Origin of the sequence: Phyllobacterium sp. CCNWLW183 (genome assembly GCF_037203775.1) — a bacterium.
Classification (GTDB): Bacteria; Pseudomonadota; Alphaproteobacteria; order Rhizobiales; family Rhizobiaceae; genus Phyllobacterium; species Phyllobacterium ifriqiyense.
The window spans coordinates 226,163-282,195 of record NZ_JBBCBN010000006.1; the positions used below are offsets into that span (position 1 = coordinate 226,163).

General features: G+C 56.5%; 59 protein-coding genes and 2 pseudogenes (2 of these 61 running past the window's edge). 54 read left to right on the top strand and 7 right to left on the bottom strand.

Annotated features, from left to right (window positions below):
- The 7 genes and pseudogenes from V9K95_RS15355 to V9K95_RS15385 all read left to right on the top strand — a co-directional run.
- A protein-coding gene (locus V9K95_RS15355; RefSeq protein ID WP_336441133.1) for a TetR/AcrR family transcriptional regulator crosses the window boundary here: on the top strand, positions 1-516 show its 3' portion. The gene continues 75 nt to the left of window position 1, outside the view; the window shows 516 of its 591 coding nt (coding positions 76-591); its start codon lies off the left edge, out of view; the stop codon is at positions 514-516.
- Positions 517-583: 67 nt separating this feature from the next.
- Complete coding sequence (locus V9K95_RS15360; RefSeq protein ID WP_336441132.1) at positions 584-1,210, top strand: hypothetical protein; 627 nt, start codon at positions 584-586, stop codon at positions 1,208-1,210.
- Between the two features lie 105 nt (positions 1,211-1,315).
- A complete protein-coding gene (locus V9K95_RS15365) occupies positions 1,316-2,170 on the top strand; it encodes a cytochrome b/b6 domain-containing protein (protein ID WP_336441131.1) in 855 nt (284 codons plus the stop codon).
- Positions 2,167-2,943, top strand: a complete 777-nt coding sequence (locus V9K95_RS15370) for a molybdopterin-binding protein (protein ID WP_336441130.1) — start codon at positions 2,167-2,169, stop codon at positions 2,941-2,943. The genes V9K95_RS15365 and V9K95_RS15370 overlap by 4 nt, the downstream gene beginning before the upstream one ends.
- Before the next feature lie 31 nt (positions 2,944-2,974).
- Entirely contained in the window at positions 2,975-3,283 is a 309-nt protein-coding gene (locus tag V9K95_RS15375; RefSeq protein ID WP_267227761.1) for a hypothetical protein, read from the top strand.
- A gap of 51 nt (positions 3,284-3,334) precedes the next feature.
- A pseudogene (locus V9K95_RS15380) lies at positions 3,335-3,918 on the top strand (DUF308 domain-containing protein).
- 41 nt (positions 3,919-3,959) lie between these two features.
- Positions 3,960-4,256: a chorismate mutase gene (locus V9K95_RS15385; RefSeq protein WP_267227759.1), complete on the top strand. Its 297-nt coding sequence runs from the start codon at positions 3,960-3,962 to the stop codon at positions 4,254-4,256.
- 67 nt (positions 4,257-4,323) lie between these two features.
- Here the strand turns inward: V9K95_RS15385 and V9K95_RS15390 are convergent, their stop codons facing one another.
- Positions 4,324-5,187: a LysR family transcriptional regulator gene (locus V9K95_RS15390; protein ID WP_267227758.1), complete on the bottom strand. Its 864-nt coding sequence runs from the start codon at positions 5,185-5,187 to the stop codon at positions 4,324-4,326.
- Between the two features lie 108 nt (positions 5,188-5,295).
- Here V9K95_RS15390 and V9K95_RS15395 point away from each other — a divergent pair, with 108 nt between their 5' ends.
- The 7 genes from V9K95_RS15395 (at position 5,296) to V9K95_RS15425 (ending at position 10,741) form a co-directional block, all read left to right on the top strand.
- Entirely contained in the window at positions 5,296-6,120 is an 825-nt protein-coding gene (locus tag V9K95_RS15395) for an oxidoreductase (protein ID WP_267227757.1), read from the top strand.
- Between the two features lie 46 nt (positions 6,121-6,166).
- Complete coding sequence (locus V9K95_RS15400; RefSeq protein WP_267227756.1) at positions 6,167-7,015, top strand: alpha/beta fold hydrolase; 849 nt, start codon at positions 6,167-6,169, stop codon at positions 7,013-7,015.
- Positions 7,016-7,069: 54 nt separating this feature from the next.
- Complete coding sequence (locus V9K95_RS15405) at positions 7,070-7,600, top strand: VOC family protein (RefSeq protein WP_267227755.1); 531 nt, start codon at positions 7,070-7,072, stop codon at positions 7,598-7,600.
- Positions 7,597-8,331 carry a L,D-transpeptidase gene (locus V9K95_RS15410; RefSeq protein WP_336441129.1) on the top strand — a complete coding sequence of 245 codons (735 nt, stop codon included), beginning with the start codon at positions 7,597-7,599 and terminating at the stop codon, positions 8,329-8,331. The genes V9K95_RS15405 and V9K95_RS15410 overlap by 4 nt, the downstream gene beginning before the upstream one ends.
- A gap of 105 nt (positions 8,332-8,436) precedes the next feature.
- Positions 8,437-9,195, top strand: a complete 759-nt coding sequence (locus V9K95_RS15415; RefSeq protein ID WP_336441128.1) for an alpha/beta fold hydrolase — start codon at positions 8,437-8,439, stop codon at positions 9,193-9,195.
- Between the two features lie 384 nt (positions 9,196-9,579).
- Entirely contained in the window at positions 9,580-10,224 is a 645-nt protein-coding gene (locus V9K95_RS15420) for a LysE family translocator (protein WP_336441127.1), read from the top strand.
- A gap of 112 nt (positions 10,225-10,336) precedes the next feature.
- Positions 10,337-10,741 carry a RidA family protein gene (locus tag V9K95_RS15425; protein WP_336441126.1) on the top strand — a complete coding sequence of 135 codons (405 nt, stop codon included), beginning with the start codon at positions 10,337-10,339 and terminating at the stop codon, positions 10,739-10,741.
- Positions 10,742-11,277: 536 nt separating this feature from the next.
- Here V9K95_RS15425 and V9K95_RS15430 read toward each other — a convergent pair.
- Entirely contained in the window at positions 11,278-12,159 is an 882-nt protein-coding gene (locus V9K95_RS15430) for an AraC family transcriptional regulator (RefSeq protein WP_336441125.1), read from the bottom strand.
- Positions 12,160-12,294: 135 nt separating this feature from the next.
- Here V9K95_RS15430 and V9K95_RS15435 point away from each other — a divergent pair, with 135 nt between their 5' ends.
- The 6 genes from V9K95_RS15435 (at position 12,295) to V9K95_RS15460 (ending at position 16,304) form a co-directional block, all read left to right on the top strand.
- Positions 12,295-13,038, top strand: a complete 744-nt coding sequence (locus V9K95_RS15435; RefSeq protein WP_336441124.1) for an SDR family NAD(P)-dependent oxidoreductase — start codon at positions 12,295-12,297, stop codon at positions 13,036-13,038.
- A gap of 15 nt (positions 13,039-13,053) precedes the next feature.
- The gene (locus V9K95_RS15440) at positions 13,054-13,449 is read left to right on the top strand and encodes a VOC family protein (RefSeq protein WP_336441123.1); all 396 of its coding nucleotides are present in this window, start codon (positions 13,054-13,056) and stop codon (positions 13,447-13,449) included.
- Between the two features lies 1 nt (position 13,450).
- Positions 13,451-14,434 (top strand): saccharopine dehydrogenase family protein, encoded by a 984-nt coding sequence (locus tag V9K95_RS15445; protein ID WP_336441122.1) that lies wholly within the window; start codon positions 13,451-13,453, stop codon positions 14,432-14,434.
- An 8-nt stretch (positions 14,435-14,442) separates the two neighbouring features.
- Positions 14,443-14,769: a nuclear transport factor 2 family protein gene (locus V9K95_RS15450; protein ID WP_336441121.1), complete on the top strand. Its 327-nt coding sequence runs from the start codon at positions 14,443-14,445 to the stop codon at positions 14,767-14,769.
- Positions 14,770-14,875: 106 nt separating this feature from the next.
- On the top strand, positions 14,876-15,346 hold the full coding sequence (locus tag V9K95_RS15455; protein ID WP_336441120.1) for a nuclear transport factor 2 family protein: 471 nt from the start codon (positions 14,876-14,878) through the stop codon (positions 15,344-15,346).
- Between the two features lie 331 nt (positions 15,347-15,677).
- Positions 15,678-16,304: a class I SAM-dependent DNA methyltransferase gene (locus tag V9K95_RS15460; RefSeq protein WP_336441119.1), complete on the top strand. Its 627-nt coding sequence runs from the start codon at positions 15,678-15,680 to the stop codon at positions 16,302-16,304.
- 416 nt (positions 16,305-16,720) lie between these two features.
- Here the strand turns inward: V9K95_RS15460 and V9K95_RS15465 are convergent, their stop codons facing one another.
- The gene (locus tag V9K95_RS15465) at positions 16,721-17,608 is read right to left on the bottom strand and encodes a LysR family transcriptional regulator (RefSeq protein WP_336441118.1); all 888 of its coding nucleotides are present in this window, start codon (positions 17,606-17,608) and stop codon (positions 16,721-16,723) included.
- Positions 17,609-17,767: 159 nt separating this feature from the next.
- Between V9K95_RS15465 and V9K95_RS15470 the strand changes: the two genes are divergently transcribed.
- Entirely contained in the window at positions 17,768-18,664 is an 897-nt protein-coding gene (locus V9K95_RS15470) for a DMT family transporter (protein WP_336441117.1), read from the top strand.
- A 33-nt stretch (positions 18,665-18,697) separates the two neighbouring features.
- Here V9K95_RS15470 and V9K95_RS15475 read toward each other — a convergent pair whose 3' ends face one another.
- Positions 18,698-19,591 (bottom strand): AraC family transcriptional regulator, encoded by an 894-nt coding sequence (locus V9K95_RS15475; RefSeq protein WP_336441116.1) that lies wholly within the window; start codon positions 19,589-19,591, stop codon positions 18,698-18,700.
- Between the two features lie 204 nt (positions 19,592-19,795).
- Here V9K95_RS15475 and V9K95_RS15480 point away from each other — a divergent pair.
- From V9K95_RS15480 to argE, 17 genes and pseudogenes are all read left to right on the top strand, one after another.
- Positions 19,796-20,563 (top strand): annotated as a pseudogene (locus V9K95_RS15480) (lyase family protein); the annotation flags it as partial.
- Between the two features lie 91 nt (positions 20,564-20,654).
- Complete coding sequence (locus V9K95_RS15485; RefSeq protein WP_336441115.1) at positions 20,655-21,410, top strand: SDR family NAD(P)-dependent oxidoreductase; 756 nt, start codon at positions 20,655-20,657, stop codon at positions 21,408-21,410.
- 508 nt (positions 21,411-21,918) lie between these two features.
- On the top strand, positions 21,919-22,893 hold the full coding sequence (locus V9K95_RS15490; RefSeq protein WP_336441114.1) for an ABC transporter substrate-binding protein: 975 nt from the start codon (positions 21,919-21,921) through the stop codon (positions 22,891-22,893).
- A 15-nt stretch (positions 22,894-22,908) separates the two neighbouring features.
- Complete coding sequence (locus V9K95_RS15495) at positions 22,909-23,781, top strand: ABC transporter permease (RefSeq protein ID WP_336441113.1); 873 nt, start codon at positions 22,909-22,911, stop codon at positions 23,779-23,781.
- A 9-nt stretch (positions 23,782-23,790) separates the two neighbouring features.
- Positions 23,791-24,546 (top strand): ABC transporter ATP-binding protein, encoded by a 756-nt coding sequence (locus tag V9K95_RS15500; RefSeq protein WP_336441112.1) that lies wholly within the window; start codon positions 23,791-23,793, stop codon positions 24,544-24,546.
- Positions 24,547-24,609: 63 nt separating this feature from the next.
- A complete protein-coding gene (locus tag V9K95_RS15505) occupies positions 24,610-25,569 on the top strand; it encodes an agmatinase (RefSeq protein ID WP_336441111.1) in 960 nt (319 codons plus the stop codon).
- Between the two features lie 43 nt (positions 25,570-25,612).
- Entirely contained in the window at positions 25,613-25,990 is a 378-nt protein-coding gene (locus V9K95_RS15510) for a nuclear transport factor 2 family protein (RefSeq protein ID WP_336441110.1), read from the top strand.
- A gap of 15 nt (positions 25,991-26,005) precedes the next feature.
- Complete coding sequence (locus V9K95_RS15515; RefSeq protein WP_336441109.1) at positions 26,006-27,304, top strand: class-III pyridoxal-phosphate-dependent aminotransferase; 1,299 nt, start codon at positions 26,006-26,008, stop codon at positions 27,302-27,304.
- 151 nt (positions 27,305-27,455) lie between these two features.
- A complete protein-coding gene (locus tag V9K95_RS15520) occupies positions 27,456-28,127 on the top strand; it encodes a GntR family transcriptional regulator (protein WP_336441108.1) in 672 nt (223 codons plus the stop codon).
- Between the two features lie 147 nt (positions 28,128-28,274).
- Entirely contained in the window at positions 28,275-29,474 is a 1,200-nt protein-coding gene (locus V9K95_RS15525; RefSeq protein WP_336441107.1) for a M20 family metallopeptidase, read from the top strand.
- Positions 29,474-31,120, top strand: coding sequence for a 5-guanidino-2-oxopentanoate decarboxylase (locus V9K95_RS15530; RefSeq protein ID WP_336441106.1), 1,647 nt, complete (start codon positions 29,474-29,476; stop codon positions 31,118-31,120). Before V9K95_RS15525 ends, V9K95_RS15530 begins: the two co-directional genes overlap by 1 nt.
- Positions 31,117-32,469 carry an FAD-binding oxidoreductase gene (locus V9K95_RS15535; RefSeq protein WP_336441105.1) on the top strand — a complete coding sequence of 451 codons (1,353 nt, stop codon included), beginning with the start codon at positions 31,117-31,119 and terminating at the stop codon, positions 32,467-32,469. The genes V9K95_RS15530 and V9K95_RS15535 overlap by 4 nt, the downstream gene beginning before the upstream one ends.
- 150 nt (positions 32,470-32,619) lie before the next feature.
- Entirely contained in the window at positions 32,620-33,411 is a 792-nt protein-coding gene (locus tag V9K95_RS15540) for an ABC transporter ATP-binding protein (RefSeq protein ID WP_336441104.1), read from the top strand.
- Positions 33,412-33,413: 2 nt separating this feature from the next.
- On the top strand, positions 33,414-34,106 hold the full coding sequence (locus V9K95_RS15545; protein WP_336441103.1) for an ABC transporter permease: 693 nt from the start codon (positions 33,414-33,416) through the stop codon (positions 34,104-34,106).
- 4 nt (positions 34,107-34,110) lie between these two features.
- Positions 34,111-34,851 (top strand): ABC transporter permease, encoded by a 741-nt coding sequence (locus V9K95_RS15550; RefSeq protein ID WP_336441102.1) that lies wholly within the window; start codon positions 34,111-34,113, stop codon positions 34,849-34,851.
- Positions 34,852-34,976: 125 nt separating this feature from the next.
- Positions 34,977-35,750 carry an ABC transporter substrate-binding protein gene (locus V9K95_RS15555; protein ID WP_336441101.1) on the top strand — a complete coding sequence of 258 codons (774 nt, stop codon included), beginning with the start codon at positions 34,977-34,979 and terminating at the stop codon, positions 35,748-35,750.
- Between the two features lie 79 nt (positions 35,751-35,829).
- Positions 35,830-36,987 (top strand): acetylornithine deacetylase, encoded by a 1,158-nt coding sequence (gene argE / locus V9K95_RS15560; protein ID WP_336441100.1) that lies wholly within the window; start codon positions 35,830-35,832, stop codon positions 36,985-36,987.
- Here the strand turns inward: argE and V9K95_RS15565 are convergent.
- Positions 36,984-37,910, bottom strand: coding sequence for a LysR family transcriptional regulator (locus tag V9K95_RS15565; RefSeq protein WP_336441099.1), 927 nt, complete (start codon positions 37,908-37,910; stop codon positions 36,984-36,986). The two genes, argE and V9K95_RS15565, sit on opposite strands and share 4 nt — an antisense overlap.
- 701 nt (positions 37,911-38,611) lie before the next feature.
- On the opposite strand from V9K95_RS15565, the gene V9K95_RS15570 reads away from it, so the two are divergent.
- The 3 genes from V9K95_RS15570 (at position 38,612) to V9K95_RS15580 (ending at position 43,001) form a co-directional block, all read left to right on the top strand.
- The gene (locus V9K95_RS15570) at positions 38,612-40,141 is read left to right on the top strand and encodes an aldehyde dehydrogenase family protein (protein ID WP_336441098.1); all 1,530 of its coding nucleotides are present in this window, start codon (positions 38,612-38,614) and stop codon (positions 40,139-40,141) included.
- Between the two features lie 21 nt (positions 40,142-40,162).
- Positions 40,163-41,371 carry a pyridoxal phosphate-dependent aminotransferase gene (locus V9K95_RS15575; RefSeq protein WP_336441097.1) on the top strand — a complete coding sequence of 403 codons (1,209 nt, stop codon included), beginning with the start codon at positions 40,163-40,165 and terminating at the stop codon, positions 41,369-41,371.
- 154 nt (positions 41,372-41,525) lie between these two features.
- The gene (locus V9K95_RS15580) at positions 41,526-43,001 is read left to right on the top strand and encodes an NAD-dependent succinate-semialdehyde dehydrogenase (RefSeq protein ID WP_336441096.1); all 1,476 of its coding nucleotides are present in this window, start codon (positions 41,526-41,528) and stop codon (positions 42,999-43,001) included.
- 425 nt (positions 43,002-43,426) lie between these two features.
- Here the strand turns inward: V9K95_RS15580 and V9K95_RS15585 are convergent, their stop codons facing one another.
- Positions 43,427-44,350, bottom strand: a complete 924-nt coding sequence (locus tag V9K95_RS15585; protein ID WP_336441095.1) for a LysR substrate-binding domain-containing protein — start codon at positions 44,348-44,350, stop codon at positions 43,427-43,429.
- 159 nt (positions 44,351-44,509) lie between these two features.
- On the opposite strand from V9K95_RS15585, the gene V9K95_RS15590 reads away from it, so the two are divergent.
- Genes V9K95_RS15590 through speB form a run of 5 tightly spaced genes read left to right on the top strand, consistent with a single transcriptional unit; the run spans position 44,510 to position 48,655 of the window.
- Complete coding sequence (locus V9K95_RS15590; RefSeq protein WP_336441094.1) at positions 44,510-45,337, top strand: transporter substrate-binding domain-containing protein; 828 nt, start codon at positions 44,510-44,512, stop codon at positions 45,335-45,337.
- 15 nt (positions 45,338-45,352) lie between these two features.
- Positions 45,353-46,030, top strand: coding sequence for an amino acid ABC transporter permease (locus V9K95_RS15595; protein WP_336441093.1), 678 nt, complete (start codon positions 45,353-45,355; stop codon positions 46,028-46,030).
- Between the two features lie 41 nt (positions 46,031-46,071).
- Positions 46,072-46,839 carry an amino acid ABC transporter ATP-binding protein gene (locus V9K95_RS15600; RefSeq protein ID WP_336441092.1) on the top strand — a complete coding sequence of 256 codons (768 nt, stop codon included), beginning with the start codon at positions 46,072-46,074 and terminating at the stop codon, positions 46,837-46,839.
- 10 nt (positions 46,840-46,849) lie between these two features.
- The gene (locus V9K95_RS15605) at positions 46,850-47,572 is read left to right on the top strand and encodes an MBL fold metallo-hydrolase (protein ID WP_336441091.1); all 723 of its coding nucleotides are present in this window, start codon (positions 46,850-46,852) and stop codon (positions 47,570-47,572) included.
- Between the two features lie 42 nt (positions 47,573-47,614).
- Positions 47,615-48,655 carry an agmatinase gene (gene speB, locus V9K95_RS15610; RefSeq protein WP_336441090.1) on the top strand — a complete coding sequence of 347 codons (1,041 nt, stop codon included), beginning with the start codon at positions 47,615-47,617 and terminating at the stop codon, positions 48,653-48,655.
- Between the two features lie 308 nt (positions 48,656-48,963).
- On the opposite strand, the gene V9K95_RS15615 is transcribed toward speB, so the two are convergent.
- Positions 48,964-49,605, bottom strand: a complete 642-nt coding sequence (locus tag V9K95_RS15615) for a dihydrofolate reductase family protein (protein ID WP_336441089.1) — start codon at positions 49,603-49,605, stop codon at positions 48,964-48,966.
- Between the two features lie 148 nt (positions 49,606-49,753).
- Between V9K95_RS15615 and V9K95_RS15620 the strand changes: the two genes are divergently transcribed.
- The 8 genes from V9K95_RS15620 to V9K95_RS15655 form a co-directional block, all read left to right on the top strand.
- Positions 49,754-50,110 (top strand): ArsR/SmtB family transcription factor, encoded by a 357-nt coding sequence (locus V9K95_RS15620; protein ID WP_336441088.1) that lies wholly within the window; start codon positions 49,754-49,756, stop codon positions 50,108-50,110.
- A complete protein-coding gene (locus V9K95_RS15625) occupies positions 50,085-50,573 on the top strand; it encodes an SRPBCC family protein (protein WP_336441087.1) in 489 nt (162 codons plus the stop codon). Before V9K95_RS15620 ends, V9K95_RS15625 begins: the two co-directional genes overlap by 26 nt.
- Before the next feature lie 517 nt (positions 50,574-51,090).
- Positions 51,091-52,086, top strand: coding sequence for an AAA family ATPase (locus V9K95_RS15630; protein ID WP_336441086.1), 996 nt, complete (start codon positions 51,091-51,093; stop codon positions 52,084-52,086).
- A 13-nt stretch (positions 52,087-52,099) separates the two neighbouring features.
- A complete protein-coding gene (locus V9K95_RS15635; RefSeq protein WP_336441085.1) occupies positions 52,100-53,002 on the top strand; it encodes a DUF58 domain-containing protein in 903 nt (300 codons plus the stop codon).
- The gene (locus V9K95_RS15640; protein ID WP_336441084.1) at positions 52,986-53,450 is read left to right on the top strand and encodes a DUF4381 family protein; all 465 of its coding nucleotides are present in this window, start codon (positions 52,986-52,988) and stop codon (positions 53,448-53,450) included. Before V9K95_RS15635 ends, V9K95_RS15640 begins: the two co-directional genes overlap by 17 nt.
- Positions 53,447-54,424 (top strand): VWA domain-containing protein, encoded by a 978-nt coding sequence (locus V9K95_RS15645; RefSeq protein WP_336441083.1) that lies wholly within the window; start codon positions 53,447-53,449, stop codon positions 54,422-54,424. The genes V9K95_RS15640 and V9K95_RS15645 overlap by 4 nt, the downstream gene beginning before the upstream one ends.
- Positions 54,421-55,350, top strand: coding sequence for a VWA domain-containing protein (locus V9K95_RS15650; RefSeq protein ID WP_336441082.1), 930 nt, complete (start codon positions 54,421-54,423; stop codon positions 55,348-55,350). The genes V9K95_RS15645 and V9K95_RS15650 overlap by 4 nt, the downstream gene beginning before the upstream one ends.
- On the top strand, positions 55,347-56,033 hold the 5' portion of the coding sequence (locus V9K95_RS15655) for a tetratricopeptide repeat protein (RefSeq protein WP_336441081.1). The gene runs 156 nt beyond the window's last position; 687 of the gene's 843 nt are visible here — the first part of the coding sequence; the start codon lies at positions 55,347-55,349; the stop codon falls past the right edge of the window. The genes V9K95_RS15650 and V9K95_RS15655 overlap by 4 nt, the downstream gene beginning before the upstream one ends.

A 56,033-nucleotide genomic window follows, 5' to 3' on the forward strand; every position in this document is an offset into this window, starting at 1 on the left:
AGCTTCAGCTACGCCGATATCTCGGAGATTGTCGGTATCCGCAAGGCAAGCATCCATCATCATTTTCCGAGCAAGGTCGATCTGGTGCGTGAGCTGGTCAAGCGTTATCGAGAGGATGGCCAGGCAAGCGTGGCAGTCCTTGAGCAGAAGGTTCCGAATGCTCTGGACATCCTCAAGGCTTATGCAAACCACTGGGCTGCATGCATTGAGGATGCGAGCAGGCCATACTGTGTCTGTGCCATGCTTGCCAGTGAACTGCCTTCCCTCCCCACGGAAGTCGCAACCGAGGTGACGAACTTTTTCCGCTTCATCTCCTCGTGGCTGGCTTCGGTCATGGAGCGCGGTTCCAAGCAGGGCGAGCTGGGTCTAACCAGTGCGCCGCATGTTGAAGCCGAGACATTTCTAGCAACCGTATACGGGGCAATGCTTTCGGCGAGAGCCTATGGGAAGCCGGGAGTGTTCTCAATGATACTCGAACCTGCTCTCAACCGCCTCACACCGACTGTCTCTCACTAATCCTGCGTAGCTAGCCTGCTCAGGTCAATCGCGCCTAACGAAACTACCAACTAGTAGGAAGATCTAAGTGAAAAATGTATTCCCCGCTCTGGCCCTCGGGCTGACCAGCATCCTTTCTGTAACAGTCCTTTCGACACCCGCATCTGCCGAAGATAAGAAAGCCGCGCCGATCCATGTCCGCGGCAGCATCGTCGCCTATGGGGGATCGACACTCAAGGTGAAAACCCGCGAGGGGGAGACTGTCGATGTTGCGCTTGCCGACGACTGGAAGGTCGCGGGCGTTGCGGAAGCCAAGGTGACGGACATTAAGCCCGGCGATTTTGTCGGTATTGCATCCCTGCCAAAGGCTGGCGGCGGTGATGGCGCACTCGAAATCCTGATCTTCCCGCCGGCGATGAAGGGCCTTGGAGAAGGCAGCTACGGCTGGGATCTGAAGCCGGACAGCAGCATGACCAACGCAACGGTGGCAGATGCCGTCAAGGGCGTCGAGGGACGGACTGTCACCGTGACCTATCACGGCAAGGAAAAGAAGATCGCCATCCCGGATGGTACGCCTGTCGTGACCATTGCTGCGGCAGCCAAGGACGATCTCGTGCCGGGGGCGGTCGTCTTCATCACCGGCGAAAAGTCTGTAAACGGCCCGGTCGCCCATCAGGTGGTCGTCGGCAAGAATGGCGTAGTTCCCCCCATGTGAAGACCACGCCGTCACTGGCCGGAGCGGCCGCGCCGCTTCGGCCAGGCGATACGATCGATGCTGCTCCACCGGCAGCCGTGAACGTCACAGACGAGAGACGCTGAGATGACCGAAAGTGCCGATAATGTTCCTGCTCAATATCCTCGAATGGTCTTCATCCGCCGCCACTCGGTTGTGACCCGGCTTACGCACTGGCTGAACGTGCTTTGCCTGAGTTTCCTTCTCTTGAGCGGACTGCAGATCTTCAACGCCCACCCCGAACTATACTGGGGACATTATGGCGCCGACGGTGATCCTGCCGTCTTGACGATTGGCGCTGATGACGAAGGCGGCGAACCGCGCGGTTTTGCTCGCATTGCAGGCCTGGAACTACCCACCACAGGCGTCCTCGGCGTGTCGAATGTTGAAGGCGAACAAGTCTTACGCGCTTTTCCCTCTTGGGCAACCATCCCTTCATTCCAGGATCTTGCGGCCGGACGTCGATGGCATTTCTTCTTCGCCTGGCTGTTTGTCATCAATGGCATTGTCTATCTCGGTTTCAGCCTGCTCAGCGGACATTTCAGACGGGACCTTGCACCCAAGGCCCATGAGCTTTCGCCAAGCCACCTTGGCCGTGAAGTTCTCGATCATGCTCGGCTGCGCTTTCCGCAAGGGGAGGAGGCAAAGCATTACAATGCCCTTCAAAAGCTTACCTACCTGGCCGTCATTGTCATTCTGCTGCCCCTAATGGTCGTGACGGGCTTGACCATGTCACCCGGGATTGACGCCGCTTTCCCCGCACTTGTTGAGATCTTCGGTGGGCGTCAATCCGCACGAACCATCCATTTCATCACAGCATCGGCACTCGTCATCTTCGTTATTGTCCATGTGGCGATGGTCGTCCTGTCCGGGACCTGGAACAACATCCGCTCGATGATCACTGGACGTTACATCATTCATGAGGAAGGACCGAAGGCATGAGCAAGCTTTTCACCCGACGCCGCTTTCTCATCGGCGGCACGCTCGGCGCCAGTGCCCTTACTCTCTCGGGCTGCGACCTGTTGGACCAAAATGCAGACGTCGCCAATGTCCTTCGCTCAGCCGAACACTTGACCATGAAGGCACAGAGACTGCTTCAGGGGCGCAATGCGCTGGCGCGTGAGTTTGACGAGAAGGACATTTCCCCCTCCTTCCGCGTGAATGGAACGAGTGCCCCCGACAGCGACGAATATGCGGAACTGCTGGAAAGCAAGTTTGCGAATTGGCGACTGAAGATCGACGGTCTCGTCGATCGGCCTCGAGAGTATTCGCTCGCCGATCTGAAGGCGCTTCCCTCCCGCACGCAGATCACCCGCCATGACTGCGTCGAAGGCTGGAGCGCCATCGGCAAATGGAAAGGCGTTCCGCTCGCCCATCTGTTGCGCCTGACCGGGCTCAAGCCCACGGCGCGCTTTGTCGTTCTGCACTGTGCCGACGAGCTCGAAAAGACGCTGGATGGAAGCGGCCGATACTACGAGAGCATCGATCTCATCGACGCGGTTCATCCGCAAACCATCCTCGCCTACGAGATGAATGGCCAGGACCTCAGCGTCGGCCACGGTGCCCCCTTGCGCCTGAGGGTCGAGCGGCAGCTCGGCTACAAACAGGCAAAGTACATCATGCGCATAGAACTGGTCGACAGCTTCGCCGGCTTGTGGGGCGGGAACGGCGGTTATTGGGAAGACCGCGGCTACGAATGGTACGCCGGGATCTAAGGCCCTGAGAAAAGCCGCAGGAGGACAGTTCATGAGCAGACGCAAGGTTCAGGAAGTCATGCCGATTTCTGCGACAGCTTCGTCTCGCCAGGTCGACATCGGCCAAACCAATTCGATCCTCTCCGATCCCGACGGTCGATGGGTCGCAAAGCGGCAGGAGGCGATCAGCGAGGCATTCGAGAAACGCATGCGCTTGGAGAGCGACCAGCGTCACGGGGCAAAGGTTCCTTCTCACGACAGCTTACAGAACACCGTAAAACTCTCCGGAGAAAGCGATCGTATCGGCCGAAATGATTGGGACGAGAACACCCCATTTGGCAAGCATGTTGGCTTCGTCTGACAAGGCTCGCGCGGACCATCCATAAACCAATTCAGAAAGTGGAAGAAAACAATGTCGAACACTCAGACCTCCCGCGCCACACGCGACAACGACCAGTGGCTCAAGCAGTATTATTTCGCCAGAGCGGCCTTCTCAGTGCTGTGGGTTGCGGCTGCGCTAACTGTCGGGCGGCAGTCGTTTGCAGTGGCCGCCGCGTTGCTGATCATCTATCCGGCGTGGATGCCGCGGCCAACGTCGTTGACGCGGCCAGGAGTGGTGGATTTGCCGCCAACCGGAGTCAGGTAATCAACGTCACAGCGAGCTCGATTATGACGATAGCCGTGATCCTGGCGTTGACAATGAACATGAACTGGGTTCTGGGCGCTTTCGGTCTATGGGCGATCTTTTCGGGGCTGTTGCAGCTTGGAACTGCCGTGCGGCGTTGGAGAACGAGTGGAGGTCAGTGGGCGATGGTTTTGAGCGGTGGCCAATCCGCTGTGGCCGGTGCTCTCTTCATCTTTCAAGCGCAAATGCCGCAGGAGCCTTCGATCTCCACGGTTGCGGGCTACGCTGGCGTTGGGGCATTCTACTTCCTGGTTTCGGCAATTTGGCTGACGATCGCCCTGTCGCGTCGCAGTATGCATCCCATCTCATAAGCTCTACCTCGCGCCTATGAAACCACTTGGAAGATATTCAAATGATGACAGATGATGTGGCAGAGCAACTCGCTTCCTACCGGAGGACCATCGACAATCTGGATTCGGCTATCCTCTATATTCTGGCCGAGCGCTTTCGCTGTACCGAGCAAGTCGGCCACTTGAAAGCCAAGCAGGCGTTGCCGGCGATCGATAATGAGCGAGAGCGACGCCAATTGGATCGACTGATGAGTATCGCCAATGATGTTGGCCTCAGTCGGCACTTTGTCGAAGGGCTGATGACAATGATCGTGGGCGCTGTGGTGGAGCGGCACAGGGAGATTGCAGCCAGGAAGTAAGTTGTCTGTCGCGGCTGTCCTACCGCAGCCGTGGATCGGCGGGGAAAATCGATTCCCTTCGCCCGGCTTACCATGCAGGGGCATTTGTGATGTGGTCCGAGACGGTCGAGATAAACGCCCGAAGACGCTGGAGACGTCGCAGGTCCCGGTGATATCCCATCCAGATGTCTCGCGCCGGCGGGGGCTTGGGCAGTTCAAGTCTGCGGATACCCGGGATTTGATTGCCCACTGCGCGGGGCAGGACGGCGATTCCAACACCCTGCCTGCACATTCGCCCCTGGACGTTTCGGTTGTTTGATCGCAGCACGGGTCTCGCGTTCGGAAAACTCTCGGCGAGCCAGGCTATGTCGGGGAACTGCCCGGTAGAAGTGTCGTGGGTGATCAGACGGAAACCAGTCCCGTCGCCATATTTAGGGTCAGGCGACTCCTCGGCGATGTAGACGCCGTATTCGAGCCTAAAGAGCCGCCGTTGAATGACATCGGCAGTGTCGAACGGAACGATGCGAAAGGCAACGTCGGCCTCCCTTTGGGCGAGGTTGAACAAGCGAGTACCGGTCAGGACCTCGACGTCTACATTGGGGTAGGCTTTCGAGAAATCTGCCAGGATTGGAGGCAGGACATAGGCCCCGAACCAGTCTGCCGATGAGATACGCAGATTGCCTTTGAGATTTTGCTCCTGCCCGGCGAGCCGGCGCTCCATGGCAAGCGCGCCTTCTTCCATCTGCTCTGCCAGTGCGATGATCCCATGGCCCTCCTCGGTCAGCACGAGACCGTCCGCGGTCCGCTGGAAGAGCGTATGGCCGATGGCATCCTCGAGGGCACGCAGCCGTCTGCCGACGGTCGGATGGCTTGTATGAAGAGCACGCGCAGCGCCGCCGAGCGTGCCGGATCGCGCAATCGCAAGGAAGATTTTTACGTCACTCCACTCCACGGCCATGCCCTTACAAAAGTGAACAGTCAAAATACAAAACTGTCACTTCAAGTACAAATATAAACATATAGATTCAAGTCATCTTCTGAAATGAAGCGGAGAAACGTCATGAAAACATGGTTTATCACAGGCTGCTCGAGCGGCTTCGGACAACGGCTCGCGCTCGCTGCGGCACAGCGGGGCGATCAGGTTGTCGCGACTGCCCGCAACGTCAACTCGATTGAAGAAATGGCTCGGCCATTCGACGGCCGTATGATCACCCTGCCGCTCGACGTGACGGATGCGGCGGCAGCGCAAGCCGCAGTCGCAAAGGCGGTCGAGACATTCGGCGGCTTTGACGTACTTGTGAACAATGCCGGCTACGGGCTGTTTGGGGCGCTTGAGGAGGGCACGCCCGAAGAATATCGACCGATGTTCGAGGTGAACGTTTTCGGTCTTATCGAAACCACCAGGGCAGCCTTGCCTGCACTGCGACGTTCGGGCGGAGTGATCGTCAACATGTCTTCTGGCGCAGGGATCGCGGGCAGCGGCGGCGCAGCATATTACAATGCAGCCAAGTTTGCGGTTGAAGGGGTTTCCGAAGCGCTCGCCGGTGAGCTGAAGCCGTTCGGCATCCGCGTGCTGATCGTCGAGCCTGGGCCATTTCGGACCGACTTCCTTGGCCGTTCGATCACGATGGCGGCCAAGGAGATGCCGGAATACGCCGTGAGTTCGCGCAGGCACTATCGCGAAACCAATAACGGCAATCAGGCGGGCGACCCCGATAAGGCGGTTACAGTGATCCTGCAGGCGGTCGACGCCAATAACGCCCCGCTTCATCTGCCGCTTGGGCCCGTCGCGCATTCAATCGCCGAGCGAAAGCTGGCTTCTTTCCGCACCGATATCGACGCTTGGCGAGATATCTCGGTCGCCACCGATTTCGATCAGGCCTGAGCTGGTCGCTAGCTCTGTTTAACATCAACATCGACGGGAAAGAGTTATGATCCCAACACTGGAAGATTTTACCCAGCAACTGGTGCCGGTGAACGGCATCAAGATCAATGCCGTCACGGGCGGCTCTGGCCCCCCGCTCCTTCTGCTTCACGGTTGGCCGGAAACTTGGTGGGAGTGGCACGACGTCATGCCGCTGCTGGCCGAAGAGTTCAGAGTGGTGGCGATTGATCTGCGCGGCGCAGGCTTTTCCGACTGCCCGCTTGACGGCTACGATAAGGCGACGATGGCGCGCGACGCGCACGAGGTCATGATCGCCCTTGGGCATGAACGCTATGCCGTATGCGGCCATGACATCGGCGGAATGGTGGCGCTTCCGCAGGCCGCTATCTATCGAGATGCGGTTACTCACCTTGCCGTCCTCGATGTTCCGCTTCCTGGCTGGAGCCAGTGGGAGGCGACGACGGCAAAGATCTGGCACTTCGCGTTCCATGCTAATCGGGATCTGCCGGAACGCCTGATTTATGGCCGCGAACATGACTATGTTTCGGCCTTCATGGCGGAGCGGTTTTACGATCACAGCACCTTTAATCCTGAAGACATCGACATCTATGCGAAAGCAATGGCACTTCCTGGTCGCACGCGCGGTGGCATGGAATGGTACCGCACACTGACCGCCGACCATGCGGCCGCGCTCGAATACAAAAAGCAACCGCTCCGGATTCCGGTTTTAGGTCTCGGCGGGGAGCACCGCTTCGGTGCGCATATGGTTCCGATGCTCAAGGAGTTCGCCACAGATGTAACGGGCGGCTCGATTGCCCGCTGCAGTCACTATGTGGCGGATGAGTGCCCGGATGAAGTAGCCGCTGCTCTCATCGACTTCCTCAAGGCCAATTGAACTCTGCGATCCGCACGATCACGTTCATCGATTCAACAAACAAGGAAAACTGTCATGACTGCACCTCAAATTCGTGGCGTCAATCACATCGGCATCACAGTGCCCGACATCGAAGCGGCAAAATCGTTCCTGGTGGAAGCCTTTGGCGGCCAGGTGATCTACCAATCGTTCGGACCGCAGGATCCGGCAAGGCAGGGACCCCAGTTCGAGCGGGCCACTGGTGCATTCCCTGGAACGGTTGTGCGTGCGCAGGCGATGGTCAAGATCGGAACCGGGCCTGACATCGAGCTCTTCGAAATGCACGGCCCCAAACAAGCGCAACCGGTTACACCGAGCGACTTCGGCATCACGCATTTTGGTGTCTATACCCACGACATCGACGCATCGGTAGAGCGCTTTGAGAAGGCTGGCGGCACGCCACTCACCGCGCCGCGCGATATTCCGTATGCCACCGAGAAAGGCCAAGGGAACAAGGTCTGCTACTGCCGCACGCCTTGGGGCACGATGATTGAGTTTATCACCACACCCGACCGCATGGGCTATCACGACCAAACGGATCTGCGCAGGTGGCAGGACGAGCAATGAACGTGGATCTGGAAAACACTACATCACGCCGCAGCTTTATAACGCTTTCGGCGATTGCTGCGGCGTCAGTACTGGCAGGGTGCGTCTCCACCGCCGGCAAGCGTCGGATGGTGGGGGGACAGTCGACGCCTCCCCAGGATACGATCGGCTCTGTCCACATCGCTCCTGCGCCGACAGATGCCGAACTGGCTGTCATGTACGGTCCCACCGAGGATGGCGGCTTTCTGATCCCGGCGATTCCCTACAAGCAGATCGATCCGCGCTACTATCGCCAGCAGGTCCTCGACCCGACTGGCGAGGCGCCCGGCACGATCGTCGTCGACACCTCCTCCCGCTTCCTCTATCTCGTCCAGCCGGGCGGGACCGCTATGCGCTATGGTGTCGGGATCGGGCGCGATGGCTTTGCCTGGCAGGGCAAGGGCATCATTCAGTGGCGTCAGAAATGGCCCCGCTGGAAGCCGCCAAACGAGATGGTCGCCCGTCAGCCGGAATTGGCCAAGTATTCGATCGAGAATGGCGGCATGGAGCCGGGCCTGAAAAACCCGCTGGGGGCGCGTGCGCTCTACATCTTCTCCGGCGGCCAAGATACACTCTATCGTTTGCACGGCAATCCGGAATGGCGCTCGATTGGCAAGGCCGTATCGTCCGGCTGTGTGCGCCTGCTCAACCAGGACATTATAGACCTCTATGAACGCGTGCCGATCAAGGCTCCAATTGTCGTCATGCAGTAAGCGCAAGCGATCATGTCCGTCCCTCCCTGAACCAGGAGAGACATGTCCTTCAGCGCTTTCAAAGCCTGCATAATTCCACGCACAAAACTCAAGGAACTACCGACCATGTCGAACTTCAGTAAAGCGGCTGTTGGCCTCATTGCCGCGCTTTTGTCTTCTGCTGTCCTAACAGCCCCAGCCTTAGCGGACGCGCGCAACATCGTGCTTGTCCATGGCGCGCTCGTGGATGGTTCGGGCTGGCGCGGCGTTTATGACATCCTGACCCGCGACGGCTATCAGGTCAGCATCGTCCAGCAGCCACTGACAAGCCTGGATCAGGACGTTGCAGCCACGAAGAGCGTGCTTGATCAGCAGGACGGGGACGTCGTTCTCGTCGGCCACAGCTATGGGGGCACGATCATCACGGCAGCAGGTGATGATCTCAAGGTCAAGGCACTTGTCTATGTTGCGGCACTGCAGCCCGAAAAGGGCGAAAGCAGCGCACAACTGCTCCAATCGATGCCGTCACCCACCAATGATATCAAGCCGACAAAGGATGGCTTCCTGCTCATCGACCCGGCAAAGTTCGCGGCTGATTTCGGAGCGGATGTACCCAAAGAGCAGGGCGAGTTTATGGCCCGGTCTCAGATGCCTGTCGCCATCGCGGCCACCAGTGCACCGGTGTCTATTGCCGCCTGGCACGACAAGCCTAGCTACGGGATTGTTGCGAAGGACGACATGACGATCAATCCGGACCTTGAGCGCTGGATGTACAAGCGCGCCGGTTCAACTGTGACGGAGATCGATGGTAGTCACGCTATTTATATCTCGCAGGCGGCTGCAGTTGCGAAGGTGATCGAGGAGGCCGCGGAAGCTGTCGACTGACAGAAAAGGACCGCGGTAACTCTGCAAATTCACTAGCTGCAGCGTTTTGCGAGTTTGGACTCGTGCCTTGCTAGTGATGTGATCGCTGCAAAGGATAAACGTTGTCATCAGAGGGTCCCCGCGATCCAACATCGCGCTTTAAAGCCTGGTGTCGTCGCGGGCCTTCAATGCAGATCGCCATGGAAGGTACAGCAGGAGCGTACTCCTATGAATGTAGAATGGCTCAACTTTTCAGCTTCGTTGAAGCGGTGCTCTGCATATCTGTTGCCCGGGAGCACTGTGCCCGATAACTCTGTCTCGACTCTAACCCCTTCGTATGATCCAGGCCGGAAAACGGCCAGATGCAGTACGCTCTAATTGTGCCCAAACCGCAAGGTCGTTGCCATGTCCATCCCTCTTCATCAGTACTTCATATTCGTCTCTATCGTTACCATGATCGTTGTGACACCAGGACCCAACCTTGCTTTGCTCCTAACCAATTCGCCGAGCAACACGAAGCTGACCGGCTTCGGGATGGTGTTCGGGTTCGCCGCAGCCATCGTTTCTCATGCCACGTTGGCACTTGTTGGAGTGGGGGCGGTGATCGCAGCTTCGGCAATCTTGTTCACAGTGATGAAACTGTTGGGCGCAGCCTATCTCATCTGGCTGGGTATTAAATCTCTCTTGTCGCTGCGCGGTCTGGATGCATCTGTCATAAATCCAAGCCGGGTTCCAATGAGCCTAACAGCTCCGAAAGCCTTCGTTCGCGGATATCTCAGCAACTTCCTCAATCCCAAACCGGCGATCTTTTACGTTGCAGTCTTCCCCCAATTCTTGGAGGGCCACCAACAGGATCTTGCAAATGGCGCCGCGCTTGCACTCACACATGCTCTGATCGCTGTAGGTTTTTACGGCGTAGTTGTCCTCCTTGTCGGCAGCGTGACTGGTTTTCTCAATCGCCCGCACATCGCCAGAAGGATCAAAACAATTTCCGGGGCGGCTTTCATTTTGCTAGGCGGTCGCTTGTTATTGGCAAAGAGCCCTGCCTGATCGTCTCAACCTAATCCGGGGCTAACGCGGCTTCAACACAACGACCGCCTCGCATCAATGCATTCACTTAGCTAATTTGGCTCGGCCTATGCGAACGAAGAAAGGATCATTTGTGAATCGCAAAATTATCGTGCCGCTGGCAATGAAGCCAATTGTGGAGCGGGCAGGCTATGCCCCTGCAGTACGCGTCGAAAACCTGGTTTTCTGCGCGGGGCAGGTTGGACGTGATGCCAACATGAATGTCATCAACGACCCAGAGAAGCAATTCGAGGCGTGTTGGGACAACTTAGCTACCGTTTTGTCAGCGGCAGGTTGCAGCTTCGAAGATATTGTCGAAATGACTACGTACCATGTCGGATTGCAGCAGCACATGCATACGTTTCGTAAGGTGAAGGACCGGATCTTCCCTCGCGGAACATGCGCTTGGACTTGCATCGGCGTCGCTGAACTTGCCCATCCCGGTCTTCTTGTGGAAATCAAGGTTGTCGCAGCTATACCTTCGCCCCCGCACGAATAGGGCAGTAGGTGATGCTCGCCGAGGTCCGAGGCTATGACAGCTGACTACCCTCACCATAATGTGCCCCACCCGCACCGATCTGATCTTGCAAGAGGGTCTGCCGCTCAGATCGGGGCTGATCGGCAGCGCAAGTGTCGCGCTTCTAATTGGCTGGTGAGCACGCACCTCGAACTAGCTTTGACACGTACATTCCGTTGTGCCGAAATTCTCGACGTTCCAATTGTTTAGGGAAACGAAGGCGCATGCCGATAGTTCGATCCCGCTCAGGGCGAAGGGAAGTCAAAATTAACTTTCTCATGAGCCATCAGTCATTAGTTCGAGCTAATCACTGGCACCGTTAGCTTAGCCAAATACGCATTATGCACCTTCCCTTAAACAATCACGGAGCTAGTGCCCTTGACTGACCGAGATGGGGCCGACTGCCGACTGTCCGCTGCTGGGCTAACCGAGATGAAAGCGGACACAAAACCGTCGGGTGCGAGGCTCTGTAATGCAGCCCATAGCGGTCGAAAATGGATTTCTCCGCATAGGCGTAGTTACGCGGCCTCACCTCGAAGACGTACTATGTCCCTGGATGGCGGCAGCCCGAACTGCCGGGCATATTCCCGGCTGAACTGGTTCGGGCTTTCATAGCCGACACCGAACGCCACCGAAGTAGCAGTTCCTTCTCCGGCCATAAGTAGCGTGCGCGCATGCAACAGCCGGACTTGCTTCTGGTACTGGATCGGGCTCAGCGCTGTGACAGCCTTGAAGTGGCGGTGGAATGCCGAAACGCTCAGGGCCGCCATCTCGGCGAGGACCTCGACCCTCAGGGGCTTTGCAAAATTCTGTCGAATCCATTGGATTGCCACGCTGATCCGTGAAAGCGCCGCATCTGGTGCTGCGATATCCCGAAGCATCCAGCCGAGCGGCCCCTGCAGCACGCGGAACAGGATCTCCTTTTCGTAAGCGGGGGCCAGCACAGCGACCTCGTCCGGCCTGTCCATCAGCCGGAGCATTCGAACCCAGGCATCGAGAAACTCGTCGTTGACCGGGGCAACCGAGAAGCCTGATCCGAATAGCTTGCTGCAGACCTGGATGGGAAGGTCACTGATCAGCGCCGCTACCGTGGGAGGATGAAGCGTCAGGCTGACCGCGAGATACGGCTCCCCTGTGGCCGACGGATGCACCGCCCCCACGGCCGGAAGATCGACAGACATGACGAAATAGGTGGCCGGATCGTAGGCAAAAGTTCGCTCGCCAACCGTCATCGTCTTCGAGCCCGTCAGGATCAGGTTGATCATCGGCTCGTAGACGGCTGAGAGCCGATGTTCCGGTATCTCGCCCTGCACCATGGCAACACGGGGGATGCCCGTCTCCGTCCGGCGGTTTTCGGCCGACGAAGCCAAACTGCGCAGTTCCTGGAGTTGCTTTTTCATGGAAGCGAAGGTGACAGACTGAGATCGGCTCCGCAAGCGAGAAGCAGAAATAGGCAAGTTTTAGAGAGAAATGGGTGAGCACGAGAGACGGTGCAGGCTTAGCTTCAGGTCATACCAACACAGAAGGAAAGACCCATGAAGATCGTCGTCATCACCGGAAGCAGCCGGGGCCTCGGAGCGAGCGCCGCCGTTGAGTGCGCCCGAAACGGCATGGGCGTTGTCGTTACCTACAACAGCAATCTCGAAAAGGCAGAGGAGGTCGTGAAGACGATCGTGCAGAGCGGCGGCAGGGCCGTGGCTCTCAAGCTTGACGTCGGAAACGTCAGCGGCTTTCCAGCGTTCCGTGATGCCGTAGCCGCCCAACTAAAAACCGTCTGGAGCCGTGGCGACTTCGACTGTCTCGTCAACAACGCGGGCTACGGCCTATTCAATCCGATTGCAACAGTGACGGAAGAACAGTTCGACGGGCTGTTCAACGTCCATCTCAAGGGACCGTTCTTCCTGACCCAGATCCTGCTGCCAATGATGGCGGATGGCGGCCAGATCATCAACATCACGAGCGCCACCTCGCGCGTGGCCACTGCCGGGGTCGCGCCCTATGCCTCGTTCAAAGGCGGTCTCGAGGTCCTCACCCGGTACATGGCCAAGGAGTTCGGCGAGCGGGGAATCAGGGCGAACTCGATCGCACCCGGGGCAATCCGCACCGAACTGGGTGGTGGCATGAACGACGAGTTCGAGGCGATACTCGCGGGCCAGACCGCGCTCGCCCGCGTCGGCGAACCCGAAGAGATCGGTGGCGTTGTCGCCAGCCTTCTGTCGAGTGAGAACCGCTGGATCAACGCCCAGAACATCGAAGTCGCGGGCGGCTACATCATCTGACCAAAGGAGAGCAGCATGCTCGACCACATCTTCATCTCCGTCAGCGATATCGCCCGCTCGATCGCCTTTTACGAGGCGGCGCTGGCACCACTCGGAATTGCCCACGCACATGACTACGAAGGAAAGGACGGACCTTGCGGCCATCCGGACCTGAAAGGTTTTGGCGCGAACGGCAGGGTGTTCTTCTGGCTACGCGAAGGGGTCGTGGACGGCCGCGCAGCGCATGTCGGTTTCGTCGCCAGGGGCACCGACCAAGTGGATGCCGCTTTCGGCGCGGCGATCATCGCGGGTGCAACCGAGATACATCCGCCCGGCCCGCAGCTTCACTACGACCCACGCTATTACGCCGCACAGGTTCGCGACCCCGATGGTTACAGCCTCGAATTTGTCTACAAGGAATGGCAGCACTGACATGACAAAACTGATGATCTATGGCGCGACCGGCTATACCGGCCGCATGGCAGCGAAATATGCGAAAGCGGCAGGCACGCCTGTCGTTCTCGCAGGCCGTACCGAGGAATCTCTCTCCAGGCTTGCTGCAGAGCTCGGCGTTGAATACCGGGTGTTCGGCCTCGACGAGGCTGCGGCGATTGACAAAGGCCTTGCCTATATTTCGGTCCTGCTGAACTGCGCCGGTCCTTTCCTGCGAACCGCCGGAGCTTTGATGCGGGCGTCGCTCCGCAACGGCGTACACTATCTCGACACTGCAGCCGAACTCGACAGCTACTGCCTGGCCGAAGACCTGGATGATGAGGCGAAGGCAGCGGGGATCATGCTGATGCCGGGCGGTGGTGGCAGCGTCGCAATGCTCGGCAGCCTCGCCGGACACGCTGTCGGGAGAGTCCACGACCCCCGAAAAATCAGGATCGCGCTGCATGTCGCAGGTGGCCTCTCGCGCGGGTCGGCAATCAGCGCCATGGAGAATGTCACGACCCAGACTCTGGCTCGTATCGATGGCAAGCTCGTAAGCGCTCCTGCTGAGGGAATTCGAAAATTCGACTTCGGCAAGGGTGGGGTCGACTGTTTTCCGGTGACGCTTCCCGATCTCATCACGATCTGGCGGTCGACGGGCGTCCCTGATGTCGAGACCTTTGTGCATGTGACAGGCGATGGCTTCCCGCAGGGCGATGTTTCGCTGCTTCCGGATGGGCCGAGCGAAGACGAGCGCCTCGCGAACCGATACCAGGCGGCCATTGAAGTCACCAACGCGGAAGGCCAGGTGACCAGCTCGCGTCTCGACACGGTCAACGGCTATACCTTCACCGCGATGGCAGCGGCCGAAGCCGGCCGCCGCGTGCTGGGAGGAGAATTCCGACCTGGCTTCCAGACGCCCGCCGTTGTGTTCGGAAGCGGCTTTGCTCAGACTATCGCCGACACCACAATCGTCGACATCTGAGGAACGCCATGCAGAAGCTCGTCGAATCATTCATCGCATCCGCAAACGTCTTCGACGTCGAGCGCGCGCTGTCCCTGTTTGCTCCCGATGCGGTCATCGAAGATGTTTCGGTCGGCAATGCCTTCGTCGGCTGGGACGGCGTCCGGATCTATCTGGAGCGGTTCTTCGTTGGTTACAACACCGCAAGCAGGGTGCTGTCTATTGAGACGCTGGACGGCTTCAATTCGAATGTCCGTGTCGATTTAGCCGGAGATTTCGGTCACGAGGTGGGCATCCTCAAGATCGCTATCAATTCGGACGGTCTGATCGAGCGCATCGATGCCGATCTCGAGTAGCCGCCCACCTTACAGTCACATCAAGACAATGAACATCTGCGCCTGAGGCGCGGATGCCGGGGGAGGCTTGTATTCGCAAGTCTCCGGCACAATAAGGAGTACGTTCATGACAATTTCGCCATCTCCCACTCAGGAGGCTGCCGACAAGTTGGCTGTCGTCGAAACGCTGTATCGCTTCGCAGCAGGTATCGACCTCCGAGACAAGGAGCTTCTCTCGTCGTCGCTCGCAGAAAACGCGATCTCGGACTTCCGACCGGCCGCCGCCAAGGCCGGGTTCGAATATCCAGTCATCGAAGGCCGGGATTTCATTGCCACGGCCCTGTTGACGTCGCTTGGTACACTGGACACCACCCACTCCGTCAGCAATCCACGTGTGACCATCAATGGTGACACGGCACGCATGGACGTGCTCGTGGAAGCCCAGCACGTTCCTCGTCACGATTCCTCGCGTCACTACCTCATGAAGAACCGCTACGATGTCGAACTGGCGAGAAGCGGGGACAAATGGCTCATTACTCGAAACACGGTCGACAATGTCTGGCGGACGGGTGACCTGACTGTTCTCTCTGATATCTAAGCTTCCCATACAGGTGACGCCAATGAAATGGCGGCGGATTCTGTTCCCGCCTCCATTCTCACGCGGAAGGACCGCTGTTGATACAAACATGCAGCCATCTCAGTCCGCTCCATGTCCGGTTCAGCGCCATCGCCGGGTGAACGTATGACCGAGATGCGGGTGCATTGCCGCCCGGCATATTGACAATCGGTCGGCGGTGTCTCAGACCGCATTTCGGCGTAAGCTGGGAAGAAAATCGCCCGCGATGTCACAACTGCCGAAGTGAGAAAGGCGCAATGGGCTGATGGCCTCTCGCTCATCGAGCCTCTTGTCTTGAAGGAGGAGCGCTAAGATGAGCACCGACCGGGATACCGTGCGGTCCTATGATACGGTCGCGGCGGAGTACGCTTCAGAGGCCGCGGCGATGCCCGAATGGGTCGCGACAGAGATCGATGTGTTCGTGACCGCGCTGGGTGGCTCGGGCAGGGTGCTGGAGATCGGAAGCGGTGGCGGGCGAGATGCTCTTGAGCTTGAGAAACGGGGAATTAGCGTCCGGCGCACCGACATCTCGAAGGGTTTCGTCGACCTGCTTTGCGAACGTGGCTTCGAGGCTGACCTGTTGGACCCGCTGACCGATGAGTTGGCCGACCCGCAGCGTCCCGGCACGCCGTACGACGGGATCTGGGCCTGTGCCAGCCTGATTCACGTCGCGCGCGAGGATTTCGCCACGGTGCTTGGACGGCTGGCCGAGGCGACCCGGACCGGTGGCCGACTGTACGTCTCGGTTAGAGAGGGCGACGGCGAGGATGTGTCCACACACGGCAGTGCTGCTGCGCCGCGGCGCTACTTCGAGACGTACTGGCGCGAGTCTGCCTTGCGGTCCGCACTCTCTGACGCCGGCTGGATAGTCAGCGAGGTACGTCGGTGCGTCGGAAAGCCCCCTGATCGGTGGCTGAGCGTTCGGGCGAGTCGAGTGTAACGCACAAAGACTTGCGCGAATGGCCAGTTGTGGCACGACTATGAACTTTAGGTGGCTGCCGAAATGGCTGCTTCCAGGCGAGGCAAAGATTGCCTCTATGGCCGATATGAAGGCGCAAAGCAGTCGTCGTTCTTTGGTGGTTTTCATTCCTGTTTTGCCGAATCCCATAATTATTCGGAACGAGGGGGGACAACTAGGGGGTTGCAGTCCCTATCTTTTTTCAAGGCGATCATTGAATAGGCACTACACAACAGGCTTTTAATCGGGATTGTAGACATTCACGCTACAATCGAAAACGCTCCAAATTCGCCTATTATCGGCATTTTCAAAGGAAGGGTTGCTGATAACTTCCCTGTTTGTACGCAGCAGTAATCTGTAGGTCGTGGGTTCGACTTTAATCAAGACGTTCGACCTTATCAGCCAGTCAGTGTCAATCCACCCTGACGCCCGATGGCCCTCTCGATTTCTGCGACCAGGCTATCGAGAGCCGGATTTCTTGCCTTACGTGCCCGCCGGACCACGTATGCCAAAGATGGCGGGACAGGCAAACGGTCGGTTATTATCTGCATCTCGCCTCGGATATGGCGGTCGCTCAGCAATGCCACACCCATTGTGGCGTTAACGGCGGACACAATTCCAGCGGCGCTTGAACACTCGAAGACGGTCTCGAGAATCCGATCCTCCTGGCCGATGTCCAGTGCCCATTGTCGATAGAAGCATTCGTCATCGAACGACAGAAATGGGATCGGCTCGCCCTGCCGGATTGTCAGTTCAGGATGCCTCACCCAGTGAAGATCCTCCCTATAGAGGATGATATCGTTCGGCCGCACTTCGTGGTTAAAGACCTGGACGATTGCGGCATCAAGTTCGTCGCGTTCCAGCATGGCGCGGAGCACCAAGCTCATGCGTACTTTGGTTCGGACTACGACGTTTGGGTGAAGCCGTTTGAAGCGGCCAAAGATTCGAGCGAGATCGGTACATGCGGTGTCTTCGGTGAGCCCGAGCAGAAGTCTTCCGGCAAGCGGCGTTTTGGACAGGCTTAGCAGCGCCTCGTCGTGCAGTCCCAATATACGCCCGGCGTAGTCCAGCAGGTCTTCGCCCGCAGCCGTAAACATCGGGGCTCCCGATTTGCGTCCTAGCAACTCGCAGCCGAGGCTCACTTCGAGCCTTTTGATCTTATGACTGACGGCGGACTGGGAGAGGCCCAGGGCGGCGGCAGCCCTGGTAATGCCGCAATGGTGGCGGATCGCGGCAAGCGCCCGCAAGGCGTCGATTTCGAGGCGGCGGCTGTTCAGTTCGTTCATAATCTTATCGGTCTCGTTGTCTTTGAAACAAACCTACCACGAACTGTGTGGGTCATGACAATTATTTGGCCGGTGTCATATGTTCATCGATATTTGTCATGTGCCGTCTCTTCGGTTTTCCCATACCGGTAGATCGTATTCCACGCGATAGAGCACTCCATGACCGACACCTCGCTTTCTTCCGTCTCCACCCGCCGCCATCCGCTGTTTTGGCCGTTGCTCGCAACGCTGCTCATCATCGGATGGAGTTCAGGCTTTGTTGGCATTCGGTATGCCAACCAGGAGGCCAGCGTCATGCTTTTGCTTTTCTGGCGGACGTTGCTGTCAGGTCTGATCCTCCTGCCATTCGCGTTTGCCATCGGACCGAGAATATCTATGCGTGCCGTCAGAGATCAGGCGGTGTTCGGCATCATGGCGGTATTCCTCTATCTGGGAGGCTTCGCGCTTGCCATCGAGCAAAAGGTGCCAACCGGACTTGTCGCGCTGATCTCCGACCTTCTTCCGCTGGCCATTGCGGCACTGTCGCAACCCTTCCTCGGTGAACGGCTAACGACACAGCAGTGGGTGGGCACCGCGATTGCCGTTGTCGGGGTGTTGATCGTGTCCTTTGACGGCCTCAGCTTCGGCACAGCTCCGGTCTGGGCTTACGGCTTGACGGTCGGTTCGATGCTGGTGTTCGCCGTCGCCTCAGTCCTGCACAAGAGACGCAAGGCGCAGCATATGCCCGTTCATCAGAGCCTTTGCATCCAGACGCTAACGGGTTCGGTTCTCTTCGGCGTCTGCGCATTGACGCAGGGGAGCCTTGCTCCACCGATGACTCGTGACTTTGCAATCGGGATGGTCTGGCTGGTCCTGTTCGCCACGTTCCTCGCCTATACGGTCTACTATACCAGTCTGCGGCTGTTCCCAGCTGCCAAAGTGAGCGCAGCCATATACCTCAGCCCACCCGTGACGATGCTGTGGGCATGGATGTTGTTTTCGGAGCCTCTGACCGTCGCGATGTTTGCTGGCTTGGCGGTGACCTTGGTGGGCGTCTGGGTAACCTCCCGGGGATAAGCAATTCGCCTCGATATGTGACGTGTTATCCGATTAAGCGGCGATCTGGGCTTTCCCAGTGTTCTCGCGAACATCCCTGGCCGGAGATGAACCGAACAACCGACCATATTCGCGTGTGAACTGCGGAATGCTTTCATAGCCGACCGCGTAGGCGGCATAGCTGATCGCAGCGCCCTCTGAAAGCATCATCCTTCGGGCCTCGATGAGGCGGAGCTGCTTCTGGAATTGCAAAGGCGAGAGCGAGGTAACCGCGCGGAAGTGCTGGTGGAATGACGAGATGCTCATCCCGGCAGCTTCGGCGAGAAGTTCCACCGGGAGAGTCTCAGCATATGAGGTTCTAATGAGGGCCACGGCTCGTGCGATACGATTGGCATGGCTGTCTGCATAGCCCAATGCACGGATGCTCGCTCCATGGAGGCCGCTCACAAGCCAGTAATGCATTTCCCGAACCAACTGGTCCTTGAGGATCGGGATCGAATTCGGGCGGTCAAGGAGACGCATAAGACGAAGTGCTGCGTCAGCTACTTCTGCTTCGGTTGGGTCGACGCGAATAGGAGCACCGGTCTCGCTCTGCGCAACACCGATTTCCAGAACAAGTGATTGCGTGACCGCCGGATCGATGTCGAGGACTAGCGAATAATAGGGCACACCGGCGTTCGCGCGGGTGATCTGGCTGACGTTCGGAACGTCGGCCGCAATGAGAAGGGAATCGCCCGCGCCGAAATCGAAGGTCGTGCTGCCCATGGTCACGCGCTTGCTGCCCTGCAGGACAAGCGCCACGAGTGGCTTCGAGATCGCATACTGTATTTCGCTCGGAGCCGTCGCGCGCATGGCAAACAGGCCCCGAATTGGTGTGCGCGCGACGCCGAACCTGTCGGCATTGGCATCCGCATAGCGGCGGACGCATTCAAGGAGGGTACTGCTCATAGTGAGTCATCCGATGCAAAAGCTCGATGGGCGCAGTAAAGCGCGAGCCGGCTTCCGATGCAAGCGTGGTTGGATGATTAGGCAAGACTACAGGAGTTTCCGGCAACACGGCGTCGGCATGACGAGGGATAAATCGGTCAGTCAGGTGGGGCCGATGTGGCATCCACTGTTCAACCGAGGAGATCGTCATGACCAATCTTGCAAACCCTTGCTTCACTCGGCGAAGAGGGTCTTGCGGTCCAATCGGAGCTAGCGAAAACCCTTGGTCTCGCAACGCCCACCATCACCTGGCATTCGGCCCGTGACGGGATGGCCGAGGTCGTGCAGGTCTTGGCGCTGGTTTGCGGCAGCCTTGCCAAGATCGCCTTCGATATCTCGGTCATGATGACCACGGAACTGGGCGAGGTGTCGGAGCCCTATGCGCGTCACCGCGGCGCCTCTAGCACCATGCCACAGAAGCGAAATCCGATCTCTTGCGAGTTGATCATCGCTGCCGCCAAGATGGTCAGACAGCATGCGGGGCTGATGCTCGACGCGATGGTGCATGACTTCGAGCGCGCCACCGGCGCATGGCACGTCGAATGGGCAGCGATCCCGGAGAGCTTCGCGCTGACCTCCGGGGCTCTTTCACAAGCAAGCTTCATGCTCTCGGGGCTCGTCGTCCATCCGGACAGGATGCTGGCAAACGTTAGGATATCCAGAGGTCTGATTGTCGCCGAGGCGGTTATGATGGCGCTCGCTCCCATCACCGGCCGCCAGACGGCCCACGACCTCGTTTACGCCGCCTGCCGCCACGCGGTGGAAACGGACAGATCACTCTTTGATGTGCTGGTGGAGGTGCAGGATGTTGTGGTTCCGCTTGGACGCGAGCGTCTCCGATACCTCACCGATCCCGCCAATTACCTGGGCTCTGCGTCGCGGATGGTCGATCAAATCCTTCAGACCCGGCCACGGAGCGTTTTGGAGAATTAGGCAAACCTTGCCGAGTATCCGGCAACAGCATGTTCCCAACCTCTGCCATAACAACTTTGCCACCAACCCATCCCATCACAGGAGATCAGATATGACCACAATTTCCATCGTCACGGGAGGCAGCCGCGGGCTCGGCCGCAACACCGCAATCAGCATCGCCCGTCACGGCGGCGATGTCATCTTGACCTACCGAAATGGTGCAGAACAGGCGAAGGCCGTCGTTGCCGAGATCGAAGCTCTTGGCCGCAAGGCGGTCCACCTGCAGCTCGACGTGACGGACATTTCTTCCTTCAAGGCATTTTCCGATGCTGTCGCGCAAACCCTTTCGGCGACCTGGAGCCGCGATACGTTCGATCATCTGGTCAACAATGCGGGCCAGGGCGAGATGGCGAGCTTTGCAGAAACAACCGTGGCCCAGTTCGACGCTCTCTTCGACACCCATGTCAAGGGTGTATTCTTCTTGACCCAGACACTATTGCCGCTGCTGGCGGACGGTGGGCGCATCGTCAACTTCTCATCAGGTCTCACGCGTGTCTCCGCGCCTGGCTTCTCGGCATACTCTGCCGCGAAGGGCGCAGTCGAGATCCTCACTGTCTACATGGCCAAGGAACTGGCCGCTCGTGGCATCACCGCCAATACGGTAGCGCCTGGCGCTATTGAAACGGACTTCCTCGGCGGTGCCGTGCGCGACATGCCCGACCTTAACAGGCAGTTTGCAGGCATGATCGCGCTGGGCCGGGTCGGTGTTCCCGATGACATCGGACCAATGGTCGCCAGCTTACTCGGTCCTGATAATCGCTGGATCACCGCACAGCGCATCGAAGTCTCGGGCGGGCAGGTGATCTAACGACGATAGAGGAGGTCGTGGTTTCACATCTGGCGACCTCCTCGTGCACCCATCGAGCCGGTTCATTTGATCTGGACCACCGATCAGACGCGCCCGATCACTCAACCTATTCGCGGATGAGCGCTCAGAGATATCAATCGGCGACCGTATTGTACTTTTGTTTGACCATTTCCCCTTCCGAGGCTTTGGGTGGCAAGGCCACTACCAGCTCTCTTTGTCTGGTCCCGAACCCATCAGCAAATGGAAGGCTTCTGCAATTCCCGTAGAGCCTTGAAGAAATCGGCGCCTCTTCGTCCTTGGTGATGGAGGCGATGGACTTGCTGTCTTTCCTGCTAGCCGATGCGGGATGACTTCCGGCACCACGCCCGACGCGCATTCCAGATGATGCTTATTTGGCCGCGGTTCCAAAGCAAAAAACGACTCGACAAACGGATTGACTCGCCTGAACTAATGTGAGACGTAATAATTGTCGACAGAGGACAGTCGACTTATAAAAGGGGAATAAAAAATGAAGACCTTGGTGCAGCTCGCACTGGCGAGCGCTTTTGCAATATCGTTATCTCCGATCACCGGGAGCTACGCTTCTGCCGCTGAGAAGCTCACTATCGCGCACTCGACATGGATCGGTTACGGCGCTCTTTACATCGCGAAGGAAAAGGGGTTCTTCGATAAAGTCGGCCTAGATGTTGAACTTAAGATTATTGAGGCTTCCTCAGATGCCCTGGCCGCAATGCAGGGTGGCCAGATCGATGTGGTCGCATCGACTGTCGACAACTTCAGCCTTTTCGCCGGCAATGGCGCCGACCTATCCCTTCTGCTGACCCTCGATGAATCGTCCGGTGGCGACGGCATTGTCGCAAAGAAGGACATTGCGACAGTCGCAGACCTGAAAGGTCGCACAGTTGGCGTGCAAAAGGGATCGGTGTCGCAGTTTCTTCTTTCTCAGGCGCTCGACAAAGCCGGGCTGACAATCGACGCCATCAAGGCGATCGATATGAAATCTGGTGACGCCGGCGCCGCGTTCGTGGCGGGTAGCATCGATGCGGCAGTTACGTGGCAGCCCTGGCTTGGCAAGGCCGCGGCTAGCAATTCTGGAAAAGTCCTTATCGATACAAAGTCGATGCCGGGCTTAATCGTCGACGCTCTCGCAACAAGAACCGACTTCGCCAAGGAACACACCGGCGATTTCAAGGCGTTCGTGAAAGCCTACTTCGAAGGCGTCGACTTTATGAAAGAAGACCCCGAAGCTGCCAATGAGATCATTGCCCGGAACCTGAAAATGTCCAAGGAGACGCTCGACGGAAGCCTCAGTGACGTACGGTTCTTCACCGCGAAAGACAACGCTGACTTCTTTGCGGGAACCGATAGCCCCGCGAGCAAGCTCGTCACAAACGCGGGCGAATTTTATCACCGGATCGGCGTATTGCGGGGAACACCGGACGTCGGGAAGGTCGTGGGACTGGCAGCCGAACTTGCAAACTAACCTTGGGAGGGCTACGTGCGTCAATCTGTAACCGCCACTATTTTGGCATCGGAAAACATCAAGGGCGTCTCTGAGAGACGCCCCAGCAATCCGGTTTTGCGCCGAATCCAAACGTACCTGCGTCCGCGCGCGTCTCTCTCGTCGCGCGAACGCACCACAATCTCAGCTTTCGGCATTTTACTCTTTTTTGCGACCTGGCTGATCGTTACGGAGGCGGGCCTTATCCAGCCATTCTTCCTCCCGAGCCCGATCGCCGTCGCAAAGCGCCTGTTCGAGATGGTTGCTTTCGAAGGCTATCTGACCGACGTATGGTCAAGCGCTTATCGGGTTTTTGGTGGATTTCTTATCGCAGCGGCGGTGGCCATCCCCCTCGGTATTCTAATCGGCAACTTTCCCTTTTTCCGGTCGCTGATCGAGCCTCTTTTAAGTACGGCGCGCTATCTGCCGGCGACAGCCTTCGTACCGCTGATGATCATATGGCTGGGAATCAATGAGTCCCAAAAGATTGCAGTCATCTTCATCGGGACGTTCTTCCCCTTAGCTCTTTTCATTGTGACGATAGCGGAAGGCGTTTCAAGCGATCTGATGAACAGCGCTTACTCACTTGGAGCCAGTTCGCGGCAGGTCTTCTTTAAGGTTCTGTTGCCCGCATGCGTTCCAAGCATCATGGATTCGCTGAGGATCACAGCAGGGATAGCTTGGACATACGTCATCGTTGCCGAACTCGTCGGAGCAGATTCCGGAATGGGTATAGCCATTTTGCAGTCCCAGCGGTTCCTTCTTACAGATCAGGTCATCGCGGGTATTGTGGCGGTAGGGATTCTTGGAATTCTCACCGATTTTTTGTTCCGCTTCGCGCATCGCAAGCTCTTCCCCTATCTTTATTAAAGGTGTGTCATGTCTCAAGTTTTGGTTGACAATGTAAGCGTCGAATTTGGCAGACACCGTGAGGCAGCGCAGATCGCCTTGGCCAATACCAATCTCACAATCGAGCAAGGTGAATTTATATGCCTTCTTGGTCCTTCAGGTTGTGGGAAATCAACACTTTTGAATGTCGTTGGGGGCCTTGTCGAGGCAACGACGGGGCAGGTCATCGTTGAAGGAAAGTCTGTGGCTCATCCAGGTCCAGATCGGGGAATGGTGTTTCAAAACTACTCCCTCTATCCGTGGCTTACAGTGCGTGGAAACGTCGAGTTCGGTCCGCGGTTAAATAGTTGGCCAGCATCGAAAGTCAGCAAGATCGCCGATGAACTAATCGAGATCGTCGGATTGACCGACTATGCCCAGCAATATCCGAAAGTCCTGTCCGGTGGCATGCGCCAGCGTGTGGCGATTGCCCGTGCTCTGGCCATGGAACCACATGTTCTGCTCATGGATGAGCCGTTCGCTGCACTCGACGCCCAAACGCGCTCGCGCATGCAGGAACTGCTGCTGGAGATTTGGGCCCGCAAAAAGAGCACAGTTATTTTTGTGACGCATGACATCGAGGAAGCAATCTTCCTTGCCGATCGTGTCCTCGTCATGAGTGCTCGTCCCGGCCGCATCATTGAAGATTTCAAGATCGAGCTGCCACGTCCGCGCAGTGCAGATGTCGTCGCGAGTGACGAATTCACACAATATCGCAAGAGGATGCTTCAACTATTGCGGCATTAACTCCTTCGCCCACCAGGTCACCATTTTTCACAATTATCGTCGTCTGCTCATAAAGAGGTAAACATGACCAACCAAAATTTTCAGCCCGTCGATTCCTCGGTTACTCCTAGATACGCGGAAATTGCAACCTTCATGCGTGCAGCGCGTGCCGATCTGAGTTCCTCGCTAGACATCGCGCTCGTTGGTGTGCCGCTGGACCTGGGAGCGACCTATCGGTCCGGTGCGCGCCAAGGCCCCGCTGGGGTGCGCGAAGCATCTAGGCTCATCCGGCAGGTCAATCCGACAACGGGCGTTGCGCCATACCGGCTTGCAAACGTCGCTGATGTCGGCGATGCCCCCACCCACCCGCTTAGTGTCGAAAAAAGTGTCGATCTCATCCAGGAATTCTATACAAAGGTGCACGCGACCGGCGCCATTCCGATCTCCATTGGGGGCGACCACACGATCCCGTTGCCGATCCTGCGCGCCATAGCAAAGGACGGCCCGGTTGGCTTGGTGCAGATAGACTCTCACTCTGACACCTTCGACGAATTCATGGGTACCAAGTACAACCATGCGACTTTCGTCCGACGTGCAGTCGAAGAAGGCTTGCTAGATCCGAAACGGGTCATTCAGATCGGCCTGCGTGGCACACGCTACGGTGATGATGACATTGTTTATGGCTCGAAGGTCGGGATCCGCATGGTGACAATGGACGAGTTCGAGGGACTCGGACGCGCAAAGGTCATCGAGGAAATCCAAAAGGTCATCGGAACCAGCCCGACCTATTTTTCGATCGACATCGATGGTCTCGACCCGAAAGACGCGCCGGGAACTGGCGTTCCCGAGCCGGGCGGTATCGTGATGCGCGACGCACAAATGATCCTGCGCGGCCTCAATGGCATGAACCTCATTGGAGGTGACATCTGTGAGGTGGTGCCATCCCTTGATCCCACCGGAATCACCTGCATCAACGCAGCCAACCTCATGTTCGAACTCACCTGCCTTGCGGCTGTCGCTCACTCTGAACGGAAGAAGAACTAGGCGGCACTCCGTCCTTCCAAATCCAAGATCCAAAGGGGGCTCCATGTCCGACGAAAATGCAATTCGTGACATCGCGAACAAATATTTCGACGCACTTTACAATGGCGACGCCGATCTGTTTGCGACGATCTTCCATCCCGCTGCTACGCTTTACAGCTTCGCTGACACTGCGCCCGTCATCATGAATGTTGAAGACTATCTAACGATCGTACGCGGCCGCGCATCGCCGGCTTCGCGAACCGACCCGCGGCAGGACGAAATCATTCTACTCGAGGTGCCTACGCCAACCACGGCACACCTTCGGGTGCGCGAAGTTTTCCTGCCCAAGCAGTTTACTGACGAACTGACGCTCGTGAAGACGCCAGACGGTTGGAAGATCGTTGCGAAAGTCTGGCACTACACACTCATTGAAAACAATTAATAGGGCGGAAATAGCATGACCCAAGTGAAGGAAGAATATCTCAACACAAGCGCCGAGATCTTTGGTGCATTTATCGAGCGTTCCTGGCGCTCCAACGCCGAGCGCCAGCTTGCCAAGGGTGCAGAGTTTGTCATCGGTCGCCGGGAAGGTGTGTACATGTGGGATGTCGAAGGGCAGCGCCGGCTGATCGATTGTGGAGCGGGCGGCGGCGTCCACGCATTAGGCCACCGCCATCCAAAGGTTCTTCAGGCGCTTCGGAAGGCTCTTGATGACGGGCGCGATACGGGGTTGTGGTCCGTTCCCAACGCTGAGTATCTCAAGCTTCAAGATCGGCTTGCGGAATTGGCCCCCAAGCCGTGTCTCAACCGAAGCGTCGTCACACTCTGCTCGACGCTCTCCGTCGATCTGGCGACCATGTTTGCCTTCCGAGTGACCAAGCGTCAACGCATGCTAGCATACCGGCATGGTTACCATGGTCACACGGGCTTTGCTGCCATTGTAACAGGCTCGCCCGAAGAGGGTATCATCGATCACTATAATCTACCCACACATGCCAGCTTCTTGGAAAACTTCGGCGATACGGAAGAGCTAGATCGCCTTCTGACCAAGGACATCGCCGCCTTTATCATTGAGCCGATGGACTATGAGACGTTTGCGCCGGCACCCAAGGGGTTCCTCGAGGCGGCTTCGCGCTTGTGCCAAGAGCGCGGCATCCTGTTCATCATCGACGAGACACGGGCCGGTCTCGGACGTACTGGTACGCTATGGGCAACCGAGCAGTACGACATCGAGCCGGCTATGTTGATTACGGGTAAAGGCCTCTCGGGTGGCCTTTACCCGGCCAGCGCGGTGCTTATGCGAGAAGACATATACGAGCAGTGCATGAACCAGCACCGCTTCGCTTATATTTCCAGCCTCGGCGGTAACGAAATCAGCTGCGTCGTGGCTGCGGAGGTGCTCGAAGTCGCATCCAGCGCTGAGTTACTTGAGAACGTCAAATCGGTCGGCGCATATCTTACCCAGAAGCTCGGTGAAGTTTGCCAACGTCATCCAGACATCCTGACCGATGTTTCGTCCTTCGGTTTGGCGATCTCGATCGGGCTAACCAGCCGTGATGCCGGGCGGGCTCTTTATCGCGAGATTTTCGCGGCTGGTGTCCTGTGCCACAGCGTGTCTGAGATCGACCCTCCCGGGTTGAAAATATTTCCTCCGCTGGTTCTGACAAACGAACAATCCGATGAAGTTGTCGCAGCGTTGGACAAGGCTGCCGGCATAGTTGGACAGGGTCGGGTGGCGATTCGGAAGTCTGCCTAATCCCAGGCAGGCGGCATAACATTCTTTTTGCGCTCGAATCGATCGAAACTTTTGACCGATTAGGAGCTTATCTATCGAATTTTGGTGCAAATTGACCTAAAGCCGGATGAACGTGCAAAACAACTCATCCGGCGCCGAGGAGCAGCGATATATGGGTACGATAAAACAAGAGGAGCCGGGTGCGTTGGTGATCCAGCGGCATTCTGTTGCGAACCAGGTGTATTCTGACCTGCGCAATCGCATCCTGTCGGGCCAACTCCCGCAGGGTGAACGGCTTGTTGAGGCGACGATTGCTCGCTCACTCGGAATCAGTCGGGCCCCGGTGCGTGAAGCCGTGAACCGCCTCATGGAAGCAGGCCTTCTAGAGAACAGGACACACTTCGGTCCCTCTGTCATCCAAATGAGCGCAGACAAAATCCGTGAACTTTATGCGGTGCGGAATTCTATCGAGTCATTGGCAATACAAGCCGTCGCGAAGAGGCACTCGAAAGAGGATATCGCAGAGTTGCGGCGTCTCATAACCGCGATGTCTGATCGAGCTGAAGAAGGGGATCTTCCCGGTCTTGTCGAAGCGGAACTGGTATTCCATGAGGCACTCTGGAGGATGGCCGATAACCCTTACATTCAAAAAATTGCGGGTCTGCTTTTCGATCACATGCGTCTGGCGTTGACCATCGACAACGCATCCTATGGAAATCTTGTCGACGTTGCGCGAGAGCATGAACCGCTTGTAGAAGCGATCGAGACAGGCGATCCGGAACGGGCGAGCGAAGCGTTAACGCGGCACATCATGGCGTCGCTGGAGACATTCTCCAAATCGTGAAATGGGCGCGAGGGTCGCCAACGTTAGCGACCCTCAAACCATAGTTTGGCGCAATTAGGTTTCGGAACAAACGTGAAGCCCTAAAATCACGAAGCAGGAACGTTGGAATTTTATTGTCGACAGTCGACAAATATGGGAGATAGCAAGTTGTTGAAGAAAAACACCGTCGGCGCGGCCATAGATGAGGCGATCAAGAACGATGTACTCATTCAAGCGTGTCAGAAAGTCGTGCAGATTGAAAGTCTGACCGGCCAAGAAGCAATGGTTGCCAGTTTTGTGGCTGAGCAGATGAGAGCTCAGCAATTCGATAAGGTCGAAATCGACCAGAATGGCAATGTGATCGGGATCGTGTTTGGCGACAACAGCGGCCCGTCTGTCATGGTGAACGGTCACATCGATCACGTGCCGGTTGGTGCGATGCAGAACGCTTTTTCCGGCGAACTCGTCGGCGCGTCGCGCTGGGGCGAAGAAGGTACTGCGATATTCGGCCGTGGCTCTTGCGATATGAAATGCAATGTTATAGCGGCAGTCCATGCCGTCGGCGCGCTGAAGCGCGCAGGGCTGAAGCCCGGCGGGGATGTTATCGTCGTCGCTGACATCGAAGAAGAAACGGATTCTCCAAACGGCGTAAAATCCGTCATTCAGGGCGGATTGCGAGCAGACTTCGGAATTTCCGTCGAGTCGACAAAGGGCCATGTTTACCTCGGCCACCGCGGCAAATTGGAATTTGAAGTAAAGTTCATCGGCCGGACTTCCCATGCTTCTGAACCCTCGAACGGCGTGAATGCCATCTACCTTTCCACGTCTTTCATCGATCAGCTCCAGCATTATGCTGAAGGTCTCAAACAAGACAAACTCTTGGGACCTGCAACGGTCACGATCACGGGAATGCACTCCTCGCCCGACAATGGAACAGCCGTCGTTCCCGATCTCGTAACTCTGCGAGTCGATCGCAGATATGTTCGCGGCGAAAGCTCAGATAGTTGCGAGACCGAAATCGTGAATATCCTTCGATCGACCAACCTCAATGGCGAAGGAACGGAATGGACAGTCGAACTGATCAATCACTATCCGCTCATGTATACATCTGAAGATAGTCCAGTTGCCCAGGCAGCGATTTTCGCTGCAGAGGATGTCGATGGTACAAAGCCGGTCATCTCCGCCTGGCGTTTCGGCGTCAATGGTACCTTCATGAACGAAGCGGGTATTCCCACCATCGGCCTCGGCCCGGGTGACGAAAAATGGGCGCATACGCCTGAAGAACATATTGGGACCCGTGACATCACAGAGGCGGCTCGCAAGATCGCTCGTGCCGTGATGGCGGTAACGAAAGGCGGTACACTCTGATGAGCACGGAAACAAAGACGCAAAAAACCACTGTTGCGGACGCCATCTTGCGCTTGATGGAGACTTATGAAGTCGACACCATCTTTTCGATTCCCGGCGTACATACGGTCGACTTTTACAAATCCCTGCCCGACCGCAACATCCGCCACATCACGCCAAGGCACGAGCAGGGTGCCGCCTTCATGGCCTATGGCTACGCGTTTGCAACTGGCCGTCCGGCCGCATGCATGCTCATCACGGGGCCAGGCGTTTTGAATGCATCAACTGGCATTGCCGAAGCATACTCGGATTCAATTCCGATGCTCGTCATCGCCTCAAATAACCTCATCGCGGAAATCGGTGTTGGTCGGGGCGCATTGCACGAAACGAAGTCGCAGTCTGCAGTGCAGGAGCAGATTTCCGCATTCTCGCATACGCTTCTCGACGCTTCGAACGTCGAAGAGATTTTTCACAGAGCGATGTCGCTGATCGAAGTTGGGAGGCCACGTCCTTCGTTAATCGAAATCCCACGGGATCTATTGGCGTCGGCTGCCCCCGTACCATCAGGAGCTAAGCCCACGGTCTATCGTCCCGGCCCGCAACCTGCCGCAATAGCGGAGGCAGCAAATATGTTGCTGGACGCCAAGCGTCCGCTGATTATAGCTGGCGGCGGAGCACGATTTGCGGCGGAGAAAGTCGGCCTGTTGGCGCGGCGGCTTGGCATCCCGGTTGTAACGACCAATACCGGTAAGGGAATATTGCAGGACGGCGATCCACTCTCGCTGGGTTCCGGCCTGCCGTTCGAGGCAACGGCCAAGGCGATTGCCGATGCGGACGTCGTGCTCGCAGTCGGTACCGAACTGGGCGAGACGGATTTGCTCTACACCGGCCGCAGTTACAAAATTAATGGCAAGCTGATCCGCATCGATATCGATCCTAAGCAACTCACAATGAATTATCGTCCCACAATTGCAATTTTTTCGGACGCAGGCACCGCATTGGATGCACTGCTCGAGAAATGCGAGGACGGGACAACTCTAAACGATGGTTCGGTGGAGGCACGAGTGGCGGCAATCAACTCCGAAAATGCCAAGGATGCCGGCTGGTCCGTCGAGTCGCCCAAACACAAGCTCGTCCTCGATGTTCTCGCCAAGACACTGCAGCCGGATGCCATCATCTGCGCCGATTCCACTCAACTTGCTTACACCGGCAATCACTATTACCCAACAGCCACACCGGGCACCTGGCTCTTTCCCAATGGGTACGGCACTTTGGGAAGCGCTATGCCGGCGGCCGTCGGTGCAAAGATCGGTAAGCCAGATCGTGAAGTGCTGGCTATTGTTGGGGATGGAAGCTTCCTATATTCGATTGAGGAATTGACAACTGCCGTCGAAAACGACCTCGCTCTTCCGATAATTGTTTGGAATAATCGAGCGTACGGCGAAATCCGAGACGCGATGATCGCGTCCGGCATTCCCACAGTTGGCGTCGATCTCTACACCCCGGACTTTTTGATGATTGCCCGCGGCTTTGGTTGCCACGCGGTCCAGATCGACGATCTGAAGCAACTGGGTGAGGAGTTAAGTGCAGCATTCCACCGGAGAAAACCCACCGTTCTCCAGATCGACAGCGAAGCGGACATGTTTTCGGGGCAGGGCCGTCAATGACAACAGACGGCATCAAAGACCTTCTGGAAGGAGTCGTCGGTCCGAACCATGTCTTTTCCAGCCCAGACGCACCGCGACTTGTGGTTCGACCGGGGTCGACCGAGGATGTGTCTCGCTGCCTTGGAATTATGAATGCACAGGCGGTGCCCGTCGTAACCCTGGGAGGGATGACTGGGCTCGTGGGGGGGACCGATTTGTTTGGACCGGTGGTTGGCCTGTCGACCGAACGACTAAACAAGATCCACTCACTTGATCCAATACGAAAACTGTTATTTGTCGACGCCGGCGTCAAGCTGGAGGAGATCCATCGTTTCGTCTCTGAACACGGATTTCGATATGGGGTCGATTTTGGCGCCAGGGGCAGTTGCACGATAGGTGGCAACATTGCGACGAATGCCGGTGGCAACTCGGTCGTCCGCTTCGGAATGACGCGAGCAAATGTTGTGGGCATTGAGGCTGTTCTTTCCGACGGACGTATCCTTTCGGATACGGGCGGTCTCGTAAAGAATAATACCGGTTACGATTTGAAGCATTTATTTGTCGGATCGGAAGGAACGCTTGGTGTTGTTACAAAAGCGGTTCTGAGGCTAACGCGGCCATCATCTGACACAGCAAGCGTGCTCCTAGCATTGAACAGTCTCGACGATGCATTGGCAGTAATGGCGACTCTCGAGTGCCGGTGCGGCCAGTCCCTGTTATCTATGGAGATTATGTGGAACCGTTATTTCAAGACAGTAAGCAAAGCCATCTCGAAAGGTTCGCCGCCGCCTCTGTCCGATGCGTTTCCAATCTATATACTTGCACAAGTCGAAGGGATTGATGCTGATATTTCCGCACAAGACGTTCTCGTGCGGTCACTCGACGACGTCGACCTCATTCAAGAAAGCGCCCTAGCTGACTCGCGATCCGGCGAGGAGGCATTCTGGTCTATCCGAGATGGCTCCGAATTTATCGAAACGAGCCACCCGCGCGTGCTGTCCTTCGATGTCAGCATGAGACCGCAGGATTACGCCACTTACGTGGAGAAGGTCGAGAAGCGACTCGGGGAAGCGTTGCCGTATGCGGTGCCCTATAATTTTGGACATCTCGCAGATGGAAATGTCCACTTTATGATCGGGCATGACAATACCGTCGCTGAAGCTGATCACATAATCGAAACATGTGTGTATGAGACTCTAACCGACTACTGGCCAACTTCGGTCTCTGCGGAGCACGGGATAGGGCGGGAAAAGGCCGACCATTTATGGCGATCGCGTTCTTTTGAGGAGATCGGCGTTATGAACTCAATTCGCACCGCACTGGATCCTGTTGGCATCCTAAACCCGCACGTGCAGTATCGCACTCGCTAAATCTCATAAGCACTCGTGTGCGCTGCGTGCGGACACGATAGGCGCACGCAGCCGTAAGGTCGTGACACACTCTCAAACCTTTGTTTGAAGCATCGGGCTCTTCACGCTCCATTGTTCCCACTATTGAAGAAGAAACAAGTTGAGGGAACAATGGCAATTCAAATCGTTGGCGGTCCAGCCGAAGCCTTGAGAATAGACAATATCCACAAAAGCTTTGGCACTCTTGAGGTTTTGAAAGGCATCTCGCTCACCGCAAGAGATCACGATGTTATCTCAATCATCGGAGCATCCGGTTCTGGAAAGAGCACTTTCCTCAGATGCACCAATCTCCTCGAGCGTCCTTCGTCTGGTTCTATCCACGTAAAGGGTGAACGTCTCGAATTGCGGTCACATCCCCATGGCGGGATGCAGGCGGCGAACAGCAAGCAACTTGCGCGGTTTCGCTCAAAGCTCGCTATGGTTTTCCAAAGCTTCAACCTTTGGCCCCACCTGACTGTTTTGGAAAACGTCATTGAAGCACCGATCTCGGTGCTTGGCGTGCCACGGAAGGAAGCCATTCAGCGTGCAGACGAAACACTCGCGAAAGTTGGTTTGTTTGATCGTCGCTCTTATTATCCCACGCATCTCTCCGGGGGGCAGCAACAGAGAGCGGCTATCGCACGCGCGCTGGCAATGAATCCCGATGTACTATTGTTCGATGAGCCCACTTCGGCTCTTGATCCGGAACTGGTGGGTGAAGTCCTAAAAGTGATGCGCGCATTGGCCGAGGAAGGGCGGACCATGCTTGTCGTTACGCACGAGATTGCATTCGCGCGTGATGTCTCCACAGAGGTCATGTATCTTCGAAACGGCCTGCTTGAGGAGCATGGACCGCCGGAAGAGGTTCTCCTCAACCCGAGATCAGAACATCTTCAAAAGTTCCTCGCGCGCTCGAGGGCTTGAAGATGTTGGACCTTGTTAAGATATATCTCCCGCTGATCCTGAGTGGGACGGCCGTCACAATCGTCGTTGCGGTCCTGTCCCTCTCAGGATCACTTGCCATCGGATTGTTGGGTGCGCTGTTCAGCCTGACGGGAAGCCGGTTTTCACGAAAAATTGTCACCGCCTACACGACGCTCATCCGGGGTGTTCCAGATCTTGTCCTGATGCTACTGTTCTACTTCGGCGGCCAGACGTTGCTCAATCAACTGGGCGCGACGACGGGCCTTTGGGACTATGTTGAAGTGAGTGCTTTCGGGGCAGGCACGATTACGATTGCGATCATTTTTGGCGCCTACATGATTGAAACCTTCCGTGGCGCAGCACTTGCTATTCCAAAAGGGCAAATCGAGGCTGGAATGGCGTTCGGATTATCGCGGTGGCGCCTATTCACACGCATCATCTGGCCACAGCTTCTAGGCTATGCGCTGCCTGGCATCGGCAACAACTGGCAGATCCTCATGAAGACCACCGCTCTTGTCTCGGTGATCGGTCTTCAGGACATGGTCTTCAATAGTTTTCAAGCTGGACGGACTACCCGTCATATGTTCGTGTTCATGGGAGTAGCAATGATCCTATATCTCATTATTACAATGATTTCTGGGGTCATTTTTCACATTCTCACGCAACGCTATAGCCCCCAACCGAAGTCTAGGTGAGACCATGTTACAGACAGTCACAGACTTCAGCACCAACACTTCGCCAATCGACTTCATGCTCGTTTTTGCAAACTGGGAACTCTTTGCTAAAGGGTTGCTCAATACCCTCCTCTTATTTCTATCGACTACAATAGTTGGTGCTCTTGTGGCTCTTCCGCTCGGGATCGCCCGGGCTCATAGGGTTCCGCTCCTGAGTCCCCTTATCTTGTCGTACACCTACCTCTTCCGGGGAACGCCGCTGCTTGTGCAGACGTATCTGTTATATTATGGCGCGAGCGAGTTCGAAATCGTACGGCAGAGCTTCTTATGGCCGATTTTCAAGGGGGCTTGGGGTTGTGCCTTTGTCGCCTTTACCGTTAATACCGCCGCTTATGTGACCGAGATCGTGTGCGCGGGTATTCGATCAGTGCCTTCTGGCGAGATAGAAGCTGCGAAAGCATGCGGCATGCGGACGATGACGCGGTTAAGGCGGATTATTGTTCCAAGAGCATTCAGGATCATGCTGCCGACTTATTCAAACGAGGTGATCTTTGCGCTCCAAGCTACCGTCGTCGCTTCCACAATTACTATTGTGGACGTTCTTGGAGCCGGTCGGACGTTGAATGGAATGTTCTACCTCGCCTACGAAGGTTTCCTTGCCGCCGCCACAATCTACGTGGTCCTCACGTTTTGCATTGTGAAGCTTTTTGTTTTCCTCGAGGCCATGCTAAACCGCCATCTTCAGCCAATGGGGGCGACGGCGTAAGTCGCCAGTGCCGCGTCCTTCAAACCTTGGTTTTACTAATCGGCATGGCCTCTCATTCGATGGCCGGTAGAGTTTCTTTGCACTTATGTGCAAAGACAACGACAACCGAACTTTCGGAGGGATAAATGAAAACACTTTTCGCAGCTATTCTATTTTCTGCCACAACGCTCACAACGGGGCACAATGCGTTTGCCGAAGATACGCTACGTATCGCGACCGAGGGAGCATACCCCCCTTTTAACCAACTCGAACCCGACGGCTCGTTGAGTGGGTTTGACGTAGACGTCGCAAAGGCAATTTGTGCCGACATGAAGGTGACTTGCGAGTTTGTGAAGCAGGACTGGGACGGGCTTGTTCCCGGCCTGCTGGCAAAAAAGTTCGACGTGATCGCTGCCTCGATGACCATTACCGAAGATCGGAAGAAGCGCGTCGACTTTACTGAAAAGTATTACCAGACTCCGTCGCAATTCAGCGCGAAGAAAGGCTCTGGTCTAGATGTTACGCCAGATGGACTAAAAGGCAAAACCATTGGTGTTCAACGTGGAACAATTCAGTCGTGCTATCTTGAGAAGCACTACGCCAACAGCGAGCTTAAAGTCTATCCCAGCCAGCTTGAAGCGTTCAATGATCTCGTTGCCGGACGGGTTGACATCGTCTTTTCTGACCGAGTTGGAGCGCAGGAGCAACTTTTAAAGGGGCCAGATGGGGCCAGCTATGAACTCGTCGGGCCGCCCCAGAAGGATGCTGATTGCCTGGGGGAAGGTGTTGGGCTTGCCCTCAGGAAAAACAGCGACGAATTGCGGGACAAGTTGAATGCTGCAATCAAGCATATCCGCGCAGATGGCACTTACAAAGAGATCAACGCTAAATACTTCCCATTTGACCTCTACGGGGACTAACCCGCAGTCCGGGAGTCGATCGGCGGCTTGTACTCGAGTGCGAGCCGTTAGCGATTTTTTAAGAAAAGAACCGATTTTTATGAAGAACATTACCGCAGTCGAAATCCTCGAAAAACTCATCGGCTACGAATCCGTTTCTCACAAGTCCAATCTGGAGATTGCTGATTATGTAGCCGATCTCTGCAAAGGTTTCGGTGGCTGGGTTGATCGCTTCCGTTCGCCCGATGGTCAAAAAGAGGCATTGCTGATCGCCTTCGGGCCGAAGGTCCCCGGTGGCGTTGTACTGTCAGGCCACATGGACGTCGTGCCAGTGACCAATCAGACATGGACCTCCGACCCTTTTCGACTTCGACTTGCCGACGGCCGTCTCTATGGGCGCGGGGCTGTCGACATGAAGGGCTTTCTCGCCTTGTGTCTATCGGCTGCCAACGGGATAGACCTTGGCCGCCTCTCGAAGCCTCTCTACCTAGCGTTCTCCTACGACGAGGAGGTTACCTGCGACGGCGTGAAGCCGATTGTCTCCTTCTTGAAAACTCACGTACCTGCGCCGTCGTGCGTTATCGTGGGGGAGCCGACCGAAATGCGAATTGTTGGGGCGCACAAGGGCGCTATCGACTGGAACATCCAAGTCCATGGAAAAGCGGCTCACTCGAGCCTGCCTCATCTGGGATCGAATGCAATCCATGCCGCCGCGCGGATAGTGCAACTCGTAGAGCAATTGGCCGAGGAGTTTTCGCGTTCCCCAGCACCTGATGCAGAAGATTTTGATGTACCCTTTGCGACACTGTCGGTCGGTTTGATCAAGGGTGGATCAGCACCGAATGTCATTGCCTCCCACTGCGAAATTCACATTGAGGCCCGCCCCCTATTAGTAGGAGATTACGCCTACATCTTAGGGCGTATCAATAAGCTTATTGACGATGATGTTCTGCCTCGATTGAGGAGGACGGCATCCGATGCAAAGGTGACGATCAGCGAAGTCGATTCGATCCCACCCCTCGTGCGTTGGGCCTCAAGCGATGCTGAGCGCCTAGTTGGGAAACTGATTGGATCAAACAACGTGGAAGCAGTGTCGTACGCGACCGAAGCCGGTTTTTTCCAGTCGGTAGGACTACCGACTGTGGTTTTCGGACCGGGTAGCATTTCACAGGCGCATCAGCCTGACGAATTCATTAGTCAGGATCAATTTGAAGCAGGCGGACGCTTTCTTGCGCAACTTCTGCGAACGCTCTACTAGCTACCACCTCTCATTGACCTGGAAATCTCCAGCAAGTCGTTTCGCATTGTAGCGATGAGGACTGATTGTCGGTCTAGCTTCCTGGACACCAAATACACGGGCCAATCGACCCGGAACCGCGCTGAGTTGATCCTTCGAAGCAAACCATCGTTTTCCCACCGCCACGCGTAGTGCTCGGGTAAGTAGCCAACGTGAAGGCCCGTGAGTATCATTTGCAACGTAGCTTCGGTATGCATTGACGTCACGCTTGAATTCCAGTTCGTTTCAACCATCTCCTGTTGCTGTGTAACAAATCCCCGGCGGATAAAATCTACGCCGGTAAGGTCCTCATCTGTCATATTGTCCAAGTCTCGCCCGAAAAGCGGATGTTCCGAACCGCAATAGAGTGCGATGCTCTCCGTGTGGAGTTCTTCGTAAGCGAGGTCGGTAAGGTCAGTCTTGCTGCCCGTGACGCCGAGGTCGCACCGACCATCGTAAACTGCTTTTTCCACGTCGTTTGACGGGACGACGTTCACCGTCAGCTCTACCTCGTTGGGCCGTGCGCGAAACTTTTGCATTGCGGGCCCGAACGGGTTTCTTGGGTCTGTCGCCACGTTGTCCATGAGCCATACCGATAGTTCGCCCATAAGCTTTCCTTTGGCGCCAGCTACGGTGGACCGAAAGTTATTCAACTCGCCAAACAGACGAAGTGTAGCCTCGTAGACGACTTTACCCTCCGAAGTGAGCGAAAACCCGCTAGGACCGCGCGAACACAGCTTTATCCCGAACCGCGTTTCCAGATCGGAAATGTGAATAGAGATTGTCGATCGGCTGAGGTTTAGCGTCTCTTCCGCCGCCGCGAAGCCATTGCATTCGGTCACCGCCTTGAAAACCTTCAAGAGGCGAATGTCGATCTTATCAAGCGGCGGAATATCAAATCGCATCGTGGCTCCAAGCGCGATGAACCTATCGGCAGGTCGAAAGTCCCATATACTGGCCCCATTCACGCTTAGATGGATCGTTCGGGATACAGCCGTACTTAGCGTAGGTCATTTGGCCCTTTGAGGGCAACCTAAACTGCACGATTAGTACTGTGGTAAGTGATAAACAGAGTAGTAGGGCAATTAATACGAACCACCAGATTGGTACCGCGGTGTTGCGTCGATTATCCATTCCCGTTCCCTTCGACATTTAGTCTGATCCGGTTGAGAGCGCCGTCCGCCGGTACTACGCGCGGTGTGGTACTCGTACCGAACACACTCTCTTGGCTGCAAGACTGCTTGAGACCAGTGGCTGAGCCAATCATCCGTCAGCGACAGCAAGTCGACTGTCCTCCCGTGTGCGCGAAGCTCCAGCCAACCCAATCAACCTTACTTGTTGATCTGCTTCATGATGTTTTGCGTTCGTCAAACGTTGGTTTGGCTGAACTGTGTTTCCCAAATTGACCCAACTGGCTATTCCGAAGCGACCAACGGTCGTGATTGACTCCACGAATTCAAAGCACAGCGGCTCGCTACCTTCGAGCCTAAATTTCGAGGGCGGGCGTCGTGCCGATGTTCCCGATATGGCGACAATGTCCGCCGAACTCTGAGACCGAGCGATTTCGCAAAAATGATCGATGCCCGCCAATCGAAAGATAAACTGAATGGAAAATAGTATCGCCGGCTACTTCGCTCAATACACGGTTCCGCAAGATGTCATTTCTTTCGTGGATCGGCCAATTGGGCATTACATCGGTGGCGTAGAGCTCCATACGACCGACGACCAAATCGACGTTATTGAACCATTCACCCGGGAAAGACTGACCGGCGTTGTGAATGGGACGCTCTCTGATGTCGATCTGGCGGTAAATTCTGCCCGAAGCGCACTTGCCGGTCCATGGGGCAAAATGGCGCCACTTGAACGACAGCGATTGATATTGCGGCTTGCCGAGGCAATGTCGGCCGATGCAGACTTTCTCTCCCACCTTGAAGCCATCGATGTTGGCAAGGCGATATCAGAGGCCCGGTCAATCGATGTTGCCGGTGCCATTGCCAACCTCGAATATTTTGCCGGCTGGACGAGCAAGATCGACGGTAGAACTACAAATGCAGTAGCGCTGGCGGGTGAAACACTCATGTACACTGTCAAGGAACCGGTGGGAGTGGTCGCTGCGATTGTGCCGTGGAACTTTCCCCTACAGATCCTCTCCTGGAAGCTCGCGGCCGCACTTGCATGTGGATGCACCATTGTCTGTAAACCCTCCGAACAGACGCCGCTTTCCGCCATGCGCGTCGCGCAACTTGCGAGTTTGGTGGGTTTTCCGGCCGGCGTAATCAATATCGTCAACGGGTTTGGACATGTTATCGGTCAAGCCTTGGCAGCGCATAGGGGCGTGGACAAACTTTCTTTCACAGGCTCGACGCCCGTAGGCAAAGCTGTCGGCAAGACGTCGCTGGACACGATGAAACGACTCACGCTGGAACTCGGCGGGAAGTCGCCGGTCATCGTCACCAGCAAGGCAGACCTGGACAGAGCTGCCGATGCTATTTTGGCTGGCGTATTTCTCAACTCAGGACAGGTATGCGACGCGGGCTCACGCGTCTATATCCACAAAAGCGTTCACGCCGAACTGATTCACAAACTGAGGACCGGCGCTGAAAGCTTACCTATAGGCGCTGGCCTCGACCCTACCGCTAGAATTACTCCCCTTGTTTCGTCGGCACACCGGAACAAGGTGCTCGACCATATTAGTTCGGCCCAAGCGGAAGGGGCTGCCCTTGTGACCGGCGAAGTGAGCGTCCCAAGTCAACGCGTCGACGGTATTTTGCGGCCAACAATCTTTGACAATTGCTCAGATAAAATGCGCATTTTCCGCGAGGAAATCTTCGGTCCAGTCCTTGGTGTCTCACAATTTGATACTATCGATGAGGCGGTCGAGCGAGCAAATGCCGGGGGTTTTGGGCTGGCAGCGGCAGTATATTCGCAGCATATCGACGAAACAATTCAATTGTCTCGTCGCCTAAAGGCCGGAAATATCTACATAAACGCGCACGGTCTTCTAGATCCAGCGATGCCGTTTGGCGGGCTGGGCGAGTCTGGCTTCGGTAAGGACATGGGGCCAGAGCAGCTCGATGGGTTTCTGTCGACGAAAAGTATTTATGTGCAAGTTGCCAACCCCTCGGCGACTGAGTGAGCATTTCCTGGAGGTGAATTGATGGAAGCTGTTTTGAAACAACGTAGTGCTCGGCCACCATTTTCCGATCATACGGTCGCCATTGCAAGTGAAGGATCCGCCGGTTGGGCGATTGCTGACGCTGCCGCGGATGCCTCGGGGAAGGGAGATGACGTGATTAGTCTTTGCCTGGGCGATACCTCCTTTGACACGCCGGATCGCATCTTGGAGACAGCTGTTGCGAGCCTGCGTGGAGGCCGCACGCACTACGCGCCGGTGCCCGGCACGCCGGAACTCCGAGCCAACATTGCCGCTGCACAAACCAGGTTCGACGGCCAACCTTGGCAAGCCGAGCAAGTGACGGTTTTTGGCGGGGCTCAAAGCGCGCTTTTCGCAACCCTGATGGTGGTTGCCGGTGCGGGCGACGAAGTACTTTACTTCGAGCCTTGGTATGCGACCTACGAAGCGACGATTCGCGCTGGCGGCGCGATTGCCAAACCCATTAAACTATCTTTCGAGAGCCCCACCTGCAAGCTCTCAGAACCCGAACTCATCGCTGCGATCACTGACCGAACACGAGCTATTGTTCTTAACTCGCCAAATAATCCTGGTGGATATGTTTTCGGCCAATCCGATCTCGAGGTCGTGGCGAGCGTTGCCCAGCAATACAATTTGTGGATCATCAGCGACGAAGTCTACAGATCTGCGGTGTTTGATGACGAATACTCCTCCATCACGTCGTTTCCGGACGTCATGGACCGGACGATCATCATCAACAGTTTGTCCAAGTCACATGCGATGACAGGATGGCGCGTGGGATGGGCCTTGGCTCCGCTAGCGGCCGCTCACCACCTACAAAACCTCGCGCAGTGCATGCTGTTCGGCTCACCGACATTTATACAAGACGCTGCAGCCATGGCGCTTGAAGCGGCTGGTGATGAAGAAATGAGATATTTTTCTGGAGAATTGCGACGGCGCCGGGATATCATGTGCAAGGCATTATCGGCAATCCAGCGGCTGAGATTTACGCGTCCAAGGGGTGGAATGTTCTGCTTTGTCGACGTCTCGGAGACTGGTCTCTCCGGCACACACTTCGCCGAGAAACTCTTTCGTTCTGAAGGGCTCGCTGTCGTTCCAGGCACGGCCTTTGGCCCCAATATGAGCGACTTTATCCGCATCTCCTTTTCCGCCTCGGAGGAGAATATCGAAAATGGGATGGTGCGGTTACGCCGCTTTTGCGCAAACCTGTGAGCCGGTCAAGGTTTTCGGCTAAACTTCGCCTGAGCGCGGTCCTGGGCCAAAGCCCGATTTCACCGATATCGCTCGCGGCTTTGGCCGGCTAACGGATCCCAAAATTCAACGGCGCGACACGTGACTTCCGCCGTATTCATTTAAGGAGAAAACTTTGACCGCCACCAATCTCGCATCGAGACTGCAGGACCCTGGGTTACTCAGCGACAAAGCGTTTATCGCCGGACGGTGGGTTAGCGCCCGCAATGGAGCAACATTCGACGTTCTCGACCCTGCTACGGGTCGAAAGATTGCGGCGGTTCCTGATCTTGGCCTAGACGAAGTAAATCAGGCAATCGACGCCGCGCACCGAGCGCAGAAACCATGGGCAAAAGTCACAGCGAAGCAGCGCGCGTTCTTTTTGCGTAAGTTGTTTGATTTTGTTGTGTCAAACGTTGACGACCTAGCAATTATCTTGACTGCGGAGATGGGTAAGCCTCTGCAGGAAGCAAGGACTGAGATTCTGTACGGAGCTGCCTATATTGAGTGGTTTGCCGAGGAAGCCAAACGCATCAATGGCGATGTGATTCCTGGTCACCAGGAGGACAAACGCATCCTTGTTCTGAAGAGGCCTGTCGGTGTTGTCGGTGCTATCACCCCTTGGAATTTCCCGAGTGCCATGCTTGCGCGCAAGCTCGCGCCTGCGCTATCTGTTGGCTGTTCGCTTGTCGCTAAGCCGGCCGCGCAAACGCCGCTTTCAGCACTTGCACTTGGCGTTCTAGCGGAGCGAGCCGGCATTCCGCCTGGCGTTATCAACGTGATCACATCGAAAGACGCTGCTATGGTCGGAGCGAGGTTCTGCGCCAACGAGTTGGTGAGAAAGATTTCATTCACAGGCTCAACAAACGTAGGCCGTATTTTGATGCGGCAGGGCGCCGACCAAATCAAAAAGTTGAGCCTCGAGCTTGGGGGCAACGCACCGTTTATCGTATTCGACGATGCTGATATCGACGCTGCGGTGGAGGGGGCCATCATTGCCAAATTCAGAAATGCCGGGCAGACATGTGTCTGTGCCAATCGAATCTATGTTCAAGTCGGCGTTTATAAAGAGTTTTCCGAAAAGCTTTCCAAACGGGTCGCCGGACTGAAGGTTGGTAACGGGTTTGCCAAGGGATCTGAGATAGGTCCTCTTATCGACGACAATGCGGTGCAGAAAGTCAAAGAACATCTAGAAGATGCACTTTCATTGGGCGCAAGCGTTACTGTCGGTGGGAAATTCGGCGAACAGGGAGAGCGGTTTTTCTCCCCGACCGTCCTGATGGGTGTGACCTCCCAAATGAAAGTTGCACGCGAAGAGACTTTCGGCCCACTCGCGCCACTCTTTTCATTCGACACGGAGGAGGAGGTTATTCAAATGGCGAATAACACGGAGTTCGGTCTCGCCGGATATTTTTACTCTCGTGACCTCTCTCGTATCTTCCGCGTTGCCGAGGAGCTGGAGACCGGCATGGTCGGTGTGAACACCGGACTTATTTCCACTGAAATGGCTCCGTTTGGCGGAATCAAGCAGTCTGGTCTCGGCCGCGAAGGGTCTAAATACGGAGCAGATGATTATGTCGACATCAAATACATCTGCTTAAGCGTTACCTGAGGTGGCGGCCAAAATGGCATGGTTCCGGCTTCATCATCGAACCTCGCGTTGGCTTACTCTCCACCACCCAACGCAGTCATATGATGATCAGTTCAATACAAGAGTTTAATAAGGATTGTAGACATCTGCGCTACAATGAAAATAGGTGAAAATTAGCGTATTATCGGCACTTTCAAACGAAGGTTTGCTGACGACTTCCTTGTTTGAACGCAGCAGAAATTCGTGGGCCATGCGTTTGAACTCCAATCAAGACCAACGGGGTCGGTGATGGGGATCTCGCCCATGCCGGTTATGTCAAATTGCTGTTGCTGATATCGTCGTTATGTCATAGCGATCCCGGACAACGGCCCCAGGAATTCACTTAAGCCGATGCGCATATGGCAGGAGCTTTGCCTCCATATGGGAGGCCCGCATGCAGTAACATTTTAGGGCAGAAAAAGGCGTCGCTTACTCAAGTCGGTGGCTTTCCCGGCTTCTGCGACAAGCCAGTCGATAAAATGGCTCACGTCGGGTCGTTCACGTTTCGATTCCGTGCACAGGCAGTAATAATTCTGAAGCGCGGGTACTGTGAGGGCCAAAGGTTGGACCAGCCGTCCTTCGTCAAGATCGCGCGCGGATATGATCTCGTCGCTCAGCGCAACGCCGTATCCATCGCGCGCCGCCTGCAGTACGATCCCGAAGTCGTCGAAATACACCTCGGAGCGACCAATCTGGGTCACGCCTGCTGCTGACTGATATATCTTCCATTGCGAACCATCGTCCTCGTGCAGAAGGCGATGATGGCCAAGATCTCCGATTTGCCGGATCGCGTGTGGGCCACGCAATAATTGCGGGCTGCACACTGGCGTCATGCGAATGCCGTGAAGCAGTTGCCACCAAAAACCCGACCATGGCGGCGCCCCGTAAACAACTGCAATGTCTGCCTTTCGCCAATTCACATCGCTGGCGCGACCGGCGGTTATCACATTCAGGGCGATGTTTCGGTTCTCTGCCATGAACTCGAACAGTCGGGTGGCGAGCCAGGCAACTCCGTGCACCTGGGGAATGGAGATCGTCAGCGTACTTTTGCCAGCATCATTCGATTTTTGCGCGGCAACTGCCTGAACACCGGTCGTCAAGGCATTCATTGCCTGCCGGGCGGAGCGTTGCAGGATCGTACCATATTCGGTGAGAACGAGTTGTCGACCACGCTTCTCGAACAGGGGCACATCAAGAGCGTCCTGAAGGGTGCGAAGCTGCTGACTGATCGCGCCGGGCGTCACATGCAATTCAGCCGCTGCTGCTCCAAGGTGGCTCAGCCGGGCGACGCTTTCGAAAACGCGAAGGGCGTTCAATGGTGGCAACGACATTCTTCCGTCTCCTGCACTAAGTATGTCCGGGGTCCATTATTCGTTTAGTTTTCCTGCTTGTTTTATCGCAGAAAATTTAGATTGTCTGCTGAAATGTTCCGTGTTGCTATGAGCAAAGGATTTCAAAAAAGAGATCCCAATAAAAGAGGGAATTAAAAAATGGATAAGCGATTGAAATGGGTGGCTAGATTGTTCTCAGGTGGCCTCGTTGCTCTGGCAGTGGCGGGACAAGCCCAGGCGGATGGTGACAAACCGGACTTTGCTTCGAGCGGAACGGTCAAGGTTTGCACGGCGGGCGACTTTCCGCCGATGCAATATTACAAAAACCCCGGTGACACTGATCTTGTCGGCTTTGAGATCGATGTCGTCGATGCGATCGCCAAGCACTGGAGCGCGAAGGCCGAATTTGTTGTCGGCGATTTCAAGGGGTTGCTGCCCTCTCTCGCTAGCGGCCGTTGCGATCTTGTCGCAAGCGGTATCATGATCACGCCGGCCCGGCTCGAGAAATACGACGGCGTACCCTATTTCGGGTCGCATGTAGTTCTGCTCACACCCAAAACAGACGAGACCTCGAAGACGCCAGAAGATATGAATGGCAAGGTCATGGCGATCGAGGCCGGCACGACCTATGAAAAAACGATGGCCGACCTCAATGCCAAGTTCGCCAAGGACGGCAAGCCAGAGGCCGTTATCCAAACCTATCCGTCCGCGTCGGGCGTCATCGAACAGATATTGGTCGGGCGGGCTGCAGGCACCATCACGCAGGATACCACCGCCGCGTTTCGTATGCTGCAGATGCCAGACCGACTGAAGATCGCCTATACGTATGACGAGAGCGAGACATACGGGATTTACATGCGCAAGAGCGCCGGTGATCGAAAGCTTGTCAAGGAAGCAATCGAGGCGCTGCAGGCAAGCGGGGAAATGAAGACCTTGCTTGCCAAATGGGGCTTGCCGGAAACATCGACCGACGTCACTCACGACTGAGTGGGGCGCGGTACGATGTTCGATTCTAATCTCTTCCTCTCCGCACTCTTCGGCTGGCCTCTTGCGAAAGGGGCTATGCTGACGGTCGTGCTATCCGTGCTAGTCATGGGCGTTTCGCTGGTGCTGGGCATGGTGTTCGGTTCCGCTGCCGGCTCCAAAAACAAGCTGTTGCGCTTTTTTGTTGGCGCTTACGTCTGGCTATTCCGCGGTGCTCCGGCCCTGTTAATTCTGCTCTTCGTCTGGAACGGGCTGCCGCAAATATCGCCGATTTTCCGGGCGGGCTGGTTCACGCCTTTCTTTGCGGCCTTCCTTGCCCTGACGCTCATCCAGATCGCCTATCTCTCCGAGATACTGCGAAGCGCCTTTGATGCTGTGGGGAAAGGCCAGAAGGAGGGTGCCGCCGCGCTCGGCTTACACAAATGGCAAATCTTCTTGCTGATCACGCTGCCCCAGGCTCTGCGGATCGCCATGCCTGCATTGGTCAACGAATTCATATCGCTTTTGAAGGCAACGTCCCTTGCAACCGTAATCTCTCTAAAAGAACTGATGACGATCACACAGTTCGCTATCGCAACGAGCTTCCGCTTCCTTGAATGGTATGGCGCAGCACTCGTCTACTACATGGCGATGGTCTCCGTTTTAACCATTCTACAGTCCCGCATCGAGCGCGCCCTTTCGAAAGGCCACCGCTAGAAGCCGTTCGTCATTTCCCTTTATTCCTAACGAGGAACGCCATGATCGAGACACTTCCGTTGCCCGATGCGCAACGGCCCTTTGCCGTCGAACTGTCAGACGTCAACAAATCTTACGGTACCTATCATGTCCTGCACGATGTCTCACTGAGGGTCGGGCAGGGGGAGCGCGTGGTCATATGCGGGCCATCCGGATCGGGCAAATCGACACTGATCCGATGCATCAACCGTCTGGAAACACACCAGAGCGGCAGGATCGTCGTCAACGGCGTCGAACTGACCGACGATAATTCGAGAATAGACCATGTGCGGCGGGATGTCGGCATGGTGTTCCAGCACTTCAATCTTTTCCCGCATCTGACCGTTCTTCAAAATTGCACGCTGGCGCAGCGCTGGGTTCGCAAGCGCCCGCAGTCGGAAGCGGTGGACATTGCGATGGCTTTTCTGGAGCGCGTACGTATTCCCGAAAAGGCCCATCGTTATCCGGGTGAACTTTCGGGCGGGCAGCAGCAACGCGTTGCCATTGCCCGTGCGCTTTGCATGACGCCGGGCATCATGTTGTTCGACGAGCCCACATCCGCACTCGACCCGGAGATGGTCAAGGAAGTGCTCGATACGATGGTTCGGCTCGCCGAAGATGGGATGACGATGATCTGCGTCACCCATGAGATGGGATTTGCGCGGCAGGTCGCAAGCGAGGTCGTCTTTATGGACAACGGCAGTATCATTGAAAAGGGAACGCCCGGAGCACTGTTCGGCTCGCCTTCGCATCAGCGGACAAAACGCTTTCTCAGCAATCTCCTACATTGATCGGCAAAAAATGAACGAACGAACAAACTGGTTTTGTGCTGAACAACTCACCGATACGATCCGGCGCATCTGGGAGCCGAATGTGCACCGGTTTTTCAGGGCCAACCTCTTCCATGTCATCGGCAAGGATGCCGATCTGGTCATTGATTTCGGGATGGGCCTCGCCCCGCTGCATCCCTTCCTGAATATCGAGATTGGAAAGCCTGTCATTGCACTGGCGACACATGTCCATGCGGACCATATCGGCTCGTTCCATGAGTTCGAAAATCGGCTGGGCCATGCCGCCGAGGCTGACGGTTTTGCCGGGATGGAGGATGCTGTCACGCTGGCACATCTGTTTCGTGAATTGCCCCAAGGTGTGGAAAAAACGCCGAATCCGTCATTCGAGCAGGACAACTACACGATCCTCGCGGCTCCCCTCGGCAGGGTTCTTGCCGAGAACGACACCGTGGATATCGGCGGTCCATCATACAAGGTCTTGCATCTGCCGGGGCATTCGCCCGGATCGATCGGGTTGCTCGACCAAGCGTCAGGCATTTTTTTCAGCGGCGACGCGATCTATGACGGCACATTGGTCGACGATCTGCCCGGCTGCGACAAATCTGCCTACAGCACGACCATGCGCCGGCTGCGGGATCTCGATATTTCCGTTGCCTATGGCGGTCACGGCGCGCCGATGTCCCGCGCCCGCATGCGCATGATCGCCAGCTCCTATCTCGACGCGTCGGCCTAACGGCAATGTGCAGCCTACTCCTCCATTTCGAAAGGTATCCCGATGACCAGCTCCGCAAGACTTGAAGCGCTCCGGAAGAAATATGCCGCGGCCGCCGGCGGTGACATCTTCGATGCGGCCTTTGCAGCTGTTGCCCGCGCCCAGTTCAAGGGAAGTGATCGCCGAAAATGGCCTTTTGCCGGCATTCCTACGTTTCTGGATGCGCCATGCCGTCCCGATGCGCAGGACCTGCCGGATTTCGGCGGTATCGACATTGCGTTGCTTGGAGTTCCAATGGACCTTGGGGTGACGAACCGGAACGGTAGCCGTTTCGGGCCACGCGCCGTCAGAACAATCGAGCGTATCGGGCCTTACGAGCATGTGCTCAAATGTGCGCCGTTCTCCCTAGCCGACATAGCCGATATTGGCGATGTTCCGATGCAGAGCCGGTTTGATCTGGCAATGTGCCATCAGGATATCGAAACCTTCTACAGACGGCTTGTGGGCGCTGGTGTCCGACCGCTTTCCGTAGGTGGAGATCATTCAATCAGTGCATCCATTCTCAAGGCAGTGGGAGAGAAGCGGCCTGTCGGCATGATCCATATCGATGCCCATTGCGACACGGCAGGTCCTTATGAGGGCGCTAAGTTCCAGCACGGCGGCCCGTTCAGGCTGGCCGTTCTCGATGGTGTTCTGGATCCGGAGCGCACGATTCAGATCGGCATCAGGGGAGGAGCGGAGTATCTCTGGGAATTCTCCTATGACAGTGGAATGACCGTGATCCATGCCGAGGAGGTGGCGGAGATCGGAATGGCCGCCGTGATCGAGAAAGCCCGTCAGATCGTCGGCGATGGGCCGACCTACCTGTCATTCGACATTGACAGCGTCGATCCCGGATTTGCGCCTGGAACCGGCACTCCTGAAGTCGGCGGGCTTACACCGGCCGATGTGCTGCAGCTGTTGCGAGGGCTACAGGGGATTGATTTCGTCGGCGGCGATGTCGTCGAGGTCGCGCCGCAGTATGATACGACCACCAACACTGCACAAATTGCGGCGCAGGTCATGTTTGCGATTTTGTGCCTAATGGTCTCCGGGAAAAGTTGAGGTCCGGTTGGTCATTCTTCGCAAGATTCGGTGGCTGCAAACCTGTGCGGGGTATGATCTTCTCCATGGATCAATCGTTTCATAAATCACCGTTCTCGCAGTGGTCGAATGAGGTGGTCGATGGTTCAGATCCTTTCAAGGCCAGGGACTCAAAGCGGACTCGTCTAGGGCAACCATCGAGCTTGAGTATTGAATGACCGAGATGGGGCCGAAAGCAGGCTGTCAGCTCCTGGAACTGGCAACTCGAGAAGCCGACATCATGGACCACCTGTGGACAGTCCATGATCACCCAAGTCACAGGCGAGCGGCTAGCGTTGGAAGGTGAGGTGGATGGTGCCGCTCGGTGCCGTTTCTGCCTTGACCGTGTAGCCAGCTTCCAGGCCGCGCAGATCGTCCCACAGGCGGATGCCGCGCCCGAGCAAAATCGGCGCGATAGCAACATGAAGGCGGTCGACAAAGCCAGCTTTGAGATAGTCGCGAACGACGGTAGCACCACCGCCTATCCTCACATCTTTGCCGTTTGCGACCCTCACAGCCTGCTGGAGCGCATCAACCGGGGTGGTGTTGAGGAAGTGGAAAGTGGTGCCACCGGCCATCTCCATGGAGGGCCGTGGGTTGCGGGTGAGGACGAAGACCGGAACCCGGAACGGTGGCTCGTCGCCCCACCAGCCACGCCAGTTCGGATCGTCGGGAAAGTTGTGGAGTCCGAACATGCCAGCGCCCATAATCTCGGCGCCCACATTCGCGAAGTACGCCTTCGCGTATTCGTCGTCGACACCTGTGGTCCCCGCTCCCGTGGTATCCTTTAGCACGCGCTCACGGAACGTTCGCGTTGCGGCATATGCGCCGACGAGGCGCGGCCAGTCCTCGCCGAACGGGGCTTGGGGCGTCTGGTCCGTCGTTGTCGCGAAACCATCGAGCGAGATCATGAGATCGACACGAACTACCACTGGAGTCCTCCTTGCGGGTTGCTGCACCTTAACCGCCCCTCCATTCGAGACTGAACACTAAGGTAAGTACCTTCATATCCGCGCGCGGATACTAAGGCAAGTACCTTTTTATCCTTGACCAGCGGCCCCGACCACTTTACTGATGCACATGCCCTACCATTCGACTCCGCTCGACCTCGCCTTTCACGCTCTCAGCGACCCGACCCGCCGCGCTGTGGTGTCGCGGCTGGTCGAGGGCGAGTTGCCGGTCAGCGCCCTGGCCGAGCCTTTCGACATGGCGCTGCCCTCCTTCGCCCAGCATCTCAAGGTGCTGGAAGATTGCGGGCTGATCGCCAGCGAGAAGCGAGGGCGCAGCCGCTGGTGCCGGCTGGTGCAGGCGCGCTTCGACGAGGCGGCGGACTGGATGGAAGCGGAGCGCCGGCGCTGGGCCGAGCGGTTGGATCGGCTGGAAGTCTACTTGGACAAGACGGAAGAGGATGATGAAGAACATGGCAAACCTGTTTGATACGTGGTCGCTCGACCGCGAAATCGTGCTGGTGAAGCTGCTGAACCACCCACGCGATAAGGTCTTTGCCGCCTGGATGGACCCCGAGGCGCTGGCCCAATGGTACGGCCCGGCCGGCCTCAGCATCGAGACCCACGAGGCCGATATCCGCGAGGGCGGGGTCTGGCGGTTCGACATGGTGGGCGTGTTCGAGGGCCGGGAGCAGCGCTTCCCGAACCTCATGCGCTTTCTGGAGATCGTGCCGAACGAACGGATCGTGATGGACTATGGCACGCCCGACCCCGACGATCCCGACCGTTTCCGCGCCACGGTGACCTTCGATGAGCAGGATGACGGCAAGACGGTGCTGACCATGCGCCAGCTCCATCCCAGCCGCGAGCGGCGTCAGGTGGTCATCGGCTTCGGCGCGGTGGAATACGGGCTGCAGACGCTGGACGGCCTCGCCGCCTGGCTGGACCGCTGAGCCGGATGCTTTGCGATTTTGCGGAAAACACGGTGTGAACACAAGCTCTAACGGCATCCGGTTCCGGAACGCGCGTGGCTGCTTTTGGAATCAAGACAATATGACATCAATGACCGTTTAGGGGCGCAAAGCAGCTGTCGTACATTCGGCCTCTTTCATTCCTTTTTTCGCCAAATCAAGTATTCGTTCAACGAGAGGGATAGCTAACGGATCTGCAGCCCACAATTTATTCGAGGAGAAGTACTATTGAATAGACGAGACAAAACAGGCTTTTAATGGGGATTGTAGATTTTTTCGCTACAATCGAAAATGCTTGAAATTCGTCTATTATCGGCATTTTCAAAGGAAGGGTTGCTGACAACTTCCCTGTTTGAACGCAGCAGTAATTCGTAAGCGTGTGTCGCTTTGCTCTTAAAGGGGGTCTTCTCTATTCGGCATGTTGTCGAGCATCTCTCCTTGAACATTTCTATTATTTGGCTATCCTCCGCTATGGGCACCATAAGACCGGGAAAGTTTTATGGACGGCATAAACCAGCATTCCTCCACCGGCGACGAGACGGATCTCGGGCCGAGGTTCAGTCAGCTTGCCCAAAACCTTGAAGCCGGTTTGATAGGGAGGCTTGCCCTTGTCGACAGGTTGCTCATGGCCCTGCTCGTCGGCGGCCATGTACTGATCGAAGGCGCACCGGGGCTCGCCAAGACCAGAGCCGTCAAGCAGCTTTCAAATCACGTCGATACAACCTTTGCGAGAATACAGTGCACGCCGGATCTGATGCCGGCGGATCTGACCGGGACGCCCATATGGAGGCCGGATCAAAGCACATTCGAATTCGTCGCAGGTCCGGTATTCCATTCACTGATTCTGGTGGACGAGATCAATCGCGCTCCGCCTAAGGTACAATCGGCGCTTTTGGAGGCCATGGCCGAACAACAGGTAACGGCAGCGGGGAAGACTTATCCTTTGCCAGATCCCTTTATGGTCGTCGCCACGCAGAATCCAATCGAACATGAAGGCACTTTTCCGCTGCCCGAAGCCCAGCTTGACCGCTTTCTTTTTCACGTGACCGTCGATTTTCCGGATGCCACATCCGAGCGCGAGATTCTCGATCTTGTCGAACAGGAGCGAGGCGGCAATCGTCCTATTGTCAGCGACAAGATCAGCATTGTCGAAATTCAGCAGGCAAGGCTGCAGGTCAACGCGGTTTATCTGGCGCCAGCATTGAAGGACTACATTGTCCGGTTGGTAATGGCGACCCGGGATGAAACAGGAGGCTCTGATACGAGAGCCAAGATCGAATACTCGGTGTCTCCGCGCGGTTCCCTTTCACTGGCGGCAGCCGTGAAGGCGCGCGCATTTCTCGGCGGTCGCGATTATGGCACGCCGGAAGATGTTCAGGTTCTGGCCGAAGATGTTCTGGCACATCGTCTCGGCCTGACCTGGAAAGCGATAGCGGAGGGCGAGACGCCTCGCGGCGTGATTGCGACAATCCTCGACCGTATCGCGCCCTTATAGGTCGACATGACACATGAACGATAAGGGCACCTACATTGATACAACGGCGCTGATCCTGTTGAAGCACGCCGCGACAAACACCAGGCAAAAACGGAACATCAGAACCCAGTCCATGCCGGGTCCTGTTGCAACCAAGCGACGGGGCCGCGGCAGCGAGATCGATGATATCAGGCTGTGGACCTACGGCGACGACATTCGCACCATCGACCGCAACTCCACGGCACGCACCGGTGTGCCGCATGTAAAGACCTTTAGAGAAGAAAGAGAACACACGACGTTGCTGCTTGCCGATTTCAGACCTGCCATGCAGTTCGGGACGAGGCGCGCCTTCATGTCCGTCGCTGCTGCCGAAATCTTGGCGCTATCAGGCTGGCGTGCCACAGAATTCGGTGGTCGAGTCGGTTTACTTGCCGTCGGCGGGATCGAACCGCTGTTGATAAGGGCCGCTCCATCGGACCGAGGCATGCTCGCAGTGATTTCCGGTCTGCTGAAGGCGCACGCTCAATCGCTCGATCTGCGATCAGCAAAGCCTGTCCTCCCATTGGACGCGTCATTGCGAATTGCAGCCAAGGCATTGCCCAGAGGCGGAACTATCGTGCTTGCAAGTAATCTCGATGACCGGGGTGATCAGTTCGAAGACGCCGTGCAGTTGGTTTTGCATCGCTGCGACTTGAAGATCGCTTACATCAGCGATGCTTTCGAACGGAGTGCGCCAGTCGGGATATTTCCATTCGAGACCCGCGAGGCGGTTAGAGGCGTGCGAATTGTTTCGAACCAAAATCCCGTCCGGAAAAAGCGTGAGGCAATGCTCCGTCAGATAGAAAGTTTGGGCGCTCGCATCGTAGAGTTTCACAGCGAAATCGAACCGGAAAAACAGATCAACTCTTTGGGCAGACTTCATGGCCGATACAGCTGATCCGCTCGATGCTTTGCAAGCAATTCGCCTGCCCACGGTCCCGGCATCTTCGCTTTGGGAGCAGATGGCTGTCGCACTGCTTGCCGGCGTGATAACGGCGATTATCATCCAGCTAGCGCTCGCTTTTCGAAACAGGAAAAAAGCTGAAGCTCTGGAGCAGAGTTTCATCGTCGCAATCAATGATATGGAAAACCTTCCTGATGATGAGCGTTTGGCAGCCCAGGCCTCGTTGATCCGGCGCTACGTGAATGTGGTTGCAGGCGATGGCGCTGCACGCAAACAGGGTGAAGACTGGCTGGAGGAACTCGATAATCTCTTCAAGACGGAATTTTTTCGCAAGGGCGGCGGTCGTGTCCTGCTCGATGGCCTCTATTCGAGACAGCCGCCGTTCAAGAGCGCCGAACTGGGAATTGCGCTCTGCGAACTCTTGCAAGGCAGAAGGTCATGATCGAGGGCTTTTCCTTTGCGTCACCTTGGGCGTTTCTTGCGGTACCGCTACCGCTGATTGCGGCGCGGCTGTTGAAAGCCCGGCGGCATTACGCCAGAACGCTGACGGTCCCTTCGTCTGTGGTGTTTGACAACATCGACGATGTGCAGACCGGCATCTTGGGCGCTATACGCAGCTTTACAGCGATCCTCTGGACGGTCTGGTCGTTGGGCGTGCTGGCCCTCGCAGGACCGCAGATCATACAGCCCGTCGCCGCATTGCCGGTTTCGGGCCGCGACATCATCCTGGCGCTCGATCTCTCTGGCAGCATGGAACGCAAGGATTTTTCGTTTGACGGAAGCTCCACCCGGCGTATCGATGTCGTCAAGGAAATGGGCGCGGGATTTCTACGCGGTCGCTCCGGCGACAGGGTAGGCCTCGTCATGTTTGCAGATGAGCCATTTCTTGCGGCCGCCCCGACATTTGATCTTTCCGCCGTCGAAACGGCACTAAGGAATGTCGAGATCGGGATTGTGGGGCGATCCACTGCCATCGGTGATGGATTGGGACTATCATTGAAAATTCTTCTTCGATCTCCGGCCCGCTCCCGAGTGGTGATCCTGCTCTCCGACGGTGCGAATACGGCGGGAGCGACCAGTGCCGAGTCGGCAGCCCGACTTGCCAAGACTCTTGGGATCAAGGTGCATACGATCATGCTCGGCACGGATATGAAGGAGAACGTCAGTTCGGCCACGATTGCGCCCAGGAGAGATACGGTCACGCTTGCCGATATTGCCAAGACGAGTGGCGGCGAAAGCTTTCTGATCAAGACCAATGACGATCTTCGCAAACTGGCAGCATCCCTGGATAAGCTGGACGCGAGCAACGTAGCCTCTCCATCGGTCCTCGTTGAGGACAACCTGTGGCCCTATCCAGCGGTCCTTGCTTTGCTTCTGTGCCTTGCGGGTTTTTTCGCGGCGCGGAGGGCCCTATGAACCTGTCCGAATTGATTTTTCTCCGTCCATGGTGGCTGGTCATTCCACCCCTACTGCTGGTTTTAGGCTATGTTTTGCGGCAGAGCGGCAATGGCGGGGACTGGGTGCGCGCAATCGATCCATCGCTGCTACGAACGTTGGAAAAGCGCAGCGCCTTCAAAGGACGCGGCAAAGGTCGTCCACGATTTTCAATCTGGTTGATAGTGGCTGCTATTATCGCCGTGGCGCTGGCCGGTCCGGCGATCCGCAACCAGGCCAGTAGCAGCTTTCGCAACCTCGACGGCGTAATCATCGCCCTCGATACATCGAAATCCATGGTCGATAGTGGCGCGGTGACCGACGGACAGATCGCTGCCACGCAGTTGATAGACAATAGCGCCGCGAGCCAGCAGGTCGGTTTCATTCTCTTCGCGGGAGACGCCTATCTAGGCAGCCCCTTCAGCGCTGACCGGCACATGCTGCATCCACTATTGGGTGGCGATCTTTCCAATATCGTTGCGGAGCAGGGTAGTGCCCCGGCACGGGCGATGGCGCTGGCACAGACCATGTTTTCCGACGCCGACATGATCGGCGGTGATCTCGTTCTGGTTACGGACGGTGGGGGCGTCGATCCTGCCGCAGTCGAGGCGGCGAGGGCGCTGCGCAAGGCAGGGCGCAGGGTGAACGTTCTCTTTGTCTCTTCGGCGCAGAGCGATCCCAATATGCCGGTGCCAGATAAGGCCGGAGCTGTACGGCTGGCGGCCGAAGGCGGAGGAATTTTAACGGACACGGCCAATCTATCGCCCCTGCTCTCGGCACTGGATTTACCGCTTGGGCAGAAGCTCGAGAAAAACGGCTATACCGCACTGGCGTGGCTGGATCTCGGGCGTTACATGCTGATCCTGGCTGCCATACCCTTCCTCGGGCTGTTCGGGAGGCGAACATGAAAAAGTCATTCCTCGCGCTCCTGTTGTTAGTAGTACCGATCCTTTTGCTTATGTCCAATGATCGGGCCGGCCGCCTGATGCTTTGGGCAGGCTATCCAGGTCTCGCGACACACATGCTTGCCGATCCCGCCTGGCGTGGTGTTGCCTATTATCGGGCCGGCGAGTACAAGTTTGCCATCGCAGCTTTGCAAGCAACTCGTAGTGCCGAAGCTGCCTATAATCTCGGTAACGCCTTTGCGCGCGACGGCAAACTTCCCTTGGCCGTAAGGGCTTATGATATCGCTCTCAAGCGCAACCCCGGCGACAATGCGGCATACGCCAATCGCCAGCTCGTTCAATCTTTGATGCAAACCCAGAAGGAAGCGGGGGATACTGTAGCCGGCGTTGCGAGTTCGACGGCCGCCAAGGAAAAACAAGGCGGAGAAAACGAAGCTTCCGACGATGATGCGGGAAGGAAGTCCACATCCGGCGATGGAATGGCCGGACAGCGCGAAGCTGCAGGCAATGCGCAGATGGCAGGTAGCAGTAAAGTCGACCGCCGCGGCGACGCGCGCAACAGTGAACTGCAGGCCGGGATGGGGTCCTCCAAGGGCGCGGCGACGGATAGCGGCGGCAGTGCCGGCAAAAATGGCGGGCAAACCACCCGGGCCAGTGTCGACGATACCATACCCGTGCAGGACGCT

What these genes read in the sequence shown, in the direction of transcription:
- V9K95_RS15365 (WP_336441131.1), top strand. Translation starts at nt 1,316, where the DNA reads ATGACCGAAAGTGCCGATAATGTTCCTGCTCAATATCCTCGAATGGTC.
- V9K95_RS15370 (WP_336441130.1), top strand. Translation starts at nt 2,167, where the DNA reads ATGAGCAAGCTTTTCACCCGACGCCGCTTTCTCATCGGCGGCACGCTC.
- V9K95_RS15375 (WP_267227761.1), top strand. Translation starts at nt 2,975, where the DNA reads ATGAGCAGACGCAAGGTTCAGGAAGTCATGCCGATTTCTGCGACAGCT.
- V9K95_RS15385 (WP_267227759.1), top strand. Translation starts at nt 3,960, where the DNA reads ATGATGACAGATGATGTGGCAGAGCAACTCGCTTCCTACCGGAGGACC.
- V9K95_RS15395 (WP_267227757.1), top strand. Translation starts at nt 5,296, where the DNA reads ATGAAAACATGGTTTATCACAGGCTGCTCGAGCGGCTTCGGACAACGG.
- V9K95_RS15400 (WP_267227756.1), top strand. Translation starts at nt 6,167, where the DNA reads ATGATCCCAACACTGGAAGATTTTACCCAGCAACTGGTGCCGGTGAAC.
- V9K95_RS15405 (WP_267227755.1), top strand. Translation starts at nt 7,070, where the DNA reads ATGACTGCACCTCAAATTCGTGGCGTCAATCACATCGGCATCACAGTG.
- V9K95_RS15410 (WP_336441129.1), top strand. Translation starts at nt 7,597, where the DNA reads ATGAACGTGGATCTGGAAAACACTACATCACGCCGCAGCTTTATAACG.
- V9K95_RS15415 (WP_336441128.1), top strand. Translation starts at nt 8,437, where the DNA reads ATGTCGAACTTCAGTAAAGCGGCTGTTGGCCTCATTGCCGCGCTTTTG.
- V9K95_RS15420 (WP_336441127.1), top strand. Translation starts at nt 9,580, where the DNA reads ATGTCCATCCCTCTTCATCAGTACTTCATATTCGTCTCTATCGTTACC.
- V9K95_RS15430 (WP_336441125.1), bottom strand. Translation starts at nt 12,159, where the DNA reads ATGAAAAAGCAACTCCAGGAACTGCGCAGTTTGGCTTCGTCGGCCGAA.
- V9K95_RS15435 (WP_336441124.1), top strand. Translation starts at nt 12,295, where the DNA reads ATGAAGATCGTCGTCATCACCGGAAGCAGCCGGGGCCTCGGAGCGAGC.
- V9K95_RS15440 (WP_336441123.1), top strand. Translation starts at nt 13,054, where the DNA reads ATGCTCGACCACATCTTCATCTCCGTCAGCGATATCGCCCGCTCGATC.
- V9K95_RS15445 (WP_336441122.1), top strand. Translation starts at nt 13,451, where the DNA reads ATGACAAAACTGATGATCTATGGCGCGACCGGCTATACCGGCCGCATG.
- V9K95_RS15450 (WP_336441121.1), top strand. Translation starts at nt 14,443, where the DNA reads ATGCAGAAGCTCGTCGAATCATTCATCGCATCCGCAAACGTCTTCGAC.
- V9K95_RS15455 (WP_336441120.1), top strand. Translation starts at nt 14,876, where the DNA reads ATGACAATTTCGCCATCTCCCACTCAGGAGGCTGCCGACAAGTTGGCT.
- V9K95_RS15460 (WP_336441119.1), top strand. Translation starts at nt 15,678, where the DNA reads ATGAGCACCGACCGGGATACCGTGCGGTCCTATGATACGGTCGCGGCG.
- V9K95_RS15465 (WP_336441118.1), bottom strand. Translation starts at nt 17,608, where the DNA reads ATGAACGAACTGAACAGCCGCCGCCTCGAAATCGACGCCTTGCGGGCG.
- V9K95_RS15470 (WP_336441117.1), top strand. Translation starts at nt 17,768, where the DNA reads ATGACCGACACCTCGCTTTCTTCCGTCTCCACCCGCCGCCATCCGCTG.
- V9K95_RS15475 (WP_336441116.1), bottom strand. Translation starts at nt 19,591, where the DNA reads ATGAGCAGTACCCTCCTTGAATGCGTCCGCCGCTATGCGGATGCCAAT.
- V9K95_RS15485 (WP_336441115.1), top strand. Translation starts at nt 20,655, where the DNA reads ATGACCACAATTTCCATCGTCACGGGAGGCAGCCGCGGGCTCGGCCGC.
- V9K95_RS15490 (WP_336441114.1), top strand. Translation starts at nt 21,919, where the DNA reads ATGAAGACCTTGGTGCAGCTCGCACTGGCGAGCGCTTTTGCAATATCG.
- V9K95_RS15500 (WP_336441112.1), top strand. Translation starts at nt 23,791, where the DNA reads ATGTCTCAAGTTTTGGTTGACAATGTAAGCGTCGAATTTGGCAGACAC.
- V9K95_RS15505 (WP_336441111.1), top strand. Translation starts at nt 24,610, where the DNA reads ATGACCAACCAAAATTTTCAGCCCGTCGATTCCTCGGTTACTCCTAGA.
- V9K95_RS15510 (WP_336441110.1), top strand. Translation starts at nt 25,613, where the DNA reads ATGTCCGACGAAAATGCAATTCGTGACATCGCGAACAAATATTTCGAC.
- V9K95_RS15515 (WP_336441109.1), top strand. Translation starts at nt 26,006, where the DNA reads ATGACCCAAGTGAAGGAAGAATATCTCAACACAAGCGCCGAGATCTTT.
- V9K95_RS15520 (WP_336441108.1), top strand. Translation starts at nt 27,456, where the DNA reads ATGGGTACGATAAAACAAGAGGAGCCGGGTGCGTTGGTGATCCAGCGG.
- V9K95_RS15530 (WP_336441106.1), top strand. Translation starts at nt 29,474, where the DNA reads ATGAGCACGGAAACAAAGACGCAAAAAACCACTGTTGCGGACGCCATC.
- V9K95_RS15535 (WP_336441105.1), top strand. Translation starts at nt 31,117, where the DNA reads ATGACAACAGACGGCATCAAAGACCTTCTGGAAGGAGTCGTCGGTCCG.
- V9K95_RS15540 (WP_336441104.1), top strand. Translation starts at nt 32,620, where the DNA reads ATGGCAATTCAAATCGTTGGCGGTCCAGCCGAAGCCTTGAGAATAGAC.
- V9K95_RS15545 (WP_336441103.1), top strand. Translation starts at nt 33,414, where the DNA reads ATGTTGGACCTTGTTAAGATATATCTCCCGCTGATCCTGAGTGGGACG.
- V9K95_RS15550 (WP_336441102.1), top strand. Translation starts at nt 34,111, where the DNA reads ATGTTACAGACAGTCACAGACTTCAGCACCAACACTTCGCCAATCGAC.
- V9K95_RS15555 (WP_336441101.1), top strand. Translation starts at nt 34,977, where the DNA reads ATGAAAACACTTTTCGCAGCTATTCTATTTTCTGCCACAACGCTCACA.
- argE (WP_336441100.1), top strand. Translation starts at nt 35,830, where the DNA reads ATGAAGAACATTACCGCAGTCGAAATCCTCGAAAAACTCATCGGCTAC.
- V9K95_RS15565 (WP_336441099.1), bottom strand. Translation starts at nt 37,910, where the DNA reads ATGCGATTTGATATTCCGCCGCTTGATAAGATCGACATTCGCCTCTTG.
- V9K95_RS15570 (WP_336441098.1), top strand. Translation starts at nt 38,612, where the DNA reads ATGGAAAATAGTATCGCCGGCTACTTCGCTCAATACACGGTTCCGCAA.
- V9K95_RS15575 (WP_336441097.1), top strand. Translation starts at nt 40,163, where the DNA reads ATGGAAGCTGTTTTGAAACAACGTAGTGCTCGGCCACCATTTTCCGAT.
- V9K95_RS15585 (WP_336441095.1), bottom strand. Translation starts at nt 44,350, where the DNA reads ATGTCGTTGCCACCATTGAACGCCCTTCGCGTTTTCGAAAGCGTCGCC.
- V9K95_RS15590 (WP_336441094.1), top strand. Translation starts at nt 44,510, where the DNA reads ATGGATAAGCGATTGAAATGGGTGGCTAGATTGTTCTCAGGTGGCCTC.
- V9K95_RS15595 (WP_336441093.1), top strand. Translation starts at nt 45,353, where the DNA reads ATGTTCGATTCTAATCTCTTCCTCTCCGCACTCTTCGGCTGGCCTCTT.
- V9K95_RS15600 (WP_336441092.1), top strand. Translation starts at nt 46,072, where the DNA reads ATGATCGAGACACTTCCGTTGCCCGATGCGCAACGGCCCTTTGCCGTC.
- V9K95_RS15605 (WP_336441091.1), top strand. Translation starts at nt 46,850, where the DNA reads ATGAACGAACGAACAAACTGGTTTTGTGCTGAACAACTCACCGATACG.
- speB (WP_336441090.1), top strand. Translation starts at nt 47,615, where the DNA reads ATGACCAGCTCCGCAAGACTTGAAGCGCTCCGGAAGAAATATGCCGCG.
- V9K95_RS15620 (WP_336441088.1), top strand. Translation starts at nt 49,754, where the DNA reads ATGCCCTACCATTCGACTCCGCTCGACCTCGCCTTTCACGCTCTCAGC.
- V9K95_RS15625 (WP_336441087.1), top strand. Translation starts at nt 50,085, where the DNA reads ATGAAGAACATGGCAAACCTGTTTGATACGTGGTCGCTCGACCGCGAA.
- V9K95_RS15630 (WP_336441086.1), top strand. Translation starts at nt 51,091, where the DNA reads ATGGACGGCATAAACCAGCATTCCTCCACCGGCGACGAGACGGATCTC.
- V9K95_RS15635 (WP_336441085.1), top strand. Translation starts at nt 52,100, where the DNA reads ATGAACGATAAGGGCACCTACATTGATACAACGGCGCTGATCCTGTTG.
- V9K95_RS15640 (WP_336441084.1), top strand. Translation starts at nt 52,986, where the DNA reads ATGGCCGATACAGCTGATCCGCTCGATGCTTTGCAAGCAATTCGCCTG.
- V9K95_RS15645 (WP_336441083.1), top strand. Translation starts at nt 53,447, where the DNA reads ATGATCGAGGGCTTTTCCTTTGCGTCACCTTGGGCGTTTCTTGCGGTA.
- V9K95_RS15650 (WP_336441082.1), top strand. Translation starts at nt 54,421, where the DNA reads ATGAACCTGTCCGAATTGATTTTTCTCCGTCCATGGTGGCTGGTCATT.